The 55,142-nt window shown below is 67.2% G+C and carries 57 protein-coding genes (2 of these 57 only partly in view); 25 read left to right on the top strand and 32 right to left on the bottom strand.

Annotation, left to right across the window (positions count from 1 at the left end; translation table 11 throughout):
* Nucleotides 1-718: the 5' portion of a sirohydrochlorin chelatase gene (locus tag QRM96_RS08700; RefSeq protein WP_285319249.1), read on the bottom strand. The gene continues 152 nt to the left of window position 1, outside the view; only the first 718 of its 870 coding nucleotides appear in the window; its start codon is at nucleotides 716-718; the stop codon falls past the left edge of the window.
* A 60-nt stretch (nucleotides 719-778) separates the two neighbouring features.
* On the opposite strand from QRM96_RS08700, the gene QRM96_RS08705 reads away from it, so the two are divergent.
* Entirely contained in the window at nucleotides 779-1,432 is a 654-nt protein-coding gene (locus tag QRM96_RS08705; protein ID WP_285319250.1) for a trimeric intracellular cation channel family protein, read from the top strand.
* Nucleotides 1,433-1,482: 50 nt separating this feature from the next.
* Nucleotides 1,483-1,914 carry a hypothetical protein gene (locus QRM96_RS08710; protein WP_018760579.1) on the top strand — a complete coding sequence of 144 codons (432 nt, stop codon included), beginning with the start codon at nucleotides 1,483-1,485 and terminating at the stop codon, nucleotides 1,912-1,914.
* 123 nt (nucleotides 1,915-2,037) lie between these two features.
* Here QRM96_RS08710 and QRM96_RS08715 read toward each other — a convergent pair whose 3' ends face one another.
* The 4 genes from QRM96_RS08715 to QRM96_RS08730 form a co-directional block, all read right to left on the bottom strand.
* A complete protein-coding gene (locus QRM96_RS08715) occupies nucleotides 2,038-2,616 on the bottom strand; it encodes a type IV toxin-antitoxin system AbiEi family antitoxin domain-containing protein (RefSeq protein WP_285319251.1) in 579 nt (192 codons plus the stop codon).
* 396 nt (nucleotides 2,617-3,012) lie between these two features.
* On the bottom strand, nucleotides 3,013-4,113 hold the full coding sequence (locus QRM96_RS08720; RefSeq protein WP_285319253.1) for a polyprenyl synthetase family protein: 1,101 nt from the start codon (nucleotides 4,111-4,113) through the stop codon (nucleotides 3,013-3,015).
* The gene (locus QRM96_RS08725; RefSeq protein ID WP_285319255.1) at nucleotides 4,110-5,441 is read right to left on the bottom strand and encodes a geranylgeranyl reductase family protein; all 1,332 of its coding nucleotides are present in this window, start codon (nucleotides 5,439-5,441) and stop codon (nucleotides 4,110-4,112) included. Before QRM96_RS08725 ends, QRM96_RS08720 begins: the two co-directional genes overlap by 4 nt.
* Nucleotides 5,442-5,444: 3 nt before the next feature.
* Complete coding sequence (locus QRM96_RS08730; protein ID WP_231369820.1) at nucleotides 5,445-6,218, bottom strand: demethylmenaquinone methyltransferase; 774 nt, start codon at nucleotides 6,216-6,218, stop codon at nucleotides 5,445-5,447.
* Nucleotides 6,219-6,332: 114 nt separating this feature from the next.
* Here QRM96_RS08730 and QRM96_RS08735 point away from each other — a divergent pair, with 114 nt between their 5' ends.
* The 4 genes from QRM96_RS08735 (at nucleotide 6,333) to QRM96_RS08750 (ending at nucleotide 10,641) form a co-directional block, all read left to right on the top strand.
* Nucleotides 6,333-7,730 (top strand): isochorismate synthase, encoded by a 1,398-nt coding sequence (locus tag QRM96_RS08735; RefSeq protein ID WP_109044287.1) that lies wholly within the window; start codon nucleotides 6,333-6,335, stop codon nucleotides 7,728-7,730.
* A 189-nt stretch (nucleotides 7,731-7,919) separates the two neighbouring features.
* Nucleotides 7,920-8,873, top strand: coding sequence for an ABC transporter substrate-binding protein (locus tag QRM96_RS08740; protein ID WP_109044286.1), 954 nt, complete (start codon nucleotides 7,920-7,922; stop codon nucleotides 8,871-8,873).
* A 35-nt stretch (nucleotides 8,874-8,908) separates the two neighbouring features.
* Nucleotides 8,909-9,868, top strand: coding sequence for an amino acid ABC transporter permease (locus QRM96_RS08745; protein ID WP_285319258.1), 960 nt, complete (start codon nucleotides 8,909-8,911; stop codon nucleotides 9,866-9,868).
* The gene (locus tag QRM96_RS08750) at nucleotides 9,865-10,641 is read left to right on the top strand and encodes an amino acid ABC transporter ATP-binding protein (RefSeq protein ID WP_018760587.1); all 777 of its coding nucleotides are present in this window, start codon (nucleotides 9,865-9,867) and stop codon (nucleotides 10,639-10,641) included. Before QRM96_RS08745 ends, QRM96_RS08750 begins: the two co-directional genes overlap by 4 nt.
* Before the next feature lie 123 nt (nucleotides 10,642-10,764).
* Here the strand turns inward: QRM96_RS08750 and menD are convergent, their stop codons facing one another.
* The 7 genes from menD to QRM96_RS08785 all read right to left on the bottom strand — a co-directional run bounded on the left by menD (nucleotide 10,765) and on the right by QRM96_RS08785 (nucleotide 20,205).
* Entirely contained in the window at nucleotides 10,765-12,537 is a 1,773-nt protein-coding gene (menD, locus tag QRM96_RS08755) for a 2-succinyl-5-enolpyruvyl-6-hydroxy-3-cyclohexene-1-carboxylic-acid synthase (RefSeq protein ID WP_502934885.1), read from the bottom strand.
* 245 nt (nucleotides 12,538-12,782) lie between these two features.
* Nucleotides 12,783-14,849, bottom strand: coding sequence for a PhoX family protein (locus QRM96_RS08760; protein WP_285319261.1), 2,067 nt, complete (start codon nucleotides 14,847-14,849; stop codon nucleotides 12,783-12,785).
* A gap of 169 nt (nucleotides 14,850-15,018) precedes the next feature.
* Nucleotides 15,019-16,023 (bottom strand): o-succinylbenzoate synthase, encoded by a 1,005-nt coding sequence (locus tag QRM96_RS08765; protein WP_026264329.1) that lies wholly within the window; start codon nucleotides 16,021-16,023, stop codon nucleotides 15,019-15,021.
* 61 nt (nucleotides 16,024-16,084) lie between these two features.
* Nucleotides 16,085-17,101, bottom strand: coding sequence for a magnesium/cobalt transporter CorA (gene corA, locus QRM96_RS08770; protein WP_018760591.1), 1,017 nt, complete (start codon nucleotides 17,099-17,101; stop codon nucleotides 16,085-16,087).
* Nucleotides 17,098-17,592, bottom strand: a complete 495-nt coding sequence (locus QRM96_RS08775) for a GbsR/MarR family transcriptional regulator (RefSeq protein ID WP_018760592.1) — start codon at nucleotides 17,590-17,592, stop codon at nucleotides 17,098-17,100. The genes corA and QRM96_RS08775 overlap by 4 nt, the downstream gene beginning before the upstream one ends.
* Entirely contained in the window at nucleotides 17,589-19,274 is a 1,686-nt protein-coding gene (locus tag QRM96_RS08780; RefSeq protein ID WP_018760593.1) for an ABC transporter permease, read from the bottom strand. The genes QRM96_RS08775 and QRM96_RS08780 overlap by 4 nt, the downstream gene beginning before the upstream one ends.
* Nucleotides 19,213-20,205 (bottom strand): ABC transporter ATP-binding protein, encoded by a 993-nt coding sequence (locus QRM96_RS08785; protein ID WP_109044280.1) that lies wholly within the window; start codon nucleotides 20,203-20,205, stop codon nucleotides 19,213-19,215. Before QRM96_RS08785 ends, QRM96_RS08780 begins: the two co-directional genes overlap by 62 nt.
* Nucleotides 20,206-20,257: 52 nt before the next feature.
* Here QRM96_RS08785 and QRM96_RS08790 point away from each other — a divergent pair, with 52 nt between their 5' ends.
* A complete protein-coding gene (locus QRM96_RS08790; RefSeq protein WP_285319264.1) occupies nucleotides 20,258-21,436 on the top strand; it encodes an MFS transporter in 1,179 nt (392 codons plus the stop codon).
* Between the two features lie 36 nt (nucleotides 21,437-21,472).
* Nucleotides 21,473-22,378, top strand: coding sequence for a phosphatase PAP2 family protein (locus tag QRM96_RS08795; RefSeq protein ID WP_043423647.1), 906 nt, complete (start codon nucleotides 21,473-21,475; stop codon nucleotides 22,376-22,378).
* A gap of 17 nt (nucleotides 22,379-22,395) precedes the next feature.
* Here the strand turns inward: QRM96_RS08795 and QRM96_RS08800 are convergent, their stop codons facing one another.
* The 8 genes from QRM96_RS08800 to QRM96_RS08835 form a co-directional block, all read right to left on the bottom strand.
* On the bottom strand, nucleotides 22,396-22,737 hold the full coding sequence (locus QRM96_RS08800; RefSeq protein WP_285319266.1) for a hypothetical protein: 342 nt from the start codon (nucleotides 22,735-22,737) through the stop codon (nucleotides 22,396-22,398).
* Between the two features lie 277 nt (nucleotides 22,738-23,014).
* Nucleotides 23,015-23,389, bottom strand: a complete 375-nt coding sequence (locus tag QRM96_RS08805) for a VOC family protein (protein WP_285319267.1) — start codon at nucleotides 23,387-23,389, stop codon at nucleotides 23,015-23,017.
* 194 nt (nucleotides 23,390-23,583) lie between these two features.
* Nucleotides 23,584-24,081 (bottom strand): hypothetical protein, encoded by a 498-nt coding sequence (locus QRM96_RS08810; RefSeq protein ID WP_285319268.1) that lies wholly within the window; start codon nucleotides 24,079-24,081, stop codon nucleotides 23,584-23,586.
* Nucleotides 24,082-24,711, bottom strand: coding sequence for a signal peptidase I (locus tag QRM96_RS08815; protein WP_285319269.1), 630 nt, complete (start codon nucleotides 24,709-24,711; stop codon nucleotides 24,082-24,084).
* Nucleotides 24,701-25,309, bottom strand: a complete 609-nt coding sequence (locus QRM96_RS08820) for a hypothetical protein (protein WP_285319271.1) — start codon at nucleotides 25,307-25,309, stop codon at nucleotides 24,701-24,703. The genes QRM96_RS08815 and QRM96_RS08820 overlap by 11 nt, the downstream gene beginning before the upstream one ends.
* Before the next feature lie 72 nt (nucleotides 25,310-25,381).
* Nucleotides 25,382-25,930 carry an alternate-type signal peptide domain-containing protein gene (locus QRM96_RS08825; RefSeq protein WP_285319272.1) on the bottom strand — a complete coding sequence of 183 codons (549 nt, stop codon included), beginning with the start codon at nucleotides 25,928-25,930 and terminating at the stop codon, nucleotides 25,382-25,384.
* Between the two features lie 189 nt (nucleotides 25,931-26,119).
* Nucleotides 26,120-26,788 carry a response regulator gene (locus QRM96_RS08830; protein WP_285319274.1) on the bottom strand — a complete coding sequence of 223 codons (669 nt, stop codon included), beginning with the start codon at nucleotides 26,786-26,788 and terminating at the stop codon, nucleotides 26,120-26,122.
* Nucleotides 26,781-28,421 carry an ATP-binding protein gene (locus QRM96_RS08835; RefSeq protein ID WP_285319275.1) on the bottom strand — a complete coding sequence of 547 codons (1,641 nt, stop codon included), beginning with the start codon at nucleotides 28,419-28,421 and terminating at the stop codon, nucleotides 26,781-26,783. The genes QRM96_RS08830 and QRM96_RS08835 overlap by 8 nt, the downstream gene beginning before the upstream one ends.
* Nucleotides 28,422-28,607: 186 nt before the next feature.
* On the opposite strand from QRM96_RS08835, the gene QRM96_RS08840 reads away from it, so the two are divergent.
* The 3 genes from QRM96_RS08840 to QRM96_RS08850 all read left to right on the top strand — a co-directional run bounded on the left by QRM96_RS08840 (nucleotide 28,608) and on the right by QRM96_RS08850 (nucleotide 31,541).
* Nucleotides 28,608-29,462, top strand: a complete 855-nt coding sequence (locus QRM96_RS08840; protein ID WP_285248512.1) for an ABC transporter ATP-binding protein — start codon at nucleotides 28,608-28,610, stop codon at nucleotides 29,460-29,462.
* The gene (locus QRM96_RS08845) at nucleotides 29,459-30,343 is read left to right on the top strand and encodes an ABC transporter permease (protein WP_285319276.1); all 885 of its coding nucleotides are present in this window, start codon (nucleotides 29,459-29,461) and stop codon (nucleotides 30,341-30,343) included. Before QRM96_RS08840 ends, QRM96_RS08845 begins: the two co-directional genes overlap by 4 nt.
* Before the next feature lie 88 nt (nucleotides 30,344-30,431).
* Nucleotides 30,432-31,541, top strand: a complete 1,110-nt coding sequence (locus QRM96_RS08850; RefSeq protein WP_285319277.1) for an ABC transporter substrate-binding protein — start codon at nucleotides 30,432-30,434, stop codon at nucleotides 31,539-31,541.
* Nucleotides 31,542-31,632: 91 nt separating this feature from the next.
* On the opposite strand, the gene QRM96_RS08855 is transcribed toward QRM96_RS08850, so the two are convergent.
* Entirely contained in the window at nucleotides 31,633-32,286 is a 654-nt protein-coding gene (locus QRM96_RS08855) for a TetR/AcrR family transcriptional regulator (protein WP_109044274.1), read from the bottom strand.
* Between the two features lie 100 nt (nucleotides 32,287-32,386).
* Between QRM96_RS08855 and QRM96_RS08860 the strand changes: the two genes are divergently transcribed.
* Nucleotides 32,387-33,505: a flavin-containing monooxygenase gene (locus tag QRM96_RS08860; protein ID WP_285319278.1), complete on the top strand. Its 1,119-nt coding sequence runs from the start codon at nucleotides 32,387-32,389 to the stop codon at nucleotides 33,503-33,505.
* Here the strand turns inward: QRM96_RS08860 and QRM96_RS08865 are convergent.
* The 3 genes from QRM96_RS08865 to QRM96_RS08875 form a co-directional block, all read right to left on the bottom strand.
* Nucleotides 33,474-34,175, bottom strand: coding sequence for an esterase/lipase family protein (locus tag QRM96_RS08865; protein ID WP_285319280.1), 702 nt, complete (start codon nucleotides 34,173-34,175; stop codon nucleotides 33,474-33,476). The genes QRM96_RS08860 and QRM96_RS08865 overlap by 32 nt on opposite strands.
* 23 nt (nucleotides 34,176-34,198) lie before the next feature.
* Nucleotides 34,199-35,416: an MFS transporter gene (locus tag QRM96_RS08870; protein ID WP_285319282.1), complete on the bottom strand. Its 1,218-nt coding sequence runs from the start codon at nucleotides 35,414-35,416 to the stop codon at nucleotides 34,199-34,201.
* 76 nt (nucleotides 35,417-35,492) lie between these two features.
* Nucleotides 35,493-35,930, bottom strand: coding sequence for a hypothetical protein (locus tag QRM96_RS08875; protein ID WP_285319284.1), 438 nt, complete (start codon nucleotides 35,928-35,930; stop codon nucleotides 35,493-35,495).
* Nucleotides 35,931-36,095: 165 nt separating this feature from the next.
* Between QRM96_RS08875 and QRM96_RS08880 the strand changes: the two genes are divergently transcribed.
* Nucleotides 36,096-36,437, top strand: a complete 342-nt coding sequence (locus QRM96_RS08880; RefSeq protein ID WP_018760608.1) for a thioredoxin domain-containing protein — start codon at nucleotides 36,096-36,098, stop codon at nucleotides 36,435-36,437.
* Between the two features lie 26 nt (nucleotides 36,438-36,463).
* Here the strand turns inward: QRM96_RS08880 and trxB are convergent, their stop codons facing one another.
* Nucleotides 36,464-37,441 (bottom strand): thioredoxin-disulfide reductase, encoded by a 978-nt coding sequence (trxB, locus tag QRM96_RS08885; RefSeq protein ID WP_133830412.1) that lies wholly within the window; start codon nucleotides 37,439-37,441, stop codon nucleotides 36,464-36,466.
* A gap of 203 nt (nucleotides 37,442-37,644) precedes the next feature.
* Between trxB and QRM96_RS08890 the strand changes: the two genes are divergently transcribed.
* Nucleotides 37,645-37,968 carry an aminoacyl-tRNA hydrolase gene (locus tag QRM96_RS08890; protein ID WP_285319286.1) on the top strand — a complete coding sequence of 108 codons (324 nt, stop codon included), beginning with the start codon at nucleotides 37,645-37,647 and terminating at the stop codon, nucleotides 37,966-37,968.
* Between the two features lie 168 nt (nucleotides 37,969-38,136).
* Here QRM96_RS08890 and QRM96_RS08895 read toward each other — a convergent pair whose 3' ends face one another.
* Both QRM96_RS08895 and QRM96_RS08900 read right to left on the bottom strand, forming a co-directional pair.
* Nucleotides 38,137-38,586, bottom strand: coding sequence for a hypothetical protein (locus QRM96_RS08895; RefSeq protein WP_285319288.1), 450 nt, complete (start codon nucleotides 38,584-38,586; stop codon nucleotides 38,137-38,139).
* A 62-nt stretch (nucleotides 38,587-38,648) separates the two neighbouring features.
* On the bottom strand, nucleotides 38,649-39,167 hold the full coding sequence (locus QRM96_RS08900) for a MarR family winged helix-turn-helix transcriptional regulator (RefSeq protein WP_109044268.1): 519 nt from the start codon (nucleotides 39,165-39,167) through the stop codon (nucleotides 38,649-38,651).
* Nucleotides 39,168-39,384: 217 nt separating this feature from the next.
* On the opposite strand from QRM96_RS08900, the gene QRM96_RS08905 reads away from it, so the two are divergent.
* Entirely contained in the window at nucleotides 39,385-40,143 is a 759-nt protein-coding gene (locus tag QRM96_RS08905; RefSeq protein WP_285319290.1) for an ANTAR domain-containing protein, read from the top strand.
* A 329-nt stretch (nucleotides 40,144-40,472) separates the two neighbouring features.
* Entirely contained in the window at nucleotides 40,473-40,619 is a 147-nt protein-coding gene (locus tag QRM96_RS08910) for a hypothetical protein (protein ID WP_165837969.1), read from the top strand.
* A gap of 27 nt (nucleotides 40,620-40,646) precedes the next feature.
* Here QRM96_RS08910 and QRM96_RS08915 read toward each other — a convergent pair whose 3' ends face one another.
* Together QRM96_RS08915 and ftsW are read right to left on the bottom strand one after the other, a co-directional pair.
* Nucleotides 40,647-41,861, bottom strand: a complete 1,215-nt coding sequence (locus tag QRM96_RS08915) for an MFS transporter (RefSeq protein ID WP_285319292.1) — start codon at nucleotides 41,859-41,861, stop codon at nucleotides 40,647-40,649.
* 28 nt (nucleotides 41,862-41,889) lie between these two features.
* Nucleotides 41,890-43,134, bottom strand: coding sequence for a putative lipid II flippase FtsW (gene ftsW, locus QRM96_RS08920; RefSeq protein ID WP_285319293.1), 1,245 nt, complete (start codon nucleotides 43,132-43,134; stop codon nucleotides 41,890-41,892).
* Nucleotides 43,135-43,334: 200 nt separating this feature from the next.
* On the opposite strand from ftsW, the gene QRM96_RS08925 reads away from it, so the two are divergent.
* From QRM96_RS08925 to QRM96_RS08940, 4 genes are all read left to right on the top strand, one after another.
* On the top strand, nucleotides 43,335-44,870 hold the full coding sequence (locus QRM96_RS08925; protein ID WP_285319295.1) for an LCP family protein: 1,536 nt from the start codon (nucleotides 43,335-43,337) through the stop codon (nucleotides 44,868-44,870).
* 71 nt (nucleotides 44,871-44,941) lie between these two features.
* Nucleotides 44,942-45,268, top strand: coding sequence for an ArsR/SmtB family transcription factor (locus tag QRM96_RS08930; RefSeq protein ID WP_026264332.1), 327 nt, complete (start codon nucleotides 44,942-44,944; stop codon nucleotides 45,266-45,268).
* On the top strand, nucleotides 45,265-45,972 hold the full coding sequence (locus tag QRM96_RS08935) for a cation efflux transmembrane domain-containing protein (RefSeq protein WP_018760619.1): 708 nt from the start codon (nucleotides 45,265-45,267) through the stop codon (nucleotides 45,970-45,972). The genes QRM96_RS08930 and QRM96_RS08935 overlap by 4 nt, the downstream gene beginning before the upstream one ends.
* Before the next feature lie 3 nt (nucleotides 45,973-45,975).
* Nucleotides 45,976-46,899, top strand: a complete 924-nt coding sequence (locus tag QRM96_RS08940; protein WP_285319297.1) for a cation diffusion facilitator family transporter — start codon at nucleotides 45,976-45,978, stop codon at nucleotides 46,897-46,899.
* Nucleotides 46,900-46,950: 51 nt separating this feature from the next.
* Here QRM96_RS08940 and QRM96_RS08945 read toward each other — a convergent pair whose 3' ends face one another.
* On the bottom strand, nucleotides 46,951-48,120 hold the full coding sequence (locus tag QRM96_RS08945) for an acyltransferase family protein (RefSeq protein WP_285319298.1): 1,170 nt from the start codon (nucleotides 48,118-48,120) through the stop codon (nucleotides 46,951-46,953).
* 143 nt (nucleotides 48,121-48,263) lie between these two features.
* On the opposite strand from QRM96_RS08945, the gene QRM96_RS08950 reads away from it, so the two are divergent.
* On the top strand, nucleotides 48,264-49,001 hold the full coding sequence (locus QRM96_RS08950; RefSeq protein WP_043423694.1) for a GAF and ANTAR domain-containing protein: 738 nt from the start codon (nucleotides 48,264-48,266) through the stop codon (nucleotides 48,999-49,001).
* Between the two features lie 303 nt (nucleotides 49,002-49,304).
* Here the strand turns inward: QRM96_RS08950 and QRM96_RS08955 are convergent, their stop codons facing one another.
* A complete protein-coding gene (locus QRM96_RS08955; protein ID WP_285319299.1) occupies nucleotides 49,305-50,753 on the bottom strand; it encodes an FAD-dependent monooxygenase in 1,449 nt (482 codons plus the stop codon).
* Nucleotides 50,754-51,115: 362 nt separating this feature from the next.
* Here QRM96_RS08955 and QRM96_RS08960 point away from each other — a divergent pair, with 362 nt between their 5' ends.
* The 4 genes from QRM96_RS08960 to QRM96_RS08975 all read left to right on the top strand — a co-directional run bounded on the left by QRM96_RS08960 (nucleotide 51,116) and on the right by QRM96_RS08975 (nucleotide 54,180).
* Nucleotides 51,116-51,451: a YciI family protein gene (locus tag QRM96_RS08960; protein ID WP_285319300.1), complete on the top strand. Its 336-nt coding sequence runs from the start codon at nucleotides 51,116-51,118 to the stop codon at nucleotides 51,449-51,451.
* On the top strand, nucleotides 51,451-52,698 hold the full coding sequence (locus QRM96_RS08965; protein ID WP_285319301.1) for an RNA polymerase sigma factor: 1,248 nt from the start codon (nucleotides 51,451-51,453) through the stop codon (nucleotides 52,696-52,698). The genes QRM96_RS08960 and QRM96_RS08965 overlap by 1 nt, the downstream gene beginning before the upstream one ends.
* Nucleotides 52,699-53,009: 311 nt before the next feature.
* Nucleotides 53,010-53,639, top strand: a complete 630-nt coding sequence (locus QRM96_RS08970; RefSeq protein WP_285319302.1) for a TMEM175 family protein — start codon at nucleotides 53,010-53,012, stop codon at nucleotides 53,637-53,639.
* Between the two features lie 178 nt (nucleotides 53,640-53,817).
* Entirely contained in the window at nucleotides 53,818-54,180 is a 363-nt protein-coding gene (locus QRM96_RS08975; protein WP_240617667.1) for a hypothetical protein, read from the top strand.
* A 40-nt stretch (nucleotides 54,181-54,220) separates the two neighbouring features.
* Here QRM96_RS08975 and QRM96_RS08980 read toward each other — a convergent pair whose 3' ends face one another.
* On the bottom strand, nucleotides 54,221-55,142 hold the 3' portion of the coding sequence (locus tag QRM96_RS08980; RefSeq protein WP_285319303.1) for a dihydrolipoamide acetyltransferase family protein. It continues 620 nt past the right edge of the window; the window shows 922 of its 1,542 coding nt (coding positions 621-1,542); its start codon lies off the right edge, out of view; its stop codon occupies nucleotides 54,221-54,223.

Below are 55,142 nucleotides of genomic sequence, written 5' to 3' on the forward strand. Positions count from 1 at the left end.
CGGCGGCGTCGTACCTGTCCAGCGCGATGTCCGCAAGCGTCGCGGATGGCAGCAGGGGTTCGGTGACGACGTCGGCGCCCGCCTTCGCGAGCTGGTCGTGGAAGAAGCCCGGCGCCAGCAGGTAGGAGGCAATCACCACCCGGCCGCCGACGTCGACCGCTCCTGCGGACTCCCCCGCGCCCGCACCTCCTGCCAGCTCCTCCCGAAGCATGGCGACGGCGTCGGGCACCGAGGGCTTGGCCGAGGCGCCGTACGCGGCCACAATCCGGTTGGACCGGAGCTCCCGGAGCTGGCCCAGCAGCTCCTCGACGCTGACGGCGGCGTTGGGATTGGACGAGCCCGCCGCGGCGAGGACGACGACGTCGTTGTCCGTGGTGCCCGCCTCACGCAGCCGCTGGTCCAGCAGGGCGGCAAGCCGGGGGTCCGGGCCCAGCGGAGCGGCGGCGGCGTTGCCGGGGCGGCTCTTCACGGCCCGCGCAATGTCCACCTTCACGTGGTACCCGACACTCAGCAGCAGCGGGACCACCACCGCGGGCTCCCCCTCCGGCAGGCCGGCCACCACGTCCACCAGGTCCGGCTGCTGGACGTCAACATATGCTTCCCTGACCTCCAGGCCCGGCCGGAGTTCAGCGATGGCGGCGCGCAGCGCGTTGACCTCCGCGGCTCCCTGTGTGTTGGACGTCCCATGGGCGCAGGCGATCATGATGGGGCTGTTCATAGGGGCTAGCGTAACGTTGGAGCCGCCCTGTCCGCCCTCTTTGAAATACCGGGACGCCCCATGACATTCGCCTTTGACAACTCCCCGGTATGGCTGGACCTGCTGGGCGTGTTTTTCTTTGCCGTATCGGGGTCATTGCTTGCGGCACGGAAGCAGATCGACATTGTCGGCTCCCTGCTGCTGGCTTCGCTGGTGGGCCTCGGCGGCGGCGTCATCCGGGACATCATCATCGCCGTGGTCCCGGCAGCATTCACCAACCCCGCCTACCTGTTCCCGCCGGTCTTCGCCACGGCGCTCGTGTATTTCCTGTTCTCCAGCGTCCAGCGCTACACGTCCCTGCTGGTCCTCTTCGACGCCGCCGGCCTGGCCCTGTTCTGCATGACCGGCACCCTCAAGGCCCTGGCCACCGGGCTGAACCCGGTGGCGTCCGTGCTGCTGGGCGTGACGACGGCGGTAGGCGGCGGCCTGTTGCGCGACATCACCGCCAACGAGGTGCCGGAACTCTTCAACCCCAAGGACATTTACGCGCTGCCGGCGTTCCTGGGTTCGACCCTGACCGCCGTGTTGTGGGTGCTGGGCGTCTTCAACGTGCTGACGGCGGCGGCCATCGCGGCATTGGTTTTCACGTTCCGGGTCCTGGCCTGGCGGCGGTCGTGGCAGGCGCCGCTTGCTGTCCGCGGGTGGCACCGGCGGGCTGGCGATACGGGGCTGTAGTGGCTGCTCCGTGTCATTTTGGAGGGTCCGGCATTGGCTAGGATATGAGCATGACTGACATGTTCCTCGAGAAGTTCCGCGCGCTTGTTCCGAAGTATCTCGAGGATGAATGGCAGGAAGCAGATGGCCTGACCCCGGAGGAACTGGACAGCGCCCTCGCCGAGCACCAGTTCGAGATCCCGCTGGTCCTGCGCGAGTTCTACCTTGCCCTGGGCGGCTGCGAAGACCTGATGGAGGCCTACCACTACTTCTGGGACCCGGAAGAGCTCGAGGTCGATGACGAGGGCTTCCTGATGTTCCTCGAAGACGAAGAGGAACAGTTCACCTGGGGCTTCCGCGTGGGCGACCTCGGCGTCCCGGACCCCATTGTGTACCGCCGCAACAACGCCCGCGGCCAGTGGAAGTCCGAGGAAGGCACCTTCTCCGAGTTCGTGTTCGACATGTTCGAGTGGGCTTTCGAGGACGACGAAGAGGAAGAGTAGGGGCTCCCCACTCCCCTGCTGGGCCGGCCCTCGCTGAATCTCCCCGCCTTTGAGGGGTGCCGACGGCGTGTTCCCCGGTTTTGCCCGCGAGTCCCCGGCTTTGCGGTTGAAAGTTGGGGAATTTCAGCGGATGACCCTGCCCCTGAGCACCTGCCAGACCTCGGCAAGCACCCTCTGCGGGTTGTGGACGACGTCCGCGTACCCGTATCGCAACACCGCATAGCCGCTGAGGGTGCTGGCATTGTTCCGTGAGCGGTCTTTCTTCACCTGTCGCGGCTCCAGGTGGCTGGCGCCGTCGATCTCGACGATCAGGAACCCCTCCAGCAGGAAGTCGACGTAGCCGATTCCGGGCAACCCGACCTGGGTTTGGGTATGGATTCCCGCTGCACGAAAGAGGATGCGGGCCACCACTTCAAGTGGCGAATCCGCGCTGCCGTCGACAAGGTCCAGGACTTGGCGCGCGGCTCCATTCCGGTTTCCCGGCAGCCGTTGATGCAGGTACGGCAAGGTCGTCACGCCTTGCCGCACCGCGGCCACAAAGTCCTGAGGGGCTTCCCGGAGGGCCAGCACTCCGTGCCTCAGGCGGCAGAGTTCACCGGATGCCGCCGCGTTGCGGATGTCCCGGTCGGAAAACCCGGCCTTGAGGATTGTTGCCGTGCGGGCCACAGAACCGGCATTGCGAAGGAAATGACAAACATCCATGAGGTCAGCACAGCGGACGGATGCCCCCGCCGGGAGCCTGATTCGCGCTATGTGGGTAACCCGCGGCGCTGAAACTCCTCACGTTCCGGCTGCCGTCCCGGCGTGCCGCTGCAACATGCCGGGGTTGGTCACCCGCCGGCGCTGAAAGGCGGGCAGACTCAGCGGAAAAACTTTTTGACACAGGCAGTTACAGAAGACTTGCGCATTGTGACAAAGCTGTCATAAGCTATTCACGGATCCGCTAAACGCCTCCGGCGGGTCTGATGCGAACGGAGAGATAGCCCCGGTTCACAGCAGCTTCGGTTGTTGAGGACCGGGGCTATCCCGTTAACGCCACATAAAAAAGAAGCCCGGCACCTGCTGGCTGGACCAGAGGCGCCGGGCTCCCGCAGAAGGTCAGCTGGCGCGGTCCACCACGGCGAGCGCAAAGTTGGACAGCGACTCCTTGACGACCCCGTCCGGCAGCGGCGCGAGGGCGGCGATGGCTTCGTCGGCCCAGCGGCGTGCCACTACCCAGGACTCGGCCGTGACGGGGTGCTCCCGCAACCCGGCGACGGCGGCGGCCAGGGCTTCGTCCGAGGTCAGGTCGCCGTCTATCAGCGTCAGGAGCTCGACGGCGGACTGGTCGCCGTCGGCGGCAGCCTTGCGCAGGAGCAGCACCGGCAGGGTGGGGACCCCTTCGCGGAGGTCCGTTCCGGGTGACTTGCCGGACTTGACCTTGACACCGGTGACGTCGATGACGTCGTCGGCCAGCTGGAAGGCAACGCCCACCTTCTCGCCGTATTCCACCAGGATGTCCTCGAATGCCTCGTCGGCGCCGGAGAAGATGGCACCGAACTGGCCCGAGGCCGCCACCAGGGAACCCGTCTTGTCCGCGATCACGGACAGGTAGTGCTCCACCGGGTCCTCGTCCGGACGCGGGCCCACGGTCTCGTGCAACTGGCCCAGGCACAGGCGCTCAAACGTGCGGGCTTGGATGCCCAGCGCGCGGCCGCCGAGTTCGGACACCAGGATGGATGCCCGGGCGAAGATCAGGTCGCCGGTGAGGACGGCCACGGAGTTGCCCCAGACTTCGTGGGCTGTGGGAGCGCCGCGGCGGAACGGGGCGGAGTCCATGACGTCGTCGTGGTAGAGGGTGGCCAGGTGCGTCAGTTCAACCACGACGGCGGCCTGCACCACGGCGGGCAGGGATGCGTCGCCGAGGTGGGCGCACAGCAGGGTCAGTAGCGGCCGGATGCGCTTGCCCCCGGCTTCCACCAGGTGGCGGGACGTGGCATCGGCCAGGGGGTCCGAGTTGGCGATCGCCTCCCGGAGTTTCTTCTCCACCTTGGCCAGGTTGTTGGTGATGGCCGGGCCAAGCTCGGCATCCTCCGCAATGGCGGCAAAACCGGCCGGCAGCTGAAGTTCCGTGGCAATAGCGGTGGTATTGAGGCTGGGTTCGGAGTCCGGCAGGCCGTGCCCGGCGTGCGTCCAGCTGTGGTCTGCGGATTTGGTCACGGGTTAACCCTAACTTTTTGTTGCGGATACCGCTGATTCGAAGCTGACGGGGTATTGGACGTGGCCGGAACCAGCGATTCCAGGACGCGGATCACCCGGTCCTCGAAGCCCTTGGCTGACGGGTCCGTGAGGTTGGCCAGGAGCCGGACCACGAACCGCATCAGGACGGGGATGGGCATGCCGGTCCGTAGGGCGAGCTTCATCACGGCCGGCTTCCCGATCAATGCGGCGAAGGCCCGGCCGAGGGTGAAGTGCGAACCCCACTGGCCGCGCACGTAGTCCGCGTACCGCGACAGGTGTGCGTCGGCGTCGTACGTTCCGCTCAAGGCAGCCGAACGGGAGGAGGCGTCGATGATGAACTCGGCCGCAAATCGTGCCGACTCCATCGCGTAGGAGATGCCCTCACCGTTGAACGGGGACACCATGCCACCGGCATCGCCCAGCAGGAGCAGGCCCGGAGAGTAGTGGGGAGTGCGGTTGAAGCCCATGGGCAGCGCGGCGCCGCGGATTTCCCCCACCTGGTTTTCCGGTGTGAAGCCCCAGTCGGCGGGCATCCCGGCGGTCCATTCGCGCAGGACCTGCTTGTAGTCCAGTTTGCCGAATTCCTTGGAGGAGTTCAGGATGCCGAGGCCCACGTTGGAGGTGCCGTCGCCCACGCCGAACACCCAGCCGTAGCCGGGCAGCAGCTTGCCGTCGCGGCCGGGGAGCTCCAGCCAGCCTTCCATCCAGTCGTCGTCGGTGCGCGGCGACGTGAAATAGGTGCGGACGGCAACGCCCAGGGGCCGGTCGTCGCGTTTTTGGATTCCGAGGGACACGGCCGTGCGAGTGGAGTTGCCGTCGGCTGCGAGGACGACGTCGGCAGCAAAGTCACGCGTCTCGCCGGTCTTGCGTCCGTTCCCGTCAAGGACCGCTGCGCGGACCCCGGTGACGCGGCCGGCGTCGTTCCGGAGGGCATCGGTGACGCTGTGCCGCTCAAGGATGGTGGCACCGGCAGCCTCAGCGTGCCGCGCCAGTTCCTCGTCAAAGCCCAGGCGGGTGCGGATCAGGCCGTACTGCGGGAAGTCGGACACCTCAGGCCAGGGCAGCTCGATGGTGCGGCCACCGGCGATCAGGCGCAGGCCCTTGTTCCTCCGCCAGCCGTCGTTCTCGGGGTGCGGCAGGCCGAGCTTCTGGATTTCGCGGACGGCGCGGGGCGTGAGGCCGTCCCCGCAGACCTTCTCGCGCGGGAACTGCGTCTTCTCCAGGACCGTGACCTCAAGGCCGGCCTTGGCGAGGTAGTACGCGGCGGTGGACCCGGCCGGACCTGCGCCGACAATCAGTACCTTCACAGGTCAGCGGACGATGTTGCGGCGCAGCTTGGCCACCGGGCCTTTGTGCGCGGCGATGGCGGCCGCGGCACCCTCGGGTGCGCCGGCGGGCTTGAAGGCCCGGTGCACGGCCACGATTCCACCGGTGAGGTTGCGGTAGGTGACCTTTTCCCAGCCGCTGTCCTGCAGCCAGGCTGCCAGGTGGTCCTGGTCCGGCCAGGCGCGGATGGACTCGGCCAGGTAGACATAGGCATCCGGGTTGGAGGCGACCTTGACGGCGATGGCCGGCAGGGCACGCATCAGGTATTCGGTGTACATGGTGCGCCACAGCGGGACCACGGGCTGGGAGAACTCGGCGATGACCAGGCGGCCGCCGGGCTTGGTGACGCGCAGCATCTCGGCCAGCGCCTTCTTGGGCTCGTTCACATTGCGCAGGCCGAACGAGATGGTGGTGGCATCAAACGTGTTGTCAGCGAACGGCAGGTTGGTGGCGTCACCGGCGATGAAGTCGATGTCCGGGCGGCGGCGCTTGCCCACCTTGAGCATGCCCAAGGAGAAGTCGCAGGCCACCACGTCTATGCCGGCGTCGGCATATGGTTCGCTGGACGTGCCCGTGCCGGCCGCCAGGTCAAGGACGCGCTGGCCCTTGGAGACTTCCATCGCGTCCACCACGATCTTCCGCCAGCGGCGGGTCTGTCCCATGGAAAGGACATCGTTGACGACGTCGTATTTCGGTGCGACGTCGTCAAACATCGTGGCTACTTCGTCCGGACGCTTATCCAAGGATGCTCGGTTCACCATGACATTGTCTCAAATGTTCGCGGCGGTCCGGACCAGCGCCTCCATCTCCTTTTTGCCCCTCCCTGCACCCGGAGATGGCCCCGGCCTACGCGGGAGTAGTGTTGTCTCATCATGACGAGCACGTTCCGCACCCTGACAGTCCCCCTGGATGGCAAAACATTCCCCGGGGGGCTGCCTTCGTTTCTGGTCCGGGACGATGTCCTGTGCTGGACCCGCCGCGAAGCCGGGCTGGCCGGGTTTGGCGAAATTTCACGCTTCACCGCCACGGGTCCGGACCGGTTCCTGGAAGCGGATATCTGGTGGCGGCACCTGGTCCTTGAGGCGGACGTCACGGATGCCGTGGAGCTGCCCGGCACCGGGCCCGTCGCTTTCGGTTCCTTCGCTTTCTCGAAGACCTCGCGGCACGAGTCGCGGCTGATCGTGCCGGAGATCGTGGTGGGCGTCCGGGACAACCAGGTGTGGCTCACCCAGTTAACGTTCGACGACGGCCCGCTCACCGAAGAGACGGCGGTTGCGGCACTGGACCGCTGGCTCGGCAGTGCTGCCGCCGGAAACCCGGACGCTAAGGGCACCACGGCGGCGGACTCCGCCGGGGACGCTCCCCAGGGCGGCGTGCCCGGCAAAGGCCGCGGCGCCGTCGTGCGTCCCCTCCCCCTGGCCGCCGGCGCAACACTGCACACCGGGTCCCTCAGCGAGGAAGCCTGGATGGACGCTGTGGCCGCCGGTGTCGCCGAGATCCGTACCGGAGCGCTGGAGAAGCTGGTGCTGGCGCGGGATGTGGTGGCAACCATTCCTTCCGGCGTACATGCCGCCGATGTATTGCGTGAGCTCGCCGCCAGGTACCGCGAATGCTGGACCTACGGGGTAGATGGCCTGGTGGGCGCCACACCGGAGATGCTGATCCAGGTGGAAGGACGCACCGCCCAGGCCCGGGTGCTCGCCGGCACCCTTGACCGGCGGGACGCCCACGGTGAGGACGGCGCGCCCATGGATTACGCCACCCGGGTCCTGGCGGGTTCTGAAAAGCAGCGCCATGAGCACGAGATCGCCATCCAGTCGCTGACCAAGCAGCTGGCGCCCTTCTCCGAGGCGATGAATGCCCACGACGAGCCGTTCATCCTGGAACTGCCCAATGTCTGGCACCTGGCCTCCGACGTCAAGGCGGAGCTCACCGAAGTGGAAGGGCACGTCCCCACGTGCCTGGCCCTGATCAACGCACTGCACCCCACCGCGGCCGTCTGCGGGACGCCCACCCTCGTGGCGGGCGAGCTGATCCGCAAGCTGGAGCACCTGGACCGTGGACCGTATGCCGGGCCGGTGGGCTGGCTGGACGCCGCGGGTAACGGCGAATGGGGCATCGCGCTGCGCGGCGCCGTCATCGAGTCACCCGACACCGTCAGGCTGTATGCCGGGTGCGGAATTGTTGACGGCTCTTTGCCGGAGGCCGAATTGGCTGAAACTTGGGCTAAATTCCGGCCGATGCTGGAGTCCCTGGGCATCAACAGCTAGCTTCTTGGGGCCCTGCGGCTGGGCCCCGAGTCTGGGATGACAGACAAGTCCTGCTCTGGAAGGCTTGATTTTGCCCCCGCTACAGTTATCCAATAGTGAAACTTAGTTGCGTGTGACGTACCTCTCTTGTTGAGCGTTACACTATAAGCCGCGTTAGTACCTCATAGCCCCTGCAACAAAAGGTAAGAAATGCAGACTCCCCGTACCCTCCTGGGCACCTCCAAGCTGACCGCCGCCACTATGATCGCCATCAGCGCCCTGGCCCTCTCAGCATGCACCAATGCCTCGGAAACGGGTCCTTCCAGCGCGGCTACCTCGTCAGGCAGCGCCAGCGCCAGCTTTGATCCCACCACCGTCAAGAAGGATGACGCCCTGGCCGCCATGGTCCCGGACGCCATCAAGTCCAAGGGCACCATCACCGTTGGTTCTGACACCAGCTACGCCCCCGCCGAATTCCTCGGTCCGGACGGCCAGACTCCCGTGGGCTACGACGTGGACATCGCCAAGGCCATCGGCGCCACGCTGGGCCTCAAGGTCCAGGTCCAGACTGCCGAGTTCACCGGCATCCTCCCGGCCCTCGGCCCCAAGTACGACCTGGGCATCTCCTCGTTCACCATCAACCCGGAACGCCTGGGTGCCGTGAACATGGTCAGCTACTTCAACGCCGGCACCGCCTGGGCAGTACAGAAGGGCAACCCCAAGAAGTTCTCGCTGGACGACGTCTGCGGCAAGTCCATCGGCGTGCAGACCGGCACCGTGCAGGAAGACCCGGACCTCGCCGACCGCAACAAGAAGTGCGCGGCCGACGGCAAGAAGCCCATTGACATCGTCACGCTGAAGAACCAGACCGACGTCACCACGCGCCTGGTGAACGGCAGCATCGACGCCATGGCGGCCGACTCCCCCATCATCGGCTACGCCCTCACCCAGACCAACGGCCAGCTGGAGAAGCTGGGCGACGTCTACGACTCGGCGCCGCAGGGCATCGCCGTGGCCAAGGCCGACACCGCCTGGGCTGACGTCATCCAGAAGGCCGTCACCAAGCTGATGGCAGACGGCTCCTACAAGAAGATCCTGGAAGGCTGGGGCAACGCCGAGGGCGCCATCACCAAGTCCGAGGTCAACCCGGCGGTTAAGTCTTGAGTTTTCGCGTTACCGACGACAAGTCAGGCGTGCACATGGAACACCATCAACAAGGGGACGCACCGGTCCTGAATAAGTCAGTGCCGGTGCGCCACCCCGGCCGGTGGATCAGCGCCGCGATCATCCTCCTCCTGGTGGCCGGGCTCGTGCAGAGCCTGTTCACCAACGCCAACTTCCGCTGGGACGTTGTGGGCACCTACATCCTGGACGTCAAGGTTGTCCAGGGCGTGGGGTGGACGCTCCTTCTAACGGTGGCATCGATGGTCCTGGCCATCGTCCTGGCCATCCTGCTGGCAGTCATGCGGCAGTCCGAGAACCCGGTCTTCCGCTGGTCCAGCTGGGTCTGGGTGTGGTTCTTCCGCGGAACCCCGGTCTACACGCAGCTGGTGTTCTGGGGCCTTGTTACGGTTCTCTACCCGGCCTTCACGCTGGGGATCCCGTTTGGTCCTGAACTGTTCAGCTATGCACTCTCCGATCCCAGCAAAGGCCTGATCCCCGCGATCCTGGGCCTCGGGCTGAACGAGTCGGCCTACCTGGCGGAAATCTTCCGCGCCGGTCTCAAGTCCGTGGACCGGGGCCAGCAGGAGGCCGCGGAGGCGCTCGGCATGTCCAAGGGCAAGATCATGTGGCGGATCATCCTGCCACAGGCCATGCGGATCATCGTCCCGCCCACCGGCAACGAAACCATCGGCATGCTGAAGACCACCTCACTGGTCCTGGCGGTCCCGTTCACGCTGGACCTGACCTTTGCCACCAATGCCCTGGCCAACCGCATCTACCTCCCGATTCCGCTGCTGATCGTTGCCGCGTTCTGGTACCTGCTCGTCACCAGCATCCTCATGGTGGGCCAGCACTACCTCGAGGCGTACTACGGCAAGGGCGTGGACAACCTCGCTCCCGCTGCCGTGAATCCGGCTGCGGCCAAGGCTGCCGGTGCGGGTGCCGACGCCCAGCGGTCCATGAAGACGGACTTCCCCGAGGAGAGTGCACGATGACGGTGACAGCAGAAAAGCCGCTGGTCAAGATCGAGGGCCTGCACAAGTTCTACGGGCCCCACCATGTCCTCCGGGGCATCGATATGACGGTGCGGCAAGGCGAAGTGTCGGTGGTGATCGGGCCGTCGGGTTCCGGCAAGTCCACCATGCTGCGCTGCGTGAACCTGCTGGAGTCCATCAGCGCCGGGCGGATTTCCGTGGGCGGCCAGCTGATTGGCTACCGCGAGGTCAACGGCAAACTCCACGACCTCAAGACCAAGGAAATCGCCGCCCAGCGCCGCGAAATCGGCATGGTCTTCCAGCGGTTCAACCTGTTCCCGCACAAGACCGCGCTGCAGAACGTCATGGAAGCACCCGTGCACGTCAAGGGCCAGTCCAAGGCTGCCGCCCAGAAGCGTGCGCTGGAACTCCTGGACCGGGTGGGCCTGGCGGACCGCTCCGGCCACTACCCGTCCCAGCTCTCAGGCGGCCAGCAGCAGCGCGTTGCCATCGCACGTGCCCTGGCCATGGACCCGGAACTCATGCTCTTCGACGAGCCCACCTCGGCGCTCGACCCGGAGCTCGTGGGCGATGTCCTGAACGTGATGAAGGACCTGGCAAAGTCGGGCATGACCATGATCGTGGTGACCCACGAGATCGGCTTTGCCCGCGAAGTGGGTGACACCCTGACCTTCATGGACGGCGGTGTGGTGGTGGAATCGGGCGACCCCCGGGAGATCATCGCGAACCCGCAGCATGCCCGGACCAAGGAGTTCCTGGGCCGCGTGCTCTGACGTTCCTGCATTTCCCGTTCGATGCGCACATTCCCTGGCGCTGCCGTCATTCCGGCAGCGCCAGGGAATTTTTGCGTCACGGGGCAGTTCACCCGTCGAGGGGCACCGACGCGGGTGCGGCGCTTACCGGCCCGCGAGGACGCCCGCGACGGCGGCGGACACGGCGTCCTTGATGCGGGCATGGAGCTGCCTGAGCTGCCGGCGGTCCGTGCGGACTTCGACGATGCTGCGCCCCTGCACCGGCTGGCCGAGCGCTTCGGCGAGTCCCGCCGTCGTACTGACCAGTGAATGCCCGACGCCGTACGCCGTGGCAAGTGCCGCGATGTCCACCGAGTGCGGGGTGCCGAAGAGGCGTTCGACGGCGTCCCCGTAGCGTCCGCCCTCTTCCACTCCCCCGTGCTCCAGCAGGCTGAAGATGGCGCCGCCGGAATCGTTGAGGACGACGATCCGCAGGTCCGGCTGTTCCTCGCCCGCGCCGAGGAGGAGGCCGCCGGCGTCGTGCAGGAACGTCACGTCGCCCAGCAGGACCGTGGTTTCCTGCAGCCCGCCCAACGCGATGCCCGTGGCCGTGGAAATGGTGCCGTCGATCCCGGCCAGGCCCCGGTTGGCGTAAACCGTGGCGGCAGGATCCGGAGCCGGCAAACCGGCGAGGTCAACGTCCCGGATGCCGTTGGAGGATCCGAGCAGCAGTTGGCCGCGGGCATTCCTCCACACCAGGGAAGCGACGGACGGGCCGGTGGCGGCGGACTCTTCGGAGACCACCTGGTCCAGCGCGTGCTGGGCGGCCGACCCGGCAAGCAGCCAGGTGTCCAGCCAGGCGGAGCTCCCGCGGCCGGCGAAGTCGGCCAGGTCCGCGAGGTTTTCCAGCGGCAGTTCGGTGCGGCGCCCGGGTTCGTACCAGGCGACCGGAACCGGCTGGTACAGGGCTGATTCAATGTCCGCGCGGGCGAGGAGGGAGGCTACGGGACGCGACAGCGTGGGCCGGCCGAACAGCACCACCCGCTCTATGGGCTGGATGGAACCGGGCCCGAAGTGCTCCAGCAGCAGCCGGTACGGGCCCACCGCGTTGGGTCCGAACCTGGCGTTGGAGGAGGGCTCAGCCAGAAGCGGGAGGTTGTGGGCGCGGGCGAAGGCCTCGGCGACCGGCCCGGCGTCGTGCCCGGCGAGCACCACGGTGCGCCGCTCGGGCAGGTCCTCCGGGGCGGGCGGCAGGTTCATGACCAGCGGCTCGAAACCCACCCGGTAGCGTTGCCGCTCCACCGCCTCGGGCAACCCGTCACGTGGCGACGGAACCAGCGGGTCCCGGAACGCGAGGTTGAGCTGGACCGGCCCCGGCGGCAGGTCCGGGAATGCCCCGGTGGCCGCTGACAGCCCGGTTTCCAGGGCGCGCTGCGGGCTTGTCCCGGCGGGAATGTCGGCGGCGAACCTGACCTGCTCGCCGAACAGGTCCGGCTGGACGGTGGTTTGGTTGGCGCCGGTCCCGCGCAGTTCCTCCGGCCGGTCCGCCGACAGGACGATCAGCGGCACGGCGGCGTGGTTGGCTTCCATCACCGCCGGCATCAGGTTCCCGACGGCGGTCCCGGACGTGGTGAGGACGGCAGCCGGCGTTCCGGTGGCGAGGGCAAGGCCCAGGGCCGTGAAGCCGGCAGACCGCTCGTCGATCCGCACCAGGAGCTCCACCCGGCCGGCCGCGGACGCCTCTGCCAGGGCATAGGCCATGGGGGCCGACCGGGATCCGGGCGATACCACCACGTGCCGCACGCCGCCGTCGAGCAGGACGTCGACGGCGATCCGTGCCGCAGCAAGCGCGCCCAACCCGGGCGCGGCGTCGGCAGGGGCGTTGGCGTTCCCGGGATCGGTTTCTGCGGAGGTGTCCGGTGCGGGTTCGTTCGGCAAAGTCACCCAACCAGTCTGCCACCCTCCAACCCCCGCTCACCTATGACAACCAATCCCCCAACCCCCGCTCACCTACGACGACTCAAAAGGAAACGCCCGCTCACCTACGACAACTCAAAAGGAAACGCCCGCTCACCTTATGCGCCCAAGAAGGGCAAAAGTGAGCGGGCGTTGCCGCAAAACCCGTCGAAAGTGAGCGGGCGTTACCGGAAATCCCGTCGAAGGTGAGCGGGCGTTGGCAGGCGTTAGCCGCGGAACACCTGGACCACTGCGGGACGGGGCGCACGCACCTTGCCGGGTGCCGGCGTCGTACCGGCCGGGACATAGTCCGGGAAGTAGGAATGCGGCGCCTCGAAAGTGCCTTCCTCGCCCGGGTGCTGAACGGAGACGAAGACGGTGCGCTCGTCGTCGTGGATGACCGGCCCGCAGGTTTCGGCGTCGCGGGGAACGGAGAGGAACTGTTCCACTTTGCCGCGCTCTGCACCGTCCAGGGTGACTTTGAAGAGTCCGTCGTTGTAGCCGATCCCGGATGGGGCACCGTCGGTGGAGATCCAGAGGTTGCCGACGGAGTCGAAGGCCACGTTGTCCGGGCAGGAGATGGGCGAAACCTTGTCCACCGGGTAGCCGGAGAAGTAGGTGACATCGCCCTGGGCGGGATCGCCGCAGACCATCAGGAGGGTCCAGTTGAACTTCGTGGACGTCTGGTCCCCGGTTTCGGTGATTTCCACGATGTGCCCGTCGCGGTTCTGCGTGCGCGGGTTGACTTCGGTGGCGCCTTCCTTGGTGCCGGTACCGCGGTCCGAGTTGTTCGTGCAGACGACGTACACCTTGCCGGTGTGCAGGCTGGGCTGGACGTCCTCGCAACGGTCCATCTTGGTGGGTCCCACTTTGTCCGCGGCCAGGCGGGTGTAGACCAGGACCTCCTCGACCGACATGCCGGGGACGGCGGACTTGCCGCCGACCACAAGGGGCAGCCATTCGCCAGTGCCGTCGAACGCGCCGTCGGAGGGAAGCGCCCCGGTGCCAGTGATTTCCGACGCGGGAGAGTTTCCGGTGAACTTGGCGACATACAGGTCGCCCTCGGAGAGCAGGTTCATGTTGTTCCTGCGGTCGCCCTCGCGGTATTTCCCGGCCGAGACGAACTTGTAGAGGTAGTCGAACTTCTCGTCGTCACCCATATAGGCCACCACATGCCCCGATTCGGCCACGATCACGTTGGCGCCCTCGTGCTTGAAGCGGCCCATCGCGGAGCGCTTCTTGGGGGTGGAGGTGGGGTCGAACGGGTCGACTTCGACGATCCAGCCGAACCGGTTGGTTTCGTTTTCGTAGCCGGCGTTGCGGGTATCGAAGCGGGGATCGTCCAACTCCCACTGGCGGGCGGTGGGCTTGGCGGTGAGGCCGTAGCGCTTGTCGCTGGCGGAGGTGCCGCCGGAGACAAAGTAGCCGTTGAAGTTCTCCTCGCCGGAGAGGATGGTGCCCCAGGGGGTGGTGCCGCCGGAGCAGTTGCCGAACGTTCCCTTGATGGCGCGGCCGGAGGGGTCGGCGACGGTCTTGACCAGGGCCGACCCGGCAACGGGGCCGGTCAGTTCGTAGATGGTGTCGGAGAGGTAGCGGCGGTTCAGCGGCGCGCCCTTGACGTAGGACCACGGCTTGGCGGTGTTCTTGCGCTCAAGTTCCACCACGGCCAGGCCATGGGCGGCGCGTCCGATGGCGCGGGTTTCCTTGGCGTCGTAGCCGGCGGGAACCATGATGTTCTCGTTGGTGTACTCGTGGTTCGTGAACAGCACCGCGCGGCGGCCCTTGCTGTCCGGGATCCCCACGATGTCCGTGTAGTCGTTGTTGTAGCCGAACTGCCGGGCCTGCGCTGCCGCGGTCTGGTTGTTCAGGTCGAAGTCCGGGGAATCGTTGAACAGCGGGTCACCCCAGCGGATGATGGGCTGCCAGGTGAATCCGTCCGGGACGGTGAAGGCATCAACGGCCTTGTCCACCGGCTTGATGGCGGTGAACTGCAGCTTGGACTTGCCGAAGCCCTCCTTGGCAGCCTTGGACAGGCCTGCGGCGGAGGCGGGTTCGGCGGAGTTCACCGCGGAACCGAGGACGACGGCGAGCGCACCGGCGGCGCCCAGGCCCAGGGCGGCACGGCGGGACAGGGTGGCGGAGGCAATGTCGCGGAAGTAGCTGTTGGAGCTGGTGTTGCAGACCTCGCCGGCGCAGGCGTTGTCGCATTTGAGTGCACATGTGACCGGGCTGCGCTTGCCCTTCGTATGGCCGAGCATGGGCAGCAGGGTGAACTTGCGAGCAGTTTCAGACATGGGGAGCCTTCCGAAGGAATGTCTTTGGGGTGCCCGCCCACCCTTCCAGCCCGTTCCTACAGGAAACCGTCCATTTGATGAAGTTATGGTTAACCGCCCGTGACCTGCAGGGACGTTGCCAGAAGTGAGCGGGCGTGTCAGGAAAAACCGCCAAAAGTGAGCGGGCGTGTCAGGGAGCGGTGAGGAGGGCGTGGACGCGGCGGACCCGGTCCAGCCACCAGTCCCGGCGTTCGGCCGGAGCCGCGAACCGCTTCAGCAGCCCGGCGTCGGGAACAGCGTCGCGGAGGCCGATCGCGCCGTCGTCGGCCACCAGGGGGTCCAGGGTGACGTCGGATTCGAACAGCGACACCGTGCCCAGGCCGCAGGCGTAGGGCAGGTCCGGCAGGGCGGCGGCCAGGGCCAGGCCAGCGCGGATCCCCACCGAGGTGTCCAGCGCGGAACTGACGACGGCGGGAAGTCCAGCCTGCGCCACGATGTCCAAGGCGCGCCGCACTCCACCGAGCGGGGCCACTTTGACGACGATCAGGTCCGCCGCACCGGCCCTGGCGACGCGCAGGGGGTCGGTTTCCTTCCGCACGCTCTCGTCGGCGGCGATCAGCACCGGCGTCCCGGCGTCCCGCAGCCGGGAGCGGACCTCGGCCAGCCCTTCGATGGTGGGTACCGGCTGCTCGGCGTATTCCAGGCCGACGGCGGCCAGCCGGGTCAGGGCCCCCACCGCTGCGGGCACGTCCCAGCCGCCGTTGGCATCCACCCGGATGGCGGCCCCGGGCAGGGCGGCCCGGACGGCGTGAAGCCGGGCGTCGTCGTCGTCCAGGGACTGTCCGCGCTCGGCGACCTTGACCTTGACCGCGTCCACCCGGCCGAACCTGGCCAGGACCTCCGGCACCCTGTCCGCGGGAACGGCGGGTACGGTGGCGTTGACCGGTACGGACCTGCGCAGCGGCGCCGGGAAGCCCTGCCAGCCCGCTTCAATGGCGGCGGCCAGCCAGCGGGAAGCCTCGGCGTCGCCGTACTCCGGGAACGGGCAGAACTCGCCCCACCCGGCCGGGCCGCGGAGCAGCAGTGATTCACGTTCCATGATGCCGCGAAACTTGACCCGCATCGGCAGGCTGACCACGTGCGCTCCCGCAAGGAGTTCGTCCAGCGGGGGTATCGGGGCATCGTGGCGCGGCATGCGTTTCACTGTACCGGCGCCGGAGTCCTCCCGGATCTGCGGCAACGGCGGTGTGGAAAACCTAGATCCACTTGTTGTGCTTGAACGCCAGGTACAGGATGAGCCCGAGGAGCAGCATCAGTCCAATGGCATACGGGTAGCCGTAGTCCCACTCGAGCTCGGGCATGATGCGGAAGTTCATGCCGTAAATGGATGCCACGAGCGTGGGGGCGAACAGGATGGCAGCCCAGGAGGAGATCCTTTTGACCTCCTCATTCTGGGCGTAGCTGGAAACTGTCAGGTTCTTCATTTCATCGTTTTGCCGCTGGGCCACCAAGGCGGCGTTGACCGCGAGGGCGTTCTGCAGCAGGGCGCGGAAGGCCGCCACGCGTTCGTTGAGCCGGAGCACGTGGTCCAGGACGTCCCGGTAGTGGTCACGGAGCTCCGATGCCTGCTCGCGGTCCGGGGTTCCGGACATCAGGGCGTGCAGGATCCCGGCCAGCGGACTGGTGGCACGCTGGAACATGATCACCTGGCGGGACAGTTCGTAGATGCGGCGGGATACGTCCGGGTCGGCGCCGAAGAGGTCGTCCTCGATCTCGTCGATATCGTTTTCCAGCCCGGCGGCGACGGGTTCGTATTCGTCCACCACCTGGTCCAGGATGCCGTACAGCACCGCGTCCGGGCCGAGGGCAAGGAATTCCGGCATGGACTCCATCCGCCGCCTGACCCGGGCCAGGTCCGGGGACTCGGCGTGCCGGACGGTGACGACGTATTCTTCGCCGACAAAGACGTGGATCTCGCCAAAGTCGACCTTCTCGACGTCGTCACGGTACTTGGCGGGCCGAAGCACGAGGAACAGGCACTCCCCGTAGTGTTCCAGTTTGGCGCGCTGATGCCCGGCGAGCGCGTCCTCCACGGCCAAGGGGTTAAGGTCGAATTCCTCGCCGACGGACTCCAGTTCCGCGGCATCCGGCCGGTAGAGCCCGATCCATGCCATCCCCTCACGCTGCCGCAGCAGGAAATAGGTCTCGTCCAGGTCCTCGGGGTCCTCGGTCCGCAGCCCGTTCACGTACACCGCGTTGTCGATGATGGTCACGGCTGCGCCTCCCGTTCCTTTTCCCAGTCGTCCAGCAGGGCCGGCATCCTTGATTTGAGGAAGCGGTAGAAGCGGGCCATCTCGGCCACCCGGGCCCGGGCCGCCGAACCTTCCGGCAGGGCCTCGGCGGTGGCGTCCGTCAGCTCGGCGAGCTTCTCGTAAATGGGACTGTTCCGCATGGACACCACATACCACTCGTCGTCGTGCAGTGCGTAGAGGTCGCGGCGGCTGCCGGGCTGCGATACGCGGTGCACGAAGCCGACGGTCTGCAGGTAGCGCACCGCCCCGGACACGGCGGCGGCGCTGGCCCCCAGCCGCTCCGCGAGCTCTGCAGCCGTAAGGCTCCCCTGCTCGGATGACACCAGGGTCAGGAGCGTCCTGGCGGGCATCTTCGGAAACCCGGCGGCGGCGAACGCGGCAGCCGTCCGTTCGGCAGCCGCGGCGGCCACCCCGGCGTCCCGGGCGGCAGCCACCCCCGTCCCGGCGCTCATGCCGCCCCCACCTCCCGCCGCCGCATCGCCGCGACGGCAAGCGCGCCGGCGACGACGGCGATGGCCAGCATCCACCACGCCCCGCTCCAGTCGGTCGCGTTCCCGTGCGGGACCGGCGTGTGGGTAAACGGGGAGAGGTCGCGGAGGCTCTGGTCCAGGCCCAGCATGCCGCCGAAGATCCCCAGGAACACCCCGAGCCCCAGCAGGGCCCAGCCAACGCCAATGGTCGCGGCGGGCCACAGGACGAACACCAGGGCGGGCACGGCGAGGTAGACCAGCGCCGCCGGCAGCTGCGCCACGGCGGTTTGCCAGAGCGCATCGGCCGGCATGGCCTGGTCACCGGAACCGGTCAGCGTGATCCACGTGCCCACCGCGGTCAGGCCAATAACCAGGACCACTGCTGCGGCACCGAGCACCAGGTAGCCGGCCAGCCAGCGCATCCGCCCCACCGGAGCGGCGAGCAGCAGTTCCGCGGTCCCGGCGGCCTCTTCCTGCCTGAGCCTGATCACGGCCTGCAGCGCGCAGGCAGCGGCCAGGATCCCTGCCATCGAGAACAGGACAGACACCATGAGCTGGGTCAGGGAAGTGCCCTGCGACTGGAGGATCGACCTCAGGACGGCGGTGATATTGGTGTCCGGCGTGTCGACGGCGGCAATCGCCTTTCCCAGCGACCCGGCCAGCAGGCCGAGGGCCAGGCCACCCAGTGCCCAGCCGATGATCGAGTTGGCTTGCAGGCGCAGGGCGAGGGCCGCAGGGCTGCGCAGGCCCGGCCGGGCGGTGAGGCGTCCGGGGCGGGCACCCCAAACGCTGGCGCCGCTGTCCCGGGTGCCCAGGATGGCCCATGCGGCCCCGAGGCAGGCGACGCCGAGCCCCAGCGGCAGCAGCAACGGCCAGGCCCGGTTGCCGGAGAAGGCGAACGTCTGCTGGCCCCATCCGATGGGCGAGAACCAGCTGGCGGCGCCCTCGGTCATGGACGTTCCGTCAGCGTGCGGGGTTCCGGTGGCGTCGCCGATCCCGCGCAGCACGTACGCCAGGACAACCAGGGCGGAGGAGACACCGTTGGCGCCGCGCGAGGTGCTTATGAACTGGGCCACCAGGATGCCCACGCCAAGGAAGGCAAGGCCGACGGCGCCCGTGGCCGCACCCGCAACGAGGGACCCCTGCAGGTCCAGGCCCTGGGCGGCAAGGCCGGCGAAGACGGCGAGCGCCGCCAGGACATTGGCCGCCGCACCGTGCAGGACGGTGGCAATTGTGGGCAAGAGCCGGCCCGCGGGGGTGGCGGCCACCAGCTCGGCGCCCCCGGTTTCCTCGTCGGCACGGGTGTGGCGCACGGCCAGGAACGTGCTCATCAGTCCGGCCAGCAGGGCCAGGAAGGCATAGACCAGGAAGAACGTGAAGGCGCCCTGGTCAGCGCCGCGGGGCAGGCCGCGCAGCATCAGGATGGCGGGGGTGGCGATGGCCACCTGCAAAATTTCGGCGCGGCTGGCGGCGTTGCCGTACGTCTGGGTCACGGCGGAGGCGGCGAACAGGGCGAAGGCGCCGATTCCCAGGATCCAGCTCAGCAGCTGCCAGCGGTCACGGCGCAACCGCTGGCCCCAGAGGATCATGAGGACGGCCATGTCAGCCACGTCCCCTGGCGCCCAGCAGGTGCCGGCGCGCGCCGTGCCGGTGGTCCCCGTCATCGTCCCGCGCCCCGGATTCGGCACCTGCCGCCGGGTCGCCGTAGTGCCGCAGGAACAGTTCCTCGAGCGACGGCGGCGTAATGGTCAGCCCCTGCACCGCCAGGGCGCCCAGGGCGGGCAGCACCTCCGCCACCCGGTCCGATTCCGCGCTGAACTTGACCCGGCCGGCGTCGAATGTCAGGTCATGCACGGCCCCCAGCCGTGCCAGGGAGGCTGTGTCCAGGCCATCGGCGGCGAACGAAATTTCGGTCCTGGTCAAGTGGCGCAGGGAGTCCAGCGTTCCGCCGTCCACAATCCTGCCGGCGCGGATGATGCTTACCCGGTGGCACAGGACCTCCACCTCGGTAAGGATGTGGCTGGAGAGCAGCACGGTGGCGCCCCGTTCGACGACGGCGAGCAGTTCCCGGCGGAAGACCTCCTCCATGAGCGGGTCGAGGCCGCTCGTGGGCTCGTCGAGCAGGTAAAGCTCGGCGTCCGTGGCGAGGGCCGCGATCAGGGCCACCTTCTGCCGGTTGCCTTTGGAGTAGGCGCGCCCCTTCTTGGCCGGATCAAAGTCGAAGGCCTGGCACAGCCGGTCCTTGCTGCGGCGGTACGCCGCACCATCCGCTGTACCGCCGCGGAGCCGGGAGAGCAGGTCGATGGTTTCGCCGCCGGAGAGGTTGGGCCACAGCCTGACGTCGCCGGGGACATAGGCCAGGCGCCGGTGGAGTTCAACAGCCTGGGTCCAGGGGTCCATGCCAAGGACGGTGGCGGAACCGGATGTTGCCTTGGCCAGGCCCAGCAGGATGCGCAGGGTGGTCGATTTCCCGGCGCCGTTGGGCCCCAGGAAGCCATGGATCTCCCCTGCCCGGACGTCAAGGTCCAGCCCGTCCAGGGCACGGACCTTGCCAAAGTTTTTATGCAAGCCCACAGTTTGGATGACAGTGTTCATGGATTAATCTTCGGAGTTTTCACAAGTTTGTGAAGGTACTAAAGTCCCAATCATGAGCACTGAAGGCCAGGCCGTCCGCTCGTCCTCGGCGCCACTGTACGCAGCGGGATTCGTCACAGCCTTCGGCGCCCACAGCATCGCGGCCGGGCTGGGCTCGCAAAGCGGAAATATTGGCTTGACGCTGCTGAACCTCGGAATCCTCCTGGCCTTGTATGACGTTGCCGAGGTGTTCCTCAAACCCGTCTTCGGTGCGCTCAGCGACCGAATCGGAACCAAACCTGTCGTCGTGGGCGGCCTGCTGGCCTTCGCCGTGCTGTCGCTGATCGGACTTGGCGCGGCCGATCCCCTGGTCCTTGCCCTGGCCCGGCTGGGACAGGGCGCTGCGGCGTCGGCCTTTTCGCCGGCGTCGTCCGCGATGGTGGCCCGGATGGCACGCGGCGGCAAGGCCGGCACCTACTTTGGCCGGTATGGCTCCTGGAAGAGCCTGGGCTACATCATCGGGCCGCCGCTGGGTGCGGGGCTGATCCTGGCGGGCGGTTTCCCGCTGTTGTTCGGCGCCCTCTCCGTCCTGGCCGCGCTCACGGCCTTGTGGGTGCTGGTGTCCGTCGCGAACCTGGAGCCGCTCCCCCGGAAGCGGTACACGGTGATGGACCTGGCCCGGCAGGTGGGCGAGCGTCAGTTCCTGGTTCCCACGCTGGTCCTGGCCGCGTCCACCGGCGCGCTGGGTGCCGCCGTCGGTTTCCTACCGGCGCTGGCCGCCCGCCATGGCATGGACGCCTTCGCCGGCACGGCCGCGGTCAGCGTGGTGGCGCTGGGCTCGGTGCTGACCCAGCCGTGGATCGGCAGGCTGCGTGACCGGAACGCCGTCACTGACAACAGGGGCACCACCGTTGGCCTGCTGCTGATTGCCGCGGGCGTCGCCCTCGTTGCGGCTGCCCCGGGCGTGGTGACCGTTTTCGTGGCCGCGGCGTGCATCGGGACCGGGATCGGCGCCGCCACGCCGCTGGGCTTCGCGCACCTGGCGGACACCACGCCGCCGGAACGGATGGGCCGGACCATGGGCTCGGCCGAACTCGGCCGCGAACTGGGTGACGCCGGCGGCCCGCTCCTGGTGGGCAGCATCGCGACGGCCACGGCGCTGCCGTTCGGCCTGGGCGTCCTCGCAGTGCTGGTGGCGGCAGCAAGCATTCCCCGGCTCGACCCCGTTAAGCCGGATGCCACCGGCCCCTGAGCAGCCATCCAGCTTTTTGTGTCACCCTTAAGCGCGATGACTTCTTCACAGCAACTACCCACCAGGACACCCTCCCGGCCCGCTCCGGGCTCGGCGTTCCTGTTCGTGCTGTCCACTGTGGCCTGCATTGCCGGGCTGGTTGCCACGTACTACTTCTTCGTCCAGACTGCAACGGGCCAGTTCATCGATGAGTCCGCGTTGGTGGAAGCCGTGGACATCCACGGACCGGCAGGCAAGGCCGCAACCCAGTTCCTGGACTGGCTGCCCACCATCTCCCTGGTGATGGCCGCCGTCGTGGTCCTGTTCGTCACGGTGATCCGGCGGCACTGGGCGGAAGCGGGAATCGCGGTGGCGGCGTGCATCGGCGCCAACGTGGCCACACAGGTACTCAAGGACCTGCTGCCTGCCCGTCCGGACAAAGGCGTGCTGACCCTTGAGCTCAACTCCCTGCCGTCCGGGCACACCACGCTGGCGGCCTCCGCCGCGGCCGCCGTATTCCTGATGGCATCCCCGCGCTGGCGCCCCATGGCCGGTTTCATTGGTGGTTCGTTTGCCATTGCCTCCGGCGCCTCCACCGTGATCAACCAGTGGCACCGGCCCGCGGACGTGGTGGCCGCCTTCCTGCTGGTGGGTGCCTTCATGATCCCTGCGGGCTGGCTGATCCTGCGCCGCGGTTCCTGGAACGAGTGGGACGGGTTCGGCCGGCACCTTGGCTCGGCCCGGATCTGGCTGACGCTTCCGGTGCTGATCGGGTTGGCCTCGGCCGGGGTGGCCGTCTATTCGCTGATCCGGATTGCGCCCAGCCCGTGGCAGGAAACCAGCACCACGAACTACTTCTGGGCCGGGATCTCGCTTATTGTGATCGCGGGGTACCTGGCTACGGTGGCAACGACGTCCTTGTTCGCGTTCGCGGCACGGCGACGGGACGCGACCGGCCCGTAAAGGGCCACCGGCGGGCGTCAGTAACCCTCGCCGGGGTCTGCCGAATCCCGGCCGATGCTCTCATCCATGGCGGCCGCCAACTCAACGTCGTCAAGGTAGCGGGCGGCGGGCTTTCCCGTCTCCTTGGCCAGCAAATCCATGGTGGCCAGGTGCTGGCGTGCCAGTTCGATGGCGAGCTGCTCGACGATGCGGGGCCCGTTCCGCACCACCAGATCGCTAAGGTACGCCTGGAGGCGGCCGGCCGGCTTTCCAGGAGTCCGGGCCTCCGCGGCGACGAGCCTGGTCAGGGCTGCGGCAGCGACGGCAGGTTTGTCGCCGAAGAGTTCCACGTTCGTCCCTCCATAGCCGCGGGCTGTCATGGGCGTCGCCCGGATAGGTAGCTACAATTTAGCGCCTTCCCTGGCACGCCGGTAAAGGGTCCTAGTACCTGAACGGGACACGCCGGCACCGCAGTCGGCAGGCGGCAGCCCATTTTATGTCGGCGCCTGGAGGTCCGGCCAGCAGCCGGAAACTCTTGACCGAACCTTGCGGAATTTACTCCGGGTAACTTGAGCGCCGCCGTCGATAGTTGCTAGTGCCTGGTGGCGTCTTGAAGTGGGCGCCCCCAGGCACTCCAGTATCCGGGGCCGGCCAGGCTCAGGGTTCGAGCCGCCTGCGAAGGAGGCAGAACTCGTTGCCCTCCGGGTCCTGCAGGACGTGCCAGTGCTCGCGGCCGGTCTGCCCGACGTCGGCCGGCCGCGCTCCCAGTGCCAGCAAACGTTCCAGTTCGGCATCCTGGTCCCGGTCCACCGGGTTGATGTCGATGTGCAGCGGGAGCCGTCCCACACGCGGGTTGCTGCTGGGGCTGAAGATGATGGTGGGCTGAAGGCCGCCGAACCCGGCGACCGGCCCGATTTCGATCGAGCCCTCCTCACGGTCCAGCTCGACGTAGCCAAGGACTCCACACCAAAACCGCGCAAGCAGTTCGGGGTCGGCGCAATTCAGGACGAGTTCACTGATTCGGGATGACATGAGCGCAGTCTACCGACGCGCCAACCCATTTTCGCGGCGCATTTTCCCCTGCGCGCCCGGCATATCGGGGGCGGGCGCCTCCGGGTCGCCAACGAATGTGGGTGTCACCAGGCCAGCTCGGCGGGAGGAGGTGCCACTGCGTGGGGGGTTGCAGCGGCACCTTCTTCCGCCGAGCTGGCGGATAAGCCAGGTGCCTAGAACGTGGTGGACAGGCAGGTGACTTTGTTGCTGTTGTTTCCTTGCTCAAGCGAGACTGTGGCCGAGGCCGTGGTCTGTGACTGGTCCGCGTACGTCGCTGTCACACGGATGGTCAACGGAGTGGTGGTCCTGTTGGCCACGACGATCTGCGACGCGATGGTCAGGGTGACCGTGCTGGTGGTTCCCAGGCTCACCGATTCGGTGTAGGCCGGCCCGTAGGTGCCGTTCGACTGGAGGGCGGCGTAGCTGAGTGCCGTTGGCGTCGTCGAGCCCACCGCTGACAGGACGGCGGTCTGCCGGGGGTTGTCATTGGTGCACGTGAATCCCGAGAACTTGTTGGCAGGCCAGGTGCCGGACGCCGTGACGGCCATGCTCGCCGTCGCGCTTTGCTGCCAGAGGGCCGAGGCCGAGCCGCCGCCGACGCCCAGCAGCACAGTGAATACGAATGCCCCCACCGCGAGCGTGGCGCCTGGAATGCTCTTCAGCCGCCGCATTTAGGCCGCCTCGGCAGCGGAGTCATCCTGCTTGCGGGCCTTGCGCACGGATTTGTAGACCGTGATGGAGCCGTAGCCGATCAGTGCCACGGCCGCGACGACCGTCCACATTTCCCGGTCCGAATTGCCCAGGAAGTTGGCCACGAAACCGACGTACGGGACGGCGTAGAACAGCTTGCCTTTGACCTGGATGGCCCGGATGGGCTCCGGATCGTTGGCCCCGTTGTTGTCGCCCTTGGTGATGAGCGTCTTCTCGCCGGACTGGGTGGAACCAAATCCGACAATCCGGTGCGTTTCCACGTCGGGGCGGCCCGAGTACAGCTGGAAGGTGATAACGTCTCCGTACTTGAGTTCGTCGAACGGCACCGGTTTCATCACCATGAAGGTGCCGGGCGGGTAGTGCTGCGCCATGGACTTGGTCAGCACGGTGTAGGTCTGCGATCCGGTCGCCACCGGCACCACGATGAGGACAAGGGCGGCGAACAGGGCCACCAGCATCGCCGCCATGGTCAAAATGCGTCCGACGGCGGCCCAGGCGCCTTTGCGGCCGCGTGCCGGCTTCGGCCCGGCTGCCGGAGTTTCGGGGTCGGTGTCTCCGCCGAGCAGGCGTTCGGTCAGGTCAGCAGCCACTGGGCACCCCGCAGAGTTGACGTGCGGTGAGTGGAAGGGAGATGGTCACTGCTTGTCCTTTCACTGTTGACGGGGCGGAGGAGGCGAGGCTGACCTGGAAGCAGAAGATGGTGGACCCGCCTTTGCCCACCGTGGGCGAGACGAGGCCGCCGGTGCCGATCTGTGCGTAGCCGGTACTGGAGCTGCATTCCGTGGCGGAAACGGCAATCTTCGCGCTCACGATGATGTAGGAGGCCAGCGTGCCGCCGCCGGTGTTGGCCACTGTTGGCTGGCCCACCGTGGTGGCGGTGTTGAACTGGCCGCCGGCGTTGGTGTTGTTGGTGACCACCACTCCCCCGGAGACCGGGCTCCCGGGCCCAAGCGTGCCTGCTGGAGACAACACCAGGTTCGCCGCGGCCCCGTTGGCCAGGGTCATGTTCGTGGTGGTGCCGGAGTTGACCGCGGTCAGCGCCACGTCGAACGAGGCCGCGGACACGGTTCCGGGAGCGGCCACCGCGGAAGCGTTCCAGAGAGCAAAGGTTCCCTGCACGGTGAACAGGCCCAGGACCACGGCAGCGGCGATCAATGCCGCTGCCTTCAGTGAGCGCGTGATGCGCATGTGGTTTTCCTCCTGGTCCTGTTTCCTGGTGCTGCCGGCCGGGTGGCCCTGGGGCCACCCGGCCACGTCAGGCTAGGAGAGGCCGGACTGGGTGACCTGGGTCAGCTGGAAGGCCACGTTGTTGAAGTTGTAGCTCTTGGTGGTGTCCGCGCGGCCGGTGGTGCTGGACAGGAATTCGAAGGTGATGGTGGCGGTGACCGTCTGGTCCGCGCCCGTTTGCGTTGGCTTGAGCGGGTTGGCGACGGCCGTGCCGCCCACCGTGAGCACAGGAGCGCTCACCGAGACGTTGGCCGGCGTGAAGCCGTTGGTGGCGCTGATGCCGGTGGTGGTGACGTTGGCGGCCATCTTGTTGCCCGTCAGGGTCACGGTCAGGTCCTGGGTGAACGTGAGCTTGTCGCCCGGGACAACCTTGTAAGCGGAGATGTCGGGAATGACCGTGTCGTTGCGGTCCTTCCAGACACCGTTGACGCTCTTGACCACGTTCAGGTCACCGGCAACGATCGTGCCGGGAGCGGCGGTTGCTTCTGCGTTCCAGTTGGCCAGGGTTCCTCCGCCGCCCAGCAGCAGTGCGGCGCCAACGGCGATAGCGGCAGTTCCCTTGACCAGAGTGCTGTTCTTCATGATGTCCCCTCAGACTTTGTGGTGTTCGTTTTGTCTAGCTGGGACTTACTTTGCAGTGCCAAGCTCAGGAAGCGAGGGGGTAAAGAGTCAACAAATGCTCAAGGTATTTGAAATTTCAACTGCTGCTTGACCTGCGGTTATATCAACAGCCGCGAGTATGCAGCGGCGGCCGGCCGGTCAGGGCGGCAGTCAGGAAACCGTGTAGGAATTCATCGGCCTGCCTGTACTGCCGTACGCCAGGTCCAGGACCAGGAGGCCCTTCCGTTCCAGGGTGCTCAGGTAGCGCTGGGCGGTTGGCCTGCTGACGCCAAGCTGCTCGGCAATTTCCGCGGCGTTGACGGGCCCGCGGGCGGCCCGGACGGCGTCGAACACTTTCTGCATGGTGGGCTGGAGGCGCGGGGCCGGAGCCGACGCCTTGATCCCTGCCAACCGTGCCTTGTAGAGGTTGTCGATGGTTGCCTGGTTTGCTGTCGAAACGGCTTCCAGCTCCTCGCGCCACTTCCTGTAGGCCTCCAGCTGCGTGCGGAGGCGGTCGAATCCGAAGGGCTTGACCAGGTAGTAGATGGCGCCGCTGGTCATCGCGGATTTGACGGTGGCCAGGTCCTGCGCGGCGGTGATCACGATGCTGTCGATCTGGGTTCCGGCTGCTTGCAGGGACCGAAGGAGGGAGAGTCCGTCCTCGTCCGGCAGGTGGATGTCCAGCAGGAGGAGGTCCGGGTTCAGACGGACTATGGCATCCCGTGCGGCTGCGGCACTGTAGACCTGGCCGACGCACTCGAATCCGTCCACCCGCTCCACCCTGGCCGCATGGATGCCCGCAACCCGGAAATCGTCATCCACGACGAGCGTCTTAATCAAAGCCTGCACTCCTGTCTTCAACCGCTGCCTGCGTCTTTGCCGGCAGCCACACCTCAAAGTTACCGCCGGGACCTGGAAACACATCCAGTGTTCCCCCTGCCCTGCGCACGATCCTGCTCACCAGGGCCAGCCCGATGCCTCGACGCATGCCAGGCCGCGGATCCTTGGTTGAGTATCCGTCCACCATGACCTGGTCAAGCTTGTCGGCAGGGATGCCGGGCCCGTTGTCCCGGACGGCGATGAAGACGCCGTCCGCGTCGTCGAACTGGACCGTCACGCGGCGGGGCCTCGGCGTATTCGCCAGCGCGTCCACGGCGTTGTCGAGGAGGTTGCCAACGATGGTTACCAGCTCGGTGGGATCGGCCTCCGGATGTTCCAGCCTGGAGTCGGCGGTCACCTCCATCTGCACGTCTTGTTCGGCGGCGACAGCCACCTTGGCCAGCAGCAAGGCAGCCAGCTCCGGCGGGGAAATGCTGGCGCGCAGCCTTTCCCCCAGGGACCTGGACATGGTTGATACCTGCGAGACGTACTTCTTGGCCTGGTCCAGGTCCCCCATTTCCAGCAGGCCGTCAACAATGTGGAGCCGGTTCGCGTACTCATGTTCCAAGGCCCGCATGGCCTCCATCAAACCTTGGATCGAGTGAAGGTCACGCACCAGGCCTTCGATTTCGGTGCGGTCCCGAAGGGTTACCACGGACCCAATACTGCGGCCGGCGGTAGCCACCGGCATCCTGTTGACAACCAGCAGGGCATCCTCGGTGAGCGCCACCTGGTCGGCACCGGGGAGCCGGCCGGCCAGCAGGTCCCGCAGGCGGCCATGCGGCAGCAGCTCGGCAATGGGTTTCCCCAGGGCCTCCCCTTCCAGGTGGAGCAGCCGCCGGGCCTCCTCGTTGATCACCGTCACCTTGCCGTCGTCGTCCAGGCCGACGACGGCCTCCCGGATTCCGTGGAGCAAGGCCTCACGTTCCTGCAGGAGGGAGGCGATCTCGGCTGGCTCCAGGTCGAACGTGACCCGCTTGATGCGCCGCGAGAGGAGCAGAGAGCCCACGATGCCCAAGGCCAGGACCAGGGCAGAGAAGCCCGTGATCAGCCAGATGTTCTGCATCTGGTTGCTCAGGACCTGGGTGTCCTCGATCCCCACCGAGACCTGGCCCACCACCGAGCCGTCTGCGCCGAAAATGGGGGCCTTGGCGTTCGCGGATCGGCCCAGGCTTCCGGGGTCGAAACCGACATGGGTTTGGCCGTCCAGGACCGCCACCGGTTCTTCCAGCCGGTGGCCGATCAACGCTGGATCCGGGTGCGAGAACCGTATCCCCTCCCGGTCGGTGACGACGACGTAATCGGTCCCGGCGGCTGCCATGACCTGGCGGGCAATCCCGTTGATGAGGTGGCCGGGGTCCCCGAAGGCCACTGCGGAGCGGATCTCCGACATCTGCGCCGTGGTGGTCGCAATCCCGAGGGCGCGCAGCTGGTACTGCTGGTCCAGCGTCTGGTTGCTGATCATCGAGAAGAGGAAACCGCCCAAGGCCACGGTGAAGATCAGCAGCGACAGCGAGGCCAGCAGGATTTGGGCCGTCAGCGTTGTGAAAAGCCTGCCGGCCCATGGCCTGCGCGGCGCGGATTCGGTGCTCATCGACGCCTCGGAGGCACGGTTTTTGCACGGGGGCAGAAAATGCACAAAACGTGCACTTTTGCGGCTAAAGCACACATCTTACGGAAGTCTTTCTGGCCGGAATGATCACTTCCTAAGCTTCACACAGTTCCAGTGACCAACATCACGAACCAGAACTACATGGACAAGAGACAGCGAGGTCTTGCAATGGACAGCACCCCCACACCCAGGCCGCCCGGGCCTCCGCAGAAGGCCGCCGAAGGGGCACGGATCGAAGTGTCCGGCCTGACGAAGCGTTACCTGACGCCGAAAGGCGAAACCTTCACGGCCATCCGTGATGTGACGGTAACCGTCGAGGCCGGACAGTTCTGCTCGATCGTCGGACCCACGGGCTGCGGCAAGTCCACCACCCTGGCCCAGGTCTCCGGCCTGGAGCAGCCGAGTGCCGGTTCGGTAAGGGTGGGCGGCAACCTGGTGGAAGGCATCACCAACGGCGTGAGCTACATGTTCCAGGCGGACGCCCTGTTCCCCTGGAAGAGCGTCCTCAGCAACGTCATGATGGGGCCCATCCTGCTCGGCATGCCAAAGCGCCAGGCCACGGACCTTGCCCGGGATTGGCTGCGCCGGGTGGGCCTGGCCGGTTTCGAGGACCGGTACCCGCACCAGCTTTCGGGCGGTATGCGCAAGCGCGTGGCCATGGCGGCGGCATTGATCAATAATCCGCGGATCCTCCTCATGGACGAGCCGTTCGGAGCGCTGGATGTGCAGACGAAGGCCATCATGCAGAACGAACTGCTCAAGCTTTGGGAGGAACTGCGGCCCTCGGTCCTGTTCATCACCCATGACCTGGACGAGGCGGTGGCGCTCTCGGACCGGGTGGTCATCATGACCAGCAGCCCCGGGTCCGTCAAGGACGTCTTCGACATCGACCTTCCCCGGCCCCGCGGCAATGTCCAGGAAATCCGGCACGAGGAGCGCTTCCTGGAACTCCAGGGCCGCATTTGGGAATCCCTGAAGGACGAAGTCACCCGCGCCTATGCCCTGACGGCAGGTGCGGCATGACAACCGTTGCCCACCCCGAAACCCGCAAAAGCGAGACGCCAGTGGAACCAGAAACAGCAGCGAAGAGCGCCGGCCGGATCAAAGCCCGGCGCCGCACCACATCCATCTGGATCGGCCGGGTGGTCCTGGCCGTCGCGGTGGTGGGCGGCTGGCAGTGGTTCACCACGGAAGGATGGGTGGACAAATTCTTCTTCGGCCAGCCCTCCGAAATCTGGGACAGCCTGGTCAGGCTCTTCACCGAAGGGACGGCGTTCGGCACCATCTGGGAGAACCTGGGGGTCACCGCTCAGGAGGCTTTCTTTGGTTTCCTGCTGGGAACCTTCGTCGGCGTGATCCTCGGCATCCTCCTGGGATCCAACAAGTACCTGTCGGCCGTCGTCGGGCCCTACATCCGGATCGTGAATTCGATTCCGCGCATCGTGCTCGGCTCGATCTTCATCGTGGCGTTCGGCCTCGGGGTCTTCCCGAAAATCCTGCTCGCGGCCGTGCTGGTCTTCTTCGTGGTGTTCTTCAACGCTTTCCAGGGCGTCCGTGAGGTGGACCAGAACCTGGTGGCGAATGTGCGGGTGCTCGGCGCTTCGCCGTACCAGGTGGCGATGCACGTGACCATTCCCTCCGCGATGACGTGGATTATCGCCAGCCTGCACACCGCTTTCGGCTTCGCCATCATCGGAGCCCTTGTGGCCGAGGTGCTCGGCGCGCAGAAAGGCATCGGCCTGATCATCAGCCAGGCGCAGGGGACCTTCGATCCGAATACGGTCTTCGCCTGCATGGTGATCATCGCCGTCGTCACGCTCTTTGCCGAATCCCTGATCAACCTCCTCGAGCACAGGCTCCTCAAATGGCGCCCGCCGAACCGTTCCGAGGCCCAGGCCATCTGACCCCGGACCCAGCTTTCCAACCCGCACTACCCGAACCCACTCCCATGTCCCGATCGGGACAAACAAAAGGATGCGTAAAACAATGATGATGAAGCGCCCTATTCTTGCCGCTGCAGCCGCCGGAGCGGTTGCCCTCAGCCTGGCAGCCTGCGGCAGCAGTTCCACCCCTGCCTCCAGCGGCGGGTCCGCCGGCGGCAGCGCCTCCGCCGACACCAGTTCCATGCCCACCGTGAAGATGATGGTGGGCGGCATCGACAAGCAGATCTACCTCCCGTACCAACTGGCCCAGCAGCTGGGCTACTACGAGAAGTACGGGGTCAAGATGGAACTCTCCACCGAGCAGCAGGGCGGCGTCGGTGCGGAGGAGGCCATGGCGTCCGGGCAGGTGGACATGGCCGGCGCGTGGTACATCCATACCGTGGACTTCCAGGCCAAAGGCAAGAAGGTCACCAACCTCATCCAGCTCTCCGGCGCCCCCGGCGAGCGCATCATGTGCAACCCCAAGGCCAACGTCCACTCCGGAGCCGACCTCAAGGGCAAGACTGTCGGCGTCACGGATCTCGGCTCCGGTACCGACGAACTCACCCAGTTCATTGCGTCCAAGGCCGGCCTGTCCAAGAGCGACTACCAGACCATCGCCGTCGGTGCCGGCGCCACCGCCATCGCCGCCATCCAGCGCGGGTCCGCCGACTGCGTCATGACCACCCAGCCAACAGTGGGCGCCCTCGAGGCCAAGAACCTTGCGGTTCCCGCCATTGACCTGGCTACGGCGGATGGCGCCAAGGCGGCCCTCGGCAGTTCGCTGCCGTCCGCAGGCCTGCTCGCCCAGGCGGACTGGGTCAACAGCCACCAGGATGAAGCCCAGAAGGTGGTGGATGCGCTCGTGGACACCATGCACTGGATCAGCACCCACTCCGCCCAGGAGATCGCGGACAAGCTGCCGCCGGCCTTCGTCCAGAACAGCACCATCAGCAAGGACGATTACGTCAAGGCATTGGACCAGGACAAGGGCCAATTCCTCCCTGACGGCATCATGCCCGCCGGCGGGCCCAAGACAGTCTTTGACGAGGAGAAGACCATTGGCGTTGATACCTCCAAGGTCAATATGGCGGATACGTTCGACCAGAAGTATGCCCAGGCGGCGCTGAAGCTTGAGGGCTACACGGCCACCACCACCCCGGCGGGCTCCGACGGCTGATACCGTCCGGGACGCTTTAGTTGCGCTCCTCCGGAAGGCTGACATGGCTTTCCGGAGGAGCGTTTCAGTTAAGGGGCGGCTGCAGCGAGGCTCAGGATCGGTCCAGCAGCAGCCGGCACCAGGCATCGCCCAACCACCCGGCGAACCGTTCCGGATCCCAGCCGCGCTGGCCCACCAGCAGCCCCCAGTACTCCGGCCCGTTCATGCTCCATACAGCGTCGGCGAGTTCCGCGGCCGGCAGGTCGGTGCGGAGCTCCCCCGTCGTGGCGAGGTCCGCGATGAATTGGCGCATGTTGGCCGCGCGCCGGTCCGAGATCTCCCGCCAGAGCGCGCCGCAGTCCGGATCGGTGCCGGCCGCATCACGGAGCGCCTCGTACACCGGCGCCAGCCGGGGCTGGATGTGTGCCAGGGCCTGGGCGTACAGGGAGATCTTCTCGGCCGCCCGCGTCGCCTCGCGTATGCGGATCACGTAGTCCCGGCGCTCGGCCGGGACGGCCTGGCCGGTCCCCGAGATCGCCGCCTCCACCACCCCGCGCAGGAGGTCCGGCTTCCGCCCGATCGTGGCGTAGATCGTGTCGACGGCGACACCCGCCCGCCGGGCGATGGCCGCAACGGTGGCGGACCGGTACCCCTCGCCCACGAACAGGTCCCGGGCAGCGGAGAGCACCGCGTCCCGGGTTGCCGCCGCCTGTTCCCTCCGCAACGGGGAATTGTAGCGGCGTGCCTGGGCATTGACTTCACTCATCGCTGGGCCTAGCCTTAATTCATCCGAACATCATTCGGATGAATTGTAGCAGGAAGCCCGGGACCGCAGCGGAGCGGCACGGACGGAAGGGCAGGACACCATGTCGGAGCACTTCACCACCGTGGTCATCGGCGGCGGCCAGGCAGGCCTGGCCATGGGCTACCACCTTGCCCGCCTCAACCGGCCGTTTGTGATCCTGGATGAACATGCGGCAGCCGGTGACAGCTGGCGCGCCCGCTGGGACTCCCTCAGGCTCTTTACCCCGGCCCGGTACGACGCCCTGCCCGGCAGCCGGTTCCCCGCACCGCAATGGTCCTTCCCCTCCCGCGAAGAGTTCGCCGATTACCTGGGCCGATACGGTGAAGAGTTCGGGTTGCCGGTCCGGCACAATGTCCGGGTCACCGGCCTCCGCCACGACAGCCACGCCTTCGTCATCGACGCCGGCGGCCGGCGCTTCGAAGCCGACAACGTGGTGGTCGCCTCCGGCTGGGACCGGAAACCCCGGATTCCCGCCTTCGCCGGGCAGCTCAGCCAGGCCATCCGGCAGCTCACAGCCGGGAGCTACCGGAGCCCCCGTGACCTCGCGCCGGGACCGGTCCTGGTGGTCGGCGCCGGCAATTCAGGCGCGGACATCGCCCTGGAACTTGCTTCCACCCGCACCACCTACCTGTCCGGCCGCCATCCGGGCGAAATCCCCTGGCGCGTCGACGCCGCCGCCGCCCGCCCGCTGACGCTGGCCGTCTTCTTCGCCTTCTCCCATATCCTCACGCTCGGCACGCCCGCCGGCCGGAAGGCCCGGCCCCGGGTCCTCTCGCACAGCGGACCACTGGTCAGGGTGAAGGACCGGGACCTGGTGCGTGCCGGCGTCGTGCGTGTTCCCAGGACGGAAGGCGTCAAAGACGGCCTGCCGCTGTTGGCTGACGGCAGGATACTGGAAGTGGCCAACGTCATCTGGTGTACCGGATTCACTCCGGACCTGGACTGGATCGACCTGCCCGTAATGGGCGCCGACGGCCAGCCGGCCCAAGAGCGGGGCGTGGCCACCGCCCAGCCCGGACTCTACTTCCTCGGCGCCACCTTCCAGCATTCGCTCGCCTCCTCCATGGTCCACGGTGTGGGCCGCGACGCAGAATTCATCGCCGGCCGGATCGCAGCAGCAGCATCTGCAGGGGCAGCACCGGGTGCGGTCAGGCCGGAAGGCTCAGCTGCTCCACAATGATCCTCGCGGTCCCCGGGTCGCCGAGGATCCGGAAGTGCCCGGCCACCGGCAACTCGATATTGGTGGCGCCGGGGAGCACGCTGCCCTCCGGGATGTGCGGGTCGAACGGGCCGTACAGGGACGTGATGCGGCTGTTGATGGTCTGCTCGCGCGCCATCTGCAGGGTCAACGCGTTGCGCGGTGAGAAGATCCGCAGGCTGGGCAGCAGCATGTACCGGGCGTAGCGGGAACCGGAGAATGGTGCGCACACGGCGATCATCCGGTCGATCCGGTGCTCGGGATCCAGGGACAGCATGGTGTATTTGCCGATCAGCCCGCCCTTGCTGTGGGCCACCAGGATGGCGTTGTGCAGGCCCGCCTCCTCCAGATGCTGGGCCACCAGCCTGGCGGCGTCCGGCACCTCGAGTTTGTTGCGCTGCAGCACCGTGACCACGTGAACGGGATGCCCGGCATCATGGATGGCCCGGATGAGCGGCATCATGAACTGCCAGTTTTCGTAGACGCCGGGGATGATCACCACGGGCTGCAGGGTGCCCGTCCGGAAGGAGGCCGGCTGCACGCGGGAGAGGAACCCCCGGACCTGCCAACCGGTGGCATAGGCATAATCCTGGGCCCACCACACGGCTTTGTGCAGGGGGCTGATGCGGGCGCTCACGCCGGGGTCGGTCATGTGTCGAGAATAGCCTGCCGGCGTCAGTAGTTCCGGCGATGCTTGAGGCGGGGCAGGACGACGCCGAACACGGCCGCCGCCGCGAATCCCAGGATGCCCGTGGCTGAGATCCCCGGCCCCAGGGAGGCCAGTGCCGTCACCCCGGAGAGGAGCACCGGGCCGCCGGTGGACCCGGCGTCCGCCATGAACCGCCAGAGGCCCAGGAACTGGCCGCGGCCGCGATCCGGCGAGAAGTCCGCTCCCAGGGTCATCACCAGCCCGGAGCTGATGCCGTTGCCAAAGCCGATCAGCAGCGCAGCCAGCAGCAGTCCGGTGAAGGATCCGGTGAGCGGGATCAACAGCAGTGCGGTTCCCATGAGCAACGTGGACGGGATGGCCACCCATTGCCGGCCTTTGCGGTCCATCAGTTTGCCGGCGGGATAGAACACCAGCATGTCGATCGCACCGGAGAGGCCGTAGATCAGGGACGCGGAGGTGGCGTCCATGCCCAGATGGTCGGCCCAGAGCGGGATCACCACCTGCCGGGAGGACCGCAACGCACTGAGCAGCAGGATGCCCACACCCAGCGAGAGGAATACGCCCGCGTGCGAAACCGCGACGCTCCGAAGCGTGGGCTGGGCGGCGCCGTCCCCGCCCGGCGGGGCGTCCGGCACGGCCAGGTCCGGGATGGTGAGGGACAGCAGGGCTGCCGCGGCCATGGCCACCACGCCCACCCAGTACGCGCCGGCGATGCCGAAGAACTGCATCACGGCCGCGCCCGCAAAGGGACCGATGAACACTCCGATACGGTTCACCCCGCCCAAGGTGGACAGTGCCCTGGCACGGAACGCCACGGGCACGGCCTCGGTGAGGTATTTCTGCCGGGCCAGGCCGAACACCGCACCGGACATCCCGACGACGGTCATCGCCACGGCCAGCAGCCAGAGTCCGTTCGGGGCCAGCGCGGAGGTGGCGGCGGCGGCGAGGGCCAGGCCGGCGGCGACGGCGGCGCCCACGATGGACCAGCGCTCTCCGAAGCGGAGGGTCACCAGGGACGCGGGCAGGTTGAAGAACCAGGAGCCCAGGCCGATGAGGGTCACAATGAGGGCTGCCACGGCCACTGATGCGCCCAGCTCGCGGGCCGACAATGCCACCACCGGGAGGATGGCACCCTGGCCGATTCCGAAGAGCAGCGTGGGACCGAACGCGGCCACCGCAATACTGCGCAGGTTGAAGGGCTGGGCGTCATCCGGGGAAGTCATCAGATTTATCCTATGGCCGCCGCCAACGCATCAGGGCCGTGACGCGACGGATGGGGTGTGGCAGCGCCCCGGGCCCCTAACGTTTCCTGGGCCGGGGCTCGATGCCCGCCAACGCCCGGACCAGGTTGACCAGCTCCGCCACGGCCCCAATGACCGAGCCCGCCATGGCGATCACCAGGAGCACCCGCACCAGCACCGGCCAGCCGCTCCAGCCGCCCGTGAAGTCGAAGGGGAAGACCTCCCAGACGCGGACGGTGGCGGCCAAGCCGAAGCCCAGCGCCACCAGGTTTCCCACGGCCCAAAGGGCACGGGCACGGATCAGGACGCAGACCACGCCCACCACGATGCCGGCGATCAGGGACGCGTTGATGAGGTCAAGGACGCGGACCATGCCGGAGGTGAGGAAGGGCAGCACCTGCCACCCGGGCCAGATGTTGATCCCGTACAGGAGCAGGGCATTGACCACTGCGGAGCCAATGTTGCCGCTCCCGCCGGTGGAAGTCCGGTCCGCCATGGCACCACCCTCCCCCGGCCCAACCGCATGCCGAAAGTGCCGAAGGTCCCCCCGCCGGCGTGCGTCCCGGCGGTAAAAATACAGGGGTCACAAAAGGGCCGGCGAGGAGTAGCGTTCGCCTTATGGGGCGCTGATTCGTGCCCACCGCCAAGGGGAGGTCATTTCATGGGTGAAGTGTGGGTTCGCACTCTGGGCAACGGTTTGGTCCGGGCAGACCGGGTCACCGAGATTGCGTCCACCCGGGGGTCCTTGCACGAGGACCGCGGGTATTCACTGAAGGTCATTGTGGACGGCAAGGGCCACGTGCTGATTGACGACGCCGGCCTGCAGGGTTCCCTGCCGGAGCGCCTGGAGTATGCCCGGCACATGGAGGATGCCCTGCTGCTCGCCATCGACGAGGCTCGCGAGAACGATGCGTCGATGGTGATCTCCTACGAGCCCGAACGCGAGCGCTGGTCTGCCGCTCCGGTCTCTGTATTAACGGGCAGGCTCCCCGAAGTGGTCTGACCCCGGGGGCCCGCCGCTGGACTGCCTCAGTTGTGCGTCGGTTCCTCCACCAGCGCGGTCGCGATGCTGGCTGCGTCCTCCAAGGCTGCCAGGAAGCGTTCCGCGTCCAGGGCCGCCGCGCAGCCGGTGCCGGCCGCAGTGATGGCCTGCCGGTACCGGTGGTCAACGGCATCGCCGCAGGCGAAGACTCCGGCGAGGTTGGTGCAGGTGGTGGGGGCATCCACTTTGATGTAGCCCTCCTCGTCCAGATCCACTTGGCCGGCCACGAGTTCGGTCCGCGGCAGGTGCCCGATGGCCACGAAGATGCCGGTGGCATCCTGGTGCCGGGTTTCGCCGGTGCGGGTATCCGTGAGGGTCACGCCGGTGACCTTGCCGTCGCCGTGGATGGCGCTGACCGCGGAGTTCCAGGCGAACCGGATCTTGGGGTTGTCCTTGGCCCGCTGCGCCATGATGCGGGAGGCCCGCAGTTCGCCCTTGCGGACCACCACAGTGACGGTCTTGCCGAAGCGGGTCAGGAAAGTTGCTTCCTCCATGGCGGAGTCGCCGCCGCCCACGACGATGATGTCCTGGTCGCGGAAGAAGAACCCATCGCAGGTGGCGCACCAGGAGACGCCGTGTCCGCTGAACTTCTTCTCCTCCGGCAGGCCGAGCTCCTTGTAGGCCGAGCCGGTGGCCAGGATGACTGCCTGCGCCTCGTACGTCTCCCCGCCGCCGGTGACCACGCGCTTGACGGGGCCTTTGAGCTCAACGGAGGTGGCGTCGTCGTACTCGATGCGGGCGCCGAACTTTTCCGCCTGCTGCTGCAGGCCGTCCATCAGCTCCGGGCCCTGGATGCCGCCCGGGAAACCGGGGAAATTCTCCACTTCGGTGGTGTTCATCAGGGCACCGCCGGCCGTGACGGAGCCGGCCAGGACCAGCGGGTTCAGTCCGGCGCGGGCGGCGTAGATGGCGGCGGTGTAGCCGGACGGGCCGGAACCGATAATGATCAGCTGTTCTTTGCTCATGGGATGTCCTTCGGAGGCGGTGCTACTGGGCGTGCCTTGATCACATCACGGATCAGAGCGGGAGGGCCAACGTTCGCTTCGATGTCATAAAGACCGCAGTGTTGCGCACATCACATTCTGTCCCTACTCTGGTTGAGGCTTAAGCAAACAGGCCATGCAAGAAGCTGCAGCGTCGCAGCCAATGCCGGGGAAGGCTTTACAACGTGAATTCGAAGCTTAATATCGTGGTCCGGATTGACCTGGACCACAGCAAGGCCCAGGTGATTGCAAAGGGGCATATCACCATCCACAGCATCAACGCACTCTATGTCGTGGCCAAGCGTGCCAACTCCCTCAAAGGGGGCCTGGACCTGGAGCTTGATATCTCCAGCGCCTGGGTGGACGAGGATGCGCTGGAAATGCTCCGTTCCGCAGTCCGGTCCAGGCACCTGCCGGCCAAGATCGATCCCGGCCAGGCACCCTGCACCATCAGCGTGCTGGCTGACCGGCGGCATTGTTCCGCGACGCCCGCCCGCCAGGCCGCATAGCGCGTCCCGGCCGCTCGCCGCGCCCCCTGATCGGGCCAGAGCCGGCCGGCCACATTTTCCTCTCCCGCTTTAACCAACGAAGTGCAGCTGCACCCGAACAGACGGGTGGCTGCACTTCATTGGTTCATGGCTTTCTTCCGGGAGTTTCGGGTCGAACAGCTCCTGGACCTACAGCAACCGGTCGCCGCCGGCGAGGAACTCCCGGAGTTCCAGCTGGGTCAGGCCCGCCGCGTCGCTCAGGGCGTCCGGCGCGGCACCCAGCCGGGAGGCGCCGCGCACGGCGTTGGCAAACCCCTCCTGCGCGGCATCCAGCTCCCACTGGATGCTTTCCACCCGCGCGGAGGCCAGCCGGACCGCTTCCAGTGGATCTCCGGCAGGTTCGCTATCCAGCCTGTACCCGCAGGCACATGACCATTCGGAGGAGCCGAGCTCAAGTGGAGCCCAGCCGAGGGAAGCAATGGGGACCGGGGAGGCCGTCATTTCCGCGCCGCAATGCATGGGGGCCGCGGGTGCCGTGATGTCCAGCGCCACGCTTTCCGCGGGCCGGGCGGGAGTCTCGGTGTCTATCGTCACCGGGATCGAGTGCCCGGCCGCCTGAGGTTCAAGTACTGCAGTCATTCGATCCACCATCCGATAGTTCACTAACAATGTAGCTAGTCTAACTAGGATTACTTCGTTGTCTACCGGGATCCAATGTGCGGAGCCATGTTGACGGCGTCCACCGCTTCGCGCATGCGCATCAGGAAGTGCATCACCGCTTTGATTTCCTCCGGCGACAGGGACTCGGCGGCCTCGAGCATGCGCTTATGCATTTGGTTGAGGTTATGCCGGACTTCCTCGTCGGCTCCGGGTGCGGGCCGGAGAATGATGGCGCGGCGGTCCGACGGGTGGCGTTCACGCGTTACATGGCCGCTGGCAACCAGCCGGTCCACGAGCGTGGTCATGGAGGCCGAGGTGATTCCCAGCCGGCCTGCCAGCTCCGTGGGGCGTACGCCCACGCCGGCGGCTTCTGCGTCAATGAGGTACCGCAGGGCCAGGAGATCGGTCTCCCCCATGGCGGGCGACGAGCGGGTGCGCCGGCGCATGGCGGTTTCGGATGTGCGGAACTCCCGGAGGGCGTTGATCACATCAACGGCCCTGGGCTCTGTGTCTTCCAGGGTGGGGTACGAGTAGCCTTCGCTTGCACCATGCGGGTTCATGCGAATTCCTTCGATATCCTACTTGCTTGGCTGTCTAACGAATCTATCGTAGCCCATCCGTCGGCCGGGCCCTCGAAGAGCCCGGGCAAGTACCTGCGCCGGCCGCCGGAAAAAGTAGAGTACCGGCTACTCGTGCACGCGCCCTGGCCACCCAATAAATTGCAAGGAAACCTGCGGCGGCCGATGCCACTGGGTACGACTTGAATGGGGGTGCGGGGTGGCGGTTGGCCCGGCGCATAACAGGGGACCCGAACGGCAAGGGTTCCTGCTGGACCTGATAACAGGTACCGAGGACGACGCCGGCTCCCTGCAGACGCTCGCCGACGCAGGGGCCAGGTGGCTCAGTACGACGGCCGGCTCAACGATCGAGTGCGGCGCCGTGCTGCACAGGCAGCGAACCTACGCCGCCGGTGCCGGCAGCACACCGGGAGCAGCCCGCTTCGCGGCGGCCGAGGAGGAACACGGAGACGGGCCCACAGCGCTGGGCGTGGCGTTGTCAGCGCCCGTGGTGGTCAACCCCACGGGCTCCGCCGCGCGCTGGCAGGCGTACCGTCACCGGTTGCTGGACGGCGGATACGGAGCGGCATTGGCCCTCCCCCTCGAACTGCGGCCCGGATCGTCGGGAGCCCTGGTGTTCCTGGCCCACGGCAACTACGCCTTCATCACCCGGATCACCAACGAGGCGGCCTGGTTTGCCGGGGTGGCCTCACAGAGCCTGAAGCTGGCCTTGGACGTCCACGGCGTCATCCGCTCCGGGGACAACCTGAAGCAGGTGCTGGAGAGCAGGACCTCCATCGATGTGGCCTGCGGTGTGCTGATGGCACAAAACCGCTGTTCCTACCCCGAAGCCTTCAGCAAGCTCGCCGGGGCGTCACGGCACCGCAACCTTAAGGTCCGCAGCGTTGCGGACAGCATCCTCAGCACCATGCCCAGCGGCGCCGCGGGCACCCGGTTTGAGCCCCAGGCGTTTGCCTGAGGACTACCGGAAGGGCAGCGGCGTACCGGTACCCGGAGGGGTTAGTGGCGCGCCCGCGCCCGGATGAGCCCGGCCGCGACGAGCCCGGCAGCTCCGAGGGAAGCCAACATGCCGCCGAGAGCCACGAAGTAATCTGTAATGGTCATTGCCCTGCGCTCCGTCCATGCCACTGAAACTGCCTGATGAGCCCAAGCTACGCGCCGAGTCTCAGCGTTTCCCGAAGGATCGCCAGCAGGTTTGGTCAAGATCTGATGAAAATCAGCTGCGGGCATCCACATAGTTCGGTTCCCCGATCTTCCCTTTGGCGGGGCGTTCCGTATTATTCATGCATGTGGACAAAACAAAGCCAGAGCTACTGCCCCACCTGCGGCAGGGCCACTAAGCACGTCACGCATTTCCGCAAGGACGACGCCGGCTCGCTGGTTGCGGAGGTCCGTTGCAGTGAGTGCCCCGAGATTGAGAGTGCCGTCGCCTGAGTCCCATCGGCGCCTCCTCCGGCCGGCTTATGGCCTGCCGGCGTGCGGACGGACGACGACGAAGATCACCAGGGCCACTGCCTGCACCCCGGTGATGGTCACCGCCAAGGCCGGAATTGATTGTTCATAGAGCAGGCCGATGAGGAAGCTTCCCGCCAGCCAGGCAAGGCCGTAACAGGCAGTGAACATCCCGTATGCACTCCCCCGCCGGGCTGCGGGTGCCAGCCCCGCGACGCCGGCCCGCATGGTGCTTTCCTGGACCCCCATGGCCGCTCCCCACACCAGCACCCCCGCCACCGCGAGGACAGTGTTGTTGCTGAACCCAAGCCACGGGACTGCTGCGGCCAGCACCGGCAGGACCACGAGGACTTTCAGGCCCACCCGGTCAAAGAGCCGCCCGGAGGCCAGAGCGGCCACGGCGTCGACTCCCATGGCCACCGCGTAGAGGACCGGGACCAGCGCGGGCGGAAGCAGTCCGGCCTGCACCAGGTGGAACGAGAGAAGCCCGAACGTGGCATAGCCAAACATGGTGAGGCTGCTGAACGCGGCGTAAATCCAGTACTGCCGGGGCAACGGGGCAGCCCTGCCGGGCGGTGCGGGTGGAGCCCCAGGACGGGCATCGGCCTGCGGGGTGGCGGGTTCCGCGGGCGGCTGGCCCGGGACGGTCTCGTAGGCGGCAGGGTCCGGAACCTTGTTCTTCAGCCAGAACAGCAACAGCATGGCCGCCAGCCCGGGGATGGCCAGCAGCAGGAATCCCGGCCCGTAGCTTCCGGTCAGGGCGAGCGCCGCCCCCACCAGGAGGGGCCCCAGCAGTGCTCCCACCTGGTCCAGCGCTTCGTGCAGCGCAAAGGCCTTGCCCTGGCCCAAGGCGGAACCGGCCTCAACCAGCATGGTGTCTTTGGCAGGGCTCCGCACGGCCTTGCCCAGCCGTTCGGCCAGGACCAGGAGGCAGGCGATCCACAGTGCATTGCCGATGCCCAGGAGCGGCACGGACAACGCCGTGAGGGCATAGCCGGAGATGGCAAGGGACCAACGCAGTGCCGGCCGGTCCGCGAGGCGCCCGAACAGCAGGCGGAGGACCAGGGCGACGGCTTCACCCGCCCCCGTGACCACGCTGACGAGGACGGCCGAGGCACCCAGGGCGCCCAGGTAGGGCCCGGTGACGCTCCGCGCGCCCTCGTACACCATGTCCATCAGGGCACTGACGATCCCGAAGGCCACAATGAAGCGGACAGCCGTCATGGGCGTTCCCGGAACGGCCCTCCCGGTGCTACCGCTGGTATTCGTGTTCCCTCACCCGCTTCGCCGGGGCGGCAGCTTTGGCCGGGGACTTGCTGTCCGGATGTTCCGGCCGGGTCACGGCCAGGATCACCCCGATGCCGGCCAGGGAGGAGACCATGGCCGAGCCGCCGTAGGAGATGAACGGCAGCGGGACACCGATAACCGGCAGCAACCCGCTCACCATGGCGATGTTGATCACCGCCTGCCCCAGGATCCAGGTGATCACGCTGCAGGCAACGATCCGCGAGAAGGTGTCCGTGGTGCGGGCAATCGTCTTGAAGACCGTGATGGCAAGGATCGCGAACAGCCCGAGGACCAGGAGGGTGCCGGCCAGCCCAAGTTCTTCGCCCAGGATGGAGAAGATGAAGTCGTTGTGGGCTTCCGGGATCCAATTCCATTTCTGCCGGCTCTGCCCCAGGCCCACTCCGAACCAGCCGCCGGAGGCAAGCGCGTATGCGCCGTGCTGCGCCTGGTAACCCATGCCCTGGGCGTCCTCGTCCGAACCCATGCCCAGCCAGGACGAGATCCGGCCCATCCTGTTGCCGCTGGTTGCCGCGAGGACCAGGGCGGCCACAACGCAGATCAGGCCGGCCACGGAGAACACCTTCATCCGAACCCCGCCGTAGAACATGGTGGCGGCAAGGATCAACATGATGATCATGGTGGTGCCGAGGTCGTGCCCCAACGCCACGATGATCATGATCAGCCCGCCGACGGGGCCCAGCGGTACCACCGCATGTTTCCAGTTCGCCAGCAGGGCCTGTTTCCGGTCCAGGATGGCCGCGGCCCAGACAATCAGCGCCAGCTTGGCGAACTCGGAGGGCTGGGCGGTGAATCCGCCTACGCTCAGCCAGTTCCGGTTGCCGTTCACGGACATGCCCAGCGGCGTGAACACCAGGACCAGCGCTGCCAGTGACCCGATCAGCATGGGCCAGCCCAGGCGCCGGATCCGCCGCACGGGCATCCGGGCCAGAAGCAGCATGATCACCACGCCTGCAACGGTCCACATGGCCTGCTTGAGCGGGAGATCGTACGGATTGTTTCCTGCCGCCACGGATTCCACGGACGACGCCGACGCCACCTCCACGAGCCCGATCGCCGAGAGCGTGAGGACCACGGCCAGGATCAGCGGCCGGAGGCGACCCGGCGAGTCATCCTCCAGCCAGAGAGTAAATCGTCCCCATCCGGGCCGGCCAGGGCGGGCCGCGCTGCGTTGTTTTTGACCTGTATCCATCTGTCCGTTCCTCAGCCTGCACCCCGGGCTTCCTCCACGGCCGGGCCCATCTCCGGGGCGGGTACCGCCGAGAAAAAAGAGTACGCCCCCGCCGCCCGGGGACCGCACCGGCGCGGCCGGGAAACCGGCATTCTGGGGAAATTGCCAGCTTGGCCCTGTAGGGTAGCGGAAACCTGTCCCCTCCCGAAGGTCATTTCGTCGTGTTCGGTTCCAGAAAATCTCCCGGCCCGGAACAGGAAGGCTCCACTCCCGTTGCCTATCCGGGCCAAGGCGAGCTGTACGCCGCCAGTTCCCGCCACAGCAGGCCCCGCCGCCGTGCCCCGCGCTGGGTCAAGGCTGTGGTCGCCGTCGTCTCCGTGCTCCTCCTCGGCGTCCTGGCGTTCGGCGGCTACTGGGCCTGGCGCCTGCAGTCCAACATCAGCACCGCGGCGCTGACCGCCGGTGGCGAACGCACCGAAGGTGCGGTCAATGACAGCACGGACCGGATGCAGATCCTGGTGCTGGGCTCGGACACCCGGAGCGGGAACAACAGCGAGTACGGCAGCGCGGACGATTCCTCCGGCTACGGACAGTCCGACGTAATGATGCTGCTGGACATCTCGGCGGACAACAAACACGTCAACGTGGTGAGCTTTCCCCGCGACCTCCTGGTGAACATCCCGGCCTGCACGGACCCGAAGACCGGCCAGAAGTATCCCGCACAGCAGGGCGCCATGATCAACAGCGCCATGAAGCAGGCTGGAATCGGCTGCGCCGTGGACACCGTGAACAAGCTCACCGGCCTGGAGATCGACCACTTCATGATGGCCGATTTCAACGCCGTCAAGGAACTGTCCAACGCGGTGGGCGGCGTGGACGTATGTGTCAGCGACGCCGTGGACGATCCCGATTCCGGGCTGCACCTGCCCGCCGGCACCTCCCAGGTGCAGGGTGAACAGGCGCTGGCGTTCCTGCGCACCCGGCATGGTTTCGCCAACGGCGGGGACCTGGGCCGGATCAAGGCCCAGCAGGGATTCCTGGCCTCGCTGACCCGCAAACTCAAGTCCGAGGGAACACTCAGCAACCCGCAAAAGGTACTGACCATCGCTGATACGGTCACCAAGAACCTGACCGTGGATTCGGGGCTGTCCTCCGTGCCGTCGCTGCTGACCATCGCCAACCGGCTGAAGAACATCGATCCGGCGAGCGTCAACTTCATCACCGCTCCCACCGTCCCGGCACCGCAGGACCCCAACAGGCTGGCCTTGGACGAGCCGGCGGCCGCCAACTTCTTCGCTGCACTGCGCAGCAACCCGGACCTGAGCCAGCCGGCTACCGCCGCCCCCACCCAGGCACCCGCGACACCCGCGGCACCCGCCTACGACAAGGCGCTGCAGCCGGTATCCGTTGCCAACGGCACCGGCGTGACGGCCCGAAGCACTGCCATCGCCGGCCTGTTGGCCGACGCCGGCTTCACCAAGGTGACCAAGCTCCAGGCCACCGTCCGCACCCAGACCATGGTCTACTACAGCGCCGGGTATGAAGACGTGGCAGCGGACGTCGCCGCACTGTTCGGCCTGCCGGCCGGCAGCGTCCAGCAGGTGGCCAACATCCAGGGCGTGCAGCTCTCTGCCGGCACCGACTTCGTGACGGGCACCAAGCCCGCCACACCGCCGTCGTCAGCTGATTCCGGGAGCGTGGTGGCGCAGACCGGAAGCGACCAGACCTGCCAGGCCACCAACACCTCCGGCTACTAGCAACCCGGGGACCGTCGCAGTCCCCAAAGTACACAGTTGCCTGAATACAGCCAGCTATGTACTTTGGGATCATGCAAACCCTCACGCAGGCTCCCGTGCTGGCCCGGTTCGGCTACGCGGTCTCAGACCCAACCCGCGCCCGTGTCCTCCTGGCGCTTTCCGGGGCAGCCTCGTACCCCTCGGACCTGGCGGACAGCCTCGGCGTGTCACGGCAGAGCATGTCCAACCACCTGGCGTGCCTGCGCGGCTGCGGCTTGGTGGTTGCTGTTCCGGACGGCCGGCGCACACGCTACGAGCTCGCGGATGCCCGGATCGGCCACGCCATCACGGACCTGATCAACGTGGTCCTGGCCGTGGACCCCACCTGCTGCGGCCCCGACGGGAACGTGGCGCGATGACAGCACTCCACATGCCCGGCACGGAACGCCGGCGGGTCCTCAGCCGCCGGATCCGGCTCTTTGCAGCGGCCACCATCACCTACAACGTCATCGAGGCCGCCGTGGCGCTGTGGGCGGGCGGGGTGGCCGACTCCTCGGCCCTGATCGGCTTCGGGCTGGACTCGGTGATCGAGGTGGCGTCCGCACTGGCGTTGTCCTGGCAGTTCTCCGCCAAGGACCCGGAGCGGCGCGAGCACCTGACGCTGCGGATCATCGCCGTGTCCTTCTTTGCCCTTGCCGCGTTCGTTGCCGTGGACGCCGTCCGCTCGCTGGCAGGCGCGGGAGAAGCGCAGCACTCGGTTCCCGGCATCGTCATCGCGGCCCTGAGCCTGGCCGTCATGCCCGTCCTGTCCTGGGCCCAGCGCCGTGCCGGCCGCGAACTCGGCTCCCGGACGGCAGTGGCCGATTCGAAGCAGACCCTGCTGTGCACCTACCTCTCCGCCGTGCTGCTGGTTGGCCTGGTCCTGAACAGCGCCTTGGGCTGGTGGTGGGCGGACGCCGGGGCAGCACTGGTCATTGCGGCAATCGCCGTCCGTGAAGGCGTCAGCGCGTGGCGCGGGGACCCCTGCTGCGCGGTTCCGCACGCGGAGCAGGACCCGGCCGGCGACGACTGCTGCGGGCCGGCTCCGCAGTCCTTGGGCATGCCCACCATGAGGAAAGGCTGACCCGTGGGCAGCGGACACAGCCACTCCCACGGCGGAGCCGGCCACCACGGCCAGCGCGGAAAGCTGCTGCTGGTTTTCGGCATCACGTTTACCGTGATGCTGGCCGAGATCCTCGGAACGGTCCTGACCGGAAGCCTGGCCCTGCTGGCGGACGCCGGGCACATGTTCACCGATTCCGCGGGGCTCCTCATTGCCGTGATTGCGGCATCCCTTGCCCTGAAGCCTGCCACCCACACCCGCACCTGGGGTTACAAGCGCGCCGAAATCATCGCCGCGGCCGGGCAGGCCGCATTGCTGCTGGGCGTGGGCGGATTCGTCATTGTGGAGGGCATCCGCCGGCTGTTTGCCCCTCCCGAGGTGGGCGGCTCCCTCATGCTGTGGTTCGGCGTCATCGGCCTGGCCGGCAACGCGGTGGGGCTTGTGGTGCTCGCCTCCGGCCGTCACCACAACTTCAACATGAAGGCCGCGTTCCTCGAGGTGCTCAACGACGCCCTGGGTTCCATCGCGGTGATCGTGGCAGCACTGGTCATCGCCCTGACCGGCTGGACCCGGGCGGACGCCGTCGTGTCCCTGCTGATCGGTGCGCTGATCATCCCGCGCACCCTCAGCCTGCTCCGGGACACCGTGAACGTGCTGATGGAAAGTACTCCCCCGGGCCTGGACCTGGCCAAAGTACGGGAACACATCCTGGCCCTGCCGCACGTCATCGACGTCCACGACCTGCACGCTTCACTGGTGGCCTCGGGCGTTCCGGTGTTGTCCGCCCACGTCACCGTGCAGGATCAGTGCATGCGCGACGGGCACTCGGCAAGCATCCTGGCCGACCTGCAACGCTGCGTGGCCAAGGACTTCGACGTCAGCATCGAGCATTCCACCTTCCAGATCGAACCCGCTGCGCACCGTGACCAGGAAAGCATCCAGCACTGACGGCACAGACCGCCTGCCGGCCGGGCCTTCGGCCGCCGCGAGCCGAGTGGCTCAGGCGGCCACCGGCTCCTTGGTGCGTTCCTGTGGTACCGGCACGACGGCGGGTTCCAGCTTTGCGTTGGCCCACTGCCGGAGCGGCCGCTCCACAAAGCGGAACGACGCGTACGCCACCAGCACGGTGAGGACCGCGGTCAACGCGATCCGGAGGGGCAAAGCCGGGATCAGCCGCATCAGCAACAGGTACACCGGCAAGTGCCAGAGGTACATCGCATACGACAGGTCGCGGCCGGGGTTGGCGAGCCACGGGTGGCTCAGGATCCGCGCCAGGAACCCTGCCGGCTCAAGCACCAAGGCTCCTATCAGCACCGCTGACAACAGGGCGAGCACCGCGGGCCCGGCAGCCCAGAAAACCGTGAACCACACGCCAGGTGTGTCTGGTTCCCGGAACAGGAACAGGGCGGCCCCCAGAGTGATGGCCGCCAGCGGGGCTCCCCAGCGGGCCACGGACACCAACCCACCGTGCAGCCGGGAGCCGGTCCGCACGGAGGTGAACAGCAGGGCCAGTGCGCAGCCAATCAGCAGCTCGTCGGCGCGGGTATCCGGGCCGTTGTAGATCCGGGCCAGCGGCTGGCCCTCGGTGACCAGCAGGATGCGGTTCAGCAGGAACGCGCCGGCCACCGCCAGCGTGGCGAAGGCGACGGTGCGGACCTTCCACAACCGGAGCATCACCAGCAGCAGGAGCGGCCACACCAGGTAGAACTGCTCCTCGACGGCCAAGGTCCAGGTGGGGCCCAGCGTTTCCCCGGCGATGGAGTCGCCGAACACGCCAAAGTGCGCCAGGTTCATCACGTAGGCCGCGGCCGGCAGGACGAACCCCGCCTGCCCGCCCCAGCCCGAGGCCGGGAACAGGAGGCCTGCCACGAGGATCACCGCGCAGAGCGCCAGCAACGCCGGCCAGAGCCGGGCCAGGCGCTTGGCGTAGAAGATGCCCAGGTGGAGGCGGCCGGTGGTGCTCCACTCCTTCATGATCAGCAGCGTGATCACGAAGCCGCTGAGCGTGAAGAAGACGTCGACGCCGATGGATCCCCCGGGGACAAGATCGGTGGCCGTGTGAAAAAAGAACACTCCCGCCACGGCGATGGTGCGGAGCCCGTCCAGGGCATGCTTGCGCCCGGCGATGAGCCCCGTTCCGGGCAAGGCCGGGCGCTCCGCGGCTGACAAAATTCCACTGCTTGACCTAAAAACCACTAAGCAAGCATATATAACGTTTCCATAACTGCCCTGTGTGGAAGCTGGGCGGACGCTGAAAACGGGTCCCAACATCGTGGCTTGTGGCCGGCCGGCGCGCCTTCTACATTGAACACATGGTGGACCAGGACATGGCAGAAGATTTCGAGCGGCTCGTCGAACTGATCGGCGGCACGGAAGACATCAAATCCGTGTTGGACGCCATCACCACGTTTGCGGCGGCCACCATGACGGACACCACCGGCACGCCTATTGAATGCGCCGTGACCCTGCGCCGCCGCAAGCACACGGCCACCATTGGCGGCAGCAGCGATACCGCGGTGGTGCTGGACAGGATCGAGCAGACACTGGGAGACGGGCCCTGCGTCGACGCGCTGGAGACCGGCGTCCCCGTCCTGCTTGGTGACGTGGACTCCGACCCCCGGTGGCCCGAGTACCGCCAGGCCCTCGCAGCCGCGGGCATCGCCAGCGCGCTGGGGGTGCCCATGAAACTGCAGGACGACGCCGGGGCCGTCCTGGATTTTTTCGCACCCGCCAGCGGGCTCTTCAGTGAGCGGGCGGTGTCCGAGGCGGTCCGGTTTGCGGACATGGCGGGCATGGCCCTGCGCCTGGCTATCCGGATAGCGTCCGCGGACCAGCGTGCCGAGCACTTGAAGGCCGCGATGGACACCAGGACCGCGATTGACGTGGCCTGCGGGATCATCATGGCGCAAAACCAGTGCAGCAAGGACCAGGCGTTTGAAGTACTCCGCCGGGCCTCCAACACGCGGAACCAAAAGCTCAACGATCTTGCCCAGTCGCTGGTGGACCGGTTCACGGGCTCCCAGCCCACAGCCGCCTACTTCGAGGATTGAGGTTGCACGCCGGCGGCGTTCCCCGCCGGCCCGGGAGCCAGCGACGCTGCTGACTCCCGGAGTGTACGGCGTGGATGTGGCCCACCCCCGAATCATGGATTTCCCTTGGGCCACATCCGCGCCAGCTAGGGGGGAGGCGGATGCACGCCCGGAAGGGGCTCGGGTGTTGTGGGGAGAACGGTCACGGATATCCTCAGACGGTGCGTTGCTGGCCGTCTGCCTGACCTTGGGCCAGCCTACAAGCACCTGCCTTCCGGCAACAACGTGCAGGCGCACAATTTTCTGTCAAGATCATGCAAGGATTCAGCGGGCTGGACCCAACCACTCCGCCATAGCTTCCGGCAGGCCCGACGCCGAGTGCCCGCCGGCCCAGGCCACGTAGCCGTCCGGACGCACCAGCACTGCCGTGGGTGCAGGCACCACGCCCAGCACCGGAAGCTCCCACGCGCCGTCGTACGTCCCGGAAACCTGCCTCACCCGTCCAGTCCACGCGCCCGCGTCCAGGCCGGGACCGCCCAGTTCCAGCAGCACCGGCCGCGCCTGGTGCAACAGCTCATAAATCCGCACGGATCCCCCAACGGTGGCGATATCCAGGTCGGGCATCCGGCGTCCCACGAGGGGGTGGCCCGTGCCAGGACCGTAGGCGACGTCGAGGCCGGTGACCAGTGCCGTCACCGGATCGGCGGCGCCCTCGCGGCGGAGGACCTCATCCAGCAGGTCCCGCAGCGCCTCCTGCCGGGGATCGGCCTTCTGGAACAGGGACTGCGCCATGGTGTATTTGAGCGCGCGGGCGCCTGCCGGGTGGCGTTCGGCATGGTAGGTGTCCAGCAGGTGGTCCCCGGATATTCCGCGGACCACCTGCGCCAGCTTCCAACCGAGGTTCACGGCATCCTGGAGGCCCAGGCCAATGCCCTGCCCGCCGGTCGGGGAATGGACGTGGGCGGCGTCGCCGGCCAACAGGACGCGGCCCTTCCGATAGGACTCCGCCTGCCGGGTGGCGTCCGTGAAACGCGAGAGCCAAGCAGTGCTGTGCACGCCGAAGTCCGTGCCGAACACATCGGTCAAGGCGCGGCGCAGGTCCTCCAGCGTGGGCTCGGTGGCGGGGCCCAGCTCCGCTTCGGTCACCACCACCCGGACCATGCCGTCCCCCATCGGGTACAGCCCGTGGATGCCGCGGGCATCCACTGTGCCCTGCTGCACGGGTTCGCCGGCCACCTTCACCTCCGCGATCAGGCTGCTGCGGGTGGCGTCCGGGCCGGGGAAGTTGATCCCCGCCGAGCGCCGCACCACGCTGCGTCCGCCGTCGGTGCCCACCACAAACCTGGCCCGCACGGGTCCGCCGCCGGCGAGCTGCACGTCGGCGCCGTCGTCGTCCGCAACCACGCCGGTGACCTCCACGCCCCGCCGGACCTGCACGCCCAGCTCCTCTGCCCAGCCCAGCAGCAGCCGCTCGATGTGGTTCTGGAACAGGGCCAGCGTGTACGGGTGGCGCGTGGGCAGGCCGGCCAGGTCCAGCTGGGTGGCGCCAAACGTTGCCGCCTGAACGGTCTTGCCTTCGGCAAGGAACCGCTCCGCGATGCCGCGCTGGTCCAGCAGTTCAATGGTTCGCGCGTGGATTCCACCGCCGCGGGAGCCGGCCAGTTCCTGGGACGGCCGCCGCTCCAGCACCAGCGCCTCCACGCCCGCCAGGCGCAATTCCGCCGCGAGCATCAACCCCGTGGGCCCGCTCCCCACTATCACCACATCATGCATGTTGTCCCCGCCCGTTCCTGCACCCGCCAGCCGGGATGCGGCACCCAGTATGCGTCAGCCCGGGGGCGTTGCGGCAAGCCCCCCGGAGCGCGGTACCTTGGAAATACAGGGAAGACTGCCGCCCCAAAAGCAGGCGTGCCGCCTTCTCCAGGTTGGGGGTCCCTGAGAAGGCGGCACTGCGTCCAAAGTACTTGCCGGCGCCTGCGGCACAGCCCGCCAACTGCGCTTTCGGCCAAAACTTTAACGATTCCTTTACGCCGTGCGAACTTTTTTAGAGCGTTGTCGATCCGGGCTTCCCCCGCGCGTCGTATGGGTAGGGGCTCCAACAGTGGGCTCTTATTGACAAGCGAAGGGAGTTCAAAATGTCCAAGTATCTGATCCTGATTGACCAGGACGAAGCGGTGACCAGGCAGGCCGAAGGCGAGTCGATCAGCGCCAACTACCAGGAGTTCATGGAACGCCGCGGAGCGTCCCTGATCAGCGGCGCCGCCCTCCACCCGTCCTCCACGGCGACATCCATCCGGCGCGACGGGGCCGGCGGATTCGTGGTGACGGACGGCCCCTTTGCCGAGTCGAAGGAGACCCTGGGCGGCTACTACCTGGTGGAGGCGGCCGACCTCGACGAAGCGCTCCAGATCGGCAAGGAGGTGCCCGCCGGCGTCGGGGTTGAGGTGTGGCCGGTCCGGGTGGTCAGCTGATGGCGCGGGCCGCCGGCTCGGAGGTTGCTGCCGCGGTTGCCGATGCGCACCGTCGGGAGTGGGCGTTCGTGCTGGCGGCCACGGTGCGGGTTGCCGGGGACATTGACGCCGCTGAGGAAGCCGTCCAGGACGCGTACGCCAGCGCCTTGTCCACGTGGGGCGGGAACGGCATCCCGAGCAATCCCGGGGCTTGGCTGACGGTGACGGCACGACGACGGGCCTTGGATATGCGGCGCCGTGCGGCAACGGCGCAACGGGCTCTGCCCAAGCTCCTTGGCCGTGAGGACGACGACGGCGGGTTCACAGATGGGGACGATATTCCGGATGACCGGCTGAGGCTGATTTTTACCTGTTGCCACCCTGCCCTTCCCTTTGAGGCACGGGTGGCCCTGACGCTGCGGCTGCTCTGCGGACTGTCCACGGCCGAGGTGGCGCGGGCGTTCCTGGTCCCCGAGGCCACCATGGCGGCCCGCATCACCCGGGCGAAGAAGAAGATCACGGCCGCTCACATCCCCTACCGGGTGCCGTCGGCGGACGAGCTGCACGAGCGCGTGGACGGAGTCCTGTCGGTGGTGTACCTCGTGTACACCACCGGGCACACGGCGCCGTCAGGAGCCGACCTGATGCGCCGGGACCTTGCCGAGCGCGGCGCGGAGCTTGCCCGGCTGCTGCGTGAACTGCTTCCTGCCGACCCCGATGTGGCCGGGCTCCTGGCCCTGGTCCTGCTGACAGAGGCGCGGCGGGATGCCCGGATGGACGGGAACCGGGACCTCGTCCTGTTGGAGAACCAGGACCGGTCCAAGTGGGACCGGCACGCCGTCACGGAAGGAGTGGCGCTCCTGCGCGAGGCGCTGGCGTCCCGGCCGCCCGGCCGCTTTGCCCTCATGGCAGCCATCGCTGCCGTCCATGACGAGAGCGGGTCCTGGTCCGGCACCGACTGGCAGGAGATCCTTGGCCTTTACGACCTGCTGATGGAGCGGTGGCCCTCCCCCGTGGTCCGGCTCAACCGGGCCATCGCCCTGGGCTTCGCGGTGGGGCCGTCCGAGGGGCTGGCAGAACTCGATGCGCTTGGCGCCGAGCCGCAGCTTGCCAGGTACCCGTACCTGGCTGCGGCGCGCGGTGACTTCCTGGTCCGGCTGGGCCGGCCGGATGAGGCGCGGGTGGCGTTCGAGGAGGCATTGATCCTGACGGACAACGAAGCCGAGCAACGTTTCCTCCGTGCCCGCCTGTCCGGCCTGGCCGGCTGACGCCGCCGGTTGCCGGTTCGCCGTGGCCCGCGGCAAAGGGAAAGCCCCTCCTAGGAGGGGCTTTCAACGTAGTGGTTGTCATTTGGCTTCCGATAGTGGTCGGTGTTTATGCACTCCCCCTTCCCGGACGCCCCCGGGCGCCCATCCGGACTATGACCTAAATCACTTTAGTGACCTCCGGCTAGGGCGTAAAGACCCTAATCGAAAAAAAGCACGGCGTTCGACGGCGGGGCGCGGCCGGCGTCTGACATCGCAGCGACCGGTGCCCAAGCCAGCGACCGGGCATTATGCTTCTGACGGAGGGCAGAACTGTGAACAAAAACCGGCTTGAGGCGTTCAGCGATGGCGTGCTGGCCATCATCATCACCATCATGGTGCTGGAGCTGCGAGTACCTGAGGAGCCCACCTGGCATGGCGTCGCCGGGGTGCTGCCCACCTTGCTCAGCTACCTGCTCAGCTTCGTCTACGTGGGGATCTACTGGAACAACCACCACCACCTGATCCAGATTGCGGACCGCGTCAACGGTGCCATCCTCTGGGCCAACCTGCACCTGCTGTTCTGGCTCTCCCTGTTCCCCTTCACCACCCGGTGGATGGATGAGTCCGGGTTCGTAGAGGTGCCGGTGCTGGTCTACGGCATCAACCTTCTCGCCGCAGCCATCGCTTTCTACATCCTGGAGCAGGCACTCATCCGCGAACAGGGCAAAACCGGGGCCGTCGCCCAGGCCCTGGGGCGCGACTGGAAAGGCAAGGCCTCGCCACTGATCTACCTCGTCGGCATAGCCCTGACCCTCGCCCAGCCGCTCCTGGGTATCGCCGTGTACACGGTGGTGGCGCTGATCTGGCTGGTCCCGGACCGCCGCGTGGAGCACTTCGTGTACCGCGCCCACCAGCCCGGCGACGCCAGCGGCCAGGACCTCCCCGGCCACACCACGCCCTAGGTTTCCTTTCGGCGGGACCTATTCCTCTGGTCCGGGACCATCCCCGGAGATGCACTGGTACCAGCAGGTGCCAGTGCATCCGGCCCGAAAGGAAACGCAGAATGGCCAAGGACACCGCGCTGGCCGCCGTGGGGACTCCCGAAGCAGCCCCGGGGTCACGATGGGAAGCCGTGGCAACGTGACAGCCACGAAGCACAATCCGTCCGCCGTGGCGGCAATCAAGGCAGTCCACACTCTCGCGTGGCTGTCGATTGAGCTGTGCGTCGTCTACGTGCTCGTCACCGGCTTGGCCGGGCGGACCGACAAGCGCGTCGGCATGGCGGCGGCAGTGGTCGCCGCCGAAACCCTGGTATTTGCCGCCAACGGATTCCATTGCCCCCTCACCGGCCTCGCGAAACGGTACGGCGCCGAAACCGGCTCGGTCACGGACATCTACCTGCCAAAATGGTTCGCCCACAACCTTCCGGCCATCCACACTCCCCTGCTGGTGCTGATGGCCTACCTCCACATAAGGAACATCCGCCGAGGGCTGGCCGGCTAAGGGCCAACCTACCGGCGGCGCTCGTCGAACGTGGAGGAGCTCAGATGTCCGCCAGCAAGGACGTGGGGTTTTCGATGGCGTCCGCCACGAAGCGGAGGAAGCCGCCGGCGGTGCCGCCGTCGCACACCCGGTGGTCGAAGGTGAGGGTGAGCTCGGTGACCTTGCGGACAGCGAGCTCGCCGTTGACCGCCCAGGGCTTGTCGATGATGCGGCCCACCCCGAGGATGCCCACCTCCGGGTGGTTGATGATCGCAGCGGATCCGTCCACGCCGAATACGCCGTAGTTGTTCAGGGTGAAGGTGCCGCTGCCGAGTTCGGCGGGTGTCGCCTTGCCGTCCCGGGCCACCTGCGTGAGGCGGCGGATTTCCGCGTCCAGTTCCCGGGCGCTGAGTTTCTCGGCGCCGCGGACGGAAGGCACCACCAGGCCGCGCTCGGTCTGGGCCGCGAAGCCGAGGTTGATCCCGTCGAACGAGACGATCTCCTGCGAGCCGTCCTCCGCCGTTTCGATCCGCGTGTTCAGTTCCGGGTACTTCTTCAGCCCGGCGGTGACGAACCGGGCGATGAAGGCGAGCAGGCCCGGAGCTTCCCCACCCTTGGCTTTGAGTCCTTCCCGCAGCTCCATCAACGCCGTGGCATCCACATCCACCCACACGGTCGCTTCCGGGATTTCCGAGCGGCTGCGCGCCATGTTTGCGGCCACTGCCTTCCGGACACCGCGGACAGGAGTGCGGGCGGAGACGGCGAGACCCGTGCGGGGGTCTGCGGTTTTGGTTTCGACAGGCTCAACCACCGGGGTGCGCCTGGTTTCCGCCTGCTCGACCGCCGGGGTGCGCCTGGTTTCCGCCGGCTCGACCGCCGGGGTGGAGATGGCCGCTTCGACGTCGCGGCGCATGATGAGGCCACTGTCGCCGGAGCCTTGGAGGCCGCCGAGATCGACGCCGTGCTCCCGGGCCATGCGCCGG

This window comes from Pseudarthrobacter sp. lyk4-40-TYG-27 (assembly GCF_030209295.1).
Lineage (GTDB): Bacteria > Actinomycetota > Actinomycetes > Actinomycetales > Micrococcaceae > Arthrobacter.

Excerpts from the sequence above, each read along its gene's own strand:
- QRM96_RS08705 (WP_285319250.1), top strand. The coding sequence starts at position 779 with ATGACATTCGCCTTTGACAACTCCCCGGTATGGCTGGACCTGCTGGGC.
- QRM96_RS08710 (WP_018760579.1), top strand. The coding sequence starts at position 1,483 with ATGACTGACATGTTCCTCGAGAAGTTCCGCGCGCTTGTTCCGAAGTAT.
- QRM96_RS08715 (WP_285319251.1), bottom strand. The coding sequence starts at position 2,616 with ATGGATGTTTGTCATTTCCTTCGCAATGCCGGTTCTGTGGCCCGCACG.
- QRM96_RS08735 (WP_109044287.1), top strand. The coding sequence starts at position 6,333 with ATGACGAGCACGTTCCGCACCCTGACAGTCCCCCTGGATGGCAAAACA.
- QRM96_RS08740 (WP_109044286.1), top strand. The coding sequence starts at position 7,920 with ATGCAGACTCCCCGTACCCTCCTGGGCACCTCCAAGCTGACCGCCGCC.
- QRM96_RS08745 (WP_285319258.1), top strand. The coding sequence starts at position 8,909 with ATGGAACACCATCAACAAGGGGACGCACCGGTCCTGAATAAGTCAGTG.
- QRM96_RS08750 (WP_018760587.1), top strand. The coding sequence starts at position 9,865 with ATGACGGTGACAGCAGAAAAGCCGCTGGTCAAGATCGAGGGCCTGCAC.
- QRM96_RS08760 (WP_285319261.1), bottom strand. The coding sequence starts at position 14,849 with ATGTCTGAAACTGCTCGCAAGTTCACCCTGCTGCCCATGCTCGGCCAT.
- QRM96_RS08765 (WP_026264329.1), bottom strand. The coding sequence starts at position 16,023 with ATGCCGCGCCACGATGCCCCGATACCCCCGCTGGACGAACTCCTTGCG.
- QRM96_RS08775 (WP_018760592.1), bottom strand. The coding sequence starts at position 17,592 with ATGAGCGCCGGGACGGGGGTGGCTGCCGCCCGGGACGCCGGGGTGGCC.
- QRM96_RS08780 (WP_018760593.1), bottom strand. The coding sequence starts at position 19,274 with ATGACGGGGACCACCGGCACGGCGCGCGCCGGCACCTGCTGGGCGCCA.
- QRM96_RS08785 (WP_109044280.1), bottom strand. The coding sequence starts at position 20,205 with ATGAACACTGTCATCCAAACTGTGGGCTTGCATAAAAACTTTGGCAAG.
- QRM96_RS08790 (WP_285319264.1), top strand. The coding sequence starts at position 20,258 with ATGAGCACTGAAGGCCAGGCCGTCCGCTCGTCCTCGGCGCCACTGTAC.
- QRM96_RS08795 (WP_043423647.1), top strand. The coding sequence starts at position 21,473 with ATGACTTCTTCACAGCAACTACCCACCAGGACACCCTCCCGGCCCGCT.
- QRM96_RS08800 (WP_285319266.1), bottom strand. The coding sequence starts at position 22,737 with ATGACAGCCCGCGGCTATGGAGGGACGAACGTGGAACTCTTCGGCGAC.
- QRM96_RS08805 (WP_285319267.1), bottom strand. The coding sequence starts at position 23,389 with ATGTCATCCCGAATCAGTGAACTCGTCCTGAATTGCGCCGACCCCGAA.
- QRM96_RS08810 (WP_285319268.1), bottom strand. The coding sequence starts at position 24,081 with ATGCGGCGGCTGAAGAGCATTCCAGGCGCCACGCTCGCGGTGGGGGCA.
- QRM96_RS08820 (WP_285319271.1), bottom strand. The coding sequence starts at position 25,309 with ATGCGCATCACGCGCTCACTGAAGGCAGCGGCATTGATCGCCGCTGCC.
- QRM96_RS08825 (WP_285319272.1), bottom strand. The coding sequence starts at position 25,930 with ATGAAGAACAGCACTCTGGTCAAGGGAACTGCCGCTATCGCCGTTGGC.
- QRM96_RS08835 (WP_285319275.1), bottom strand. The coding sequence starts at position 28,421 with ATGAGCACCGAATCCGCGCCGCGCAGGCCATGGGCCGGCAGGCTTTTC.
- QRM96_RS08840 (WP_285248512.1), top strand. The coding sequence starts at position 28,608 with ATGGACAGCACCCCCACACCCAGGCCGCCCGGGCCTCCGCAGAAGGCC.
- QRM96_RS08845 (WP_285319276.1), top strand. The coding sequence starts at position 29,459 with ATGACAACCGTTGCCCACCCCGAAACCCGCAAAAGCGAGACGCCAGTG.
- QRM96_RS08850 (WP_285319277.1), top strand. The coding sequence starts at position 30,432 with ATGAAGCGCCCTATTCTTGCCGCTGCAGCCGCCGGAGCGGTTGCCCTC.
- QRM96_RS08855 (WP_109044274.1), bottom strand. The coding sequence starts at position 32,286 with ATGAGTGAAGTCAATGCCCAGGCACGCCGCTACAATTCCCCGTTGCGG.
- QRM96_RS08860 (WP_285319278.1), top strand. The coding sequence starts at position 32,387 with ATGTCGGAGCACTTCACCACCGTGGTCATCGGCGGCGGCCAGGCAGGC.
- QRM96_RS08865 (WP_285319280.1), bottom strand. The coding sequence starts at position 34,175 with ATGACCGACCCCGGCGTGAGCGCCCGCATCAGCCCCCTGCACAAAGCC.
- QRM96_RS08870 (WP_285319282.1), bottom strand. The coding sequence starts at position 35,416 with ATGACTTCCCCGGATGACGCCCAGCCCTTCAACCTGCGCAGTATTGCG.
- QRM96_RS08875 (WP_285319284.1), bottom strand. The coding sequence starts at position 35,930 with ATGGCGGACCGGACTTCCACCGGCGGGAGCGGCAACATTGGCTCCGCA.
- QRM96_RS08880 (WP_018760608.1), top strand. The coding sequence starts at position 36,096 with ATGGGTGAAGTGTGGGTTCGCACTCTGGGCAACGGTTTGGTCCGGGCA.
- trxB (WP_133830412.1), bottom strand. The coding sequence starts at position 37,441 with ATGAGCAAAGAACAGCTGATCATTATCGGTTCCGGCCCGTCCGGCTAC.
- QRM96_RS08895 (WP_285319288.1), bottom strand. The coding sequence starts at position 38,586 with ATGACTGCAGTACTTGAACCTCAGGCGGCCGGGCACTCGATCCCGGTG.
- QRM96_RS08900 (WP_109044268.1), bottom strand. The coding sequence starts at position 39,167 with ATGAACCCGCATGGTGCAAGCGAAGGCTACTCGTACCCCACCCTGGAA.
- QRM96_RS08910 (WP_165837969.1), top strand. The coding sequence starts at position 40,473 with ATGTGGACAAAACAAAGCCAGAGCTACTGCCCCACCTGCGGCAGGGCC.
- QRM96_RS08915 (WP_285319292.1), bottom strand. The coding sequence starts at position 41,861 with ATGACGGCTGTCCGCTTCATTGTGGCCTTCGGGATCGTCAGTGCCCTG.
- ftsW (WP_285319293.1), bottom strand. The coding sequence starts at position 43,134 with ATGGATACAGGTCAAAAACAACGCAGCGCGGCCCGCCCTGGCCGGCCC.
- QRM96_RS08930 (WP_026264332.1), top strand. The coding sequence starts at position 44,942 with ATGCAAACCCTCACGCAGGCTCCCGTGCTGGCCCGGTTCGGCTACGCG.
- QRM96_RS08935 (WP_018760619.1), top strand. The coding sequence starts at position 45,265 with ATGACAGCACTCCACATGCCCGGCACGGAACGCCGGCGGGTCCTCAGC.
- QRM96_RS08950 (WP_043423694.1), top strand. The coding sequence starts at position 48,264 with ATGGTGGACCAGGACATGGCAGAAGATTTCGAGCGGCTCGTCGAACTG.
- QRM96_RS08955 (WP_285319299.1), bottom strand. The coding sequence starts at position 50,753 with ATGCATGATGTGGTGATAGTGGGGAGCGGGCCCACGGGGTTGATGCTC.
- QRM96_RS08960 (WP_285319300.1), top strand. The coding sequence starts at position 51,116 with ATGTCCAAGTATCTGATCCTGATTGACCAGGACGAAGCGGTGACCAGG.
- QRM96_RS08965 (WP_285319301.1), top strand. The coding sequence starts at position 51,451 with ATGGCGCGGGCCGCCGGCTCGGAGGTTGCTGCCGCGGTTGCCGATGCG.